Genomic DNA, 54360 nt, shown 5'->3' with positions numbered 1-54360 from the left:
GGGCGATCCGCTCTACCTGCGCAAGGCCAACGCGCTGTTCCACGAATTCGAGGAGGCGGGCACCAATGCGCGCCTCGGCTATACCTCGCCGGCCGACCTGATCGAACGCTATCCCGACTTCTTCTGGCAGAGCGTGTCCGCGCACCTCGGCGGCGCGCTCAAGTACCTGGAGGTGACGGTGAGCGGGCGCCACTGGATTGCCAGCCTGCAGGCCAACGTCTTCCGGGCCGAGCGTCCGAGCGGCGGCCCGCCGCGGGGCCTGCCCTGAGGCGCGGGGCCGCCGGGAGGTTGCGGCCTCACGGGCCCAGCCCCCTCACGCGGCTTGCGCCGCATCGGCAACGGCCGCAGGGGGGCTCGGTGCGGCCGCCCCCGTCTCGGCCGACAGCTGGCGCATCGGCACGGGCTTGCCGATCAGGTCGCCCTGGATCAGGCGGCATCCGAATGCCTGCAGGGACGCGCGCTGCTCCGCCGTCTCGACGCCCTCGGCGATGCATTCCAGGCCCAGATTCTCGCAGAGGTGAAGGATCGTCTTCACGATGCCCTCGCCGATCGGCGTGTCCACGTTGGCGACGAAGCTGCGATCGATCTTGATCTTGTCGAGCCCAAGCCGGTGCACGTAGCCGAGGCTCGAATAGCCGGTTCCGAAGTCGTCGAGGGCAACCCTGACGCCGAGGGAGCGGAGCAGGCTGATCGACCGGCTGGCCGCGTCCAGATCCGCCAGGAGCGCGGTCTCAGTCAGCTCGAATGTCAGCCGGCCCGGCGCGACGCCGCTGCGCCGGATGGCGGCGATGATCTCGCTCACCGCGTCCGATGATGTCAGGTCATGCGACGACAGGTTGAACGAGAGGCCGATCTCGGGCGGGAGCTCCCGGATGTCGGTGAGCGCCTTGTCGAGCAACAGCAGCGTCAGCCCGTGGATCAGGCCGCAGCGCTCGGCCACCGGCACGAATCGACTCGGCGGGACCGGACCCAGCCTGGGGCTGGTCCAGCGGGCCAGCCCCTCGACCAGCACGACCGTGTTCGAGGCCAGATCGACGATCGGCTGGTAATGCAGGTCGAATTCGGCCGGCCAGGCCGCCGCCTGGAGGGCCGCTTCGAGGGCGCGCTCCACCTGGATCAGCTCGTCGTGCTCCTTCGCGTAGAGCGTGACGGTACCGCGCCGGTGCTCCTTCGAGAAGTACAGGGCACGATCCGCATGATCGAACAACCCGCCGGCGTCGCGATCGGCCTCGCCGGACATCGCGACTCCGCACGAGCAGCCCGGGGACACGGCGGCGTCGCCGATGCGGACAGGCTGCCCGACCCGCTGCGAGACGTCCTCGCAGAATTCGACGACGTCCCGGCCGAGCGCGGCCGTGCTGATCAACAGCCCGAACTCGTCGCCGCCGAGACGGGCAACCTTCACGGCGTCGCTGGCGACCGTTGCCAGCCTGCGGCCCGCCTCGGCCAGAACGCGGTCCCCGCCGCATGCCCGTAGGTGTCGTTGATCGGCTTGAAGCGGTCGAGGTCGAGGATCGCGAGCGCCAGCCCCTGCTGCCGGGACGGACCCACCAGCCTCTCGAGTTCGGCGAAGAAGTAGCGGCGGTTCGGCAATCCCGTCAGGCTGTCCGTGTGCGCGAGACGGAAATTCTCCTCGGAGAGCCTCTGCATCTCCGCCTGCTTCCTGATCAGGGCCGCCTGCGAGTGGATCAGCTGGAGAAAGGAGCTGAAGTTGTTGAGCAGGACGCGCACCATCAGCGCCGTCGCCAGGGCGACGTTGAGCGCGATCGCGACGAAGACGGCGTTGCTGGACGTGAGATAATAGGTGAGGAAGACGGAGATGACGATGCCGGTGGCGAGTAGCGCCGCCGCGGGATAGTGCATCAGGCAGAAGATGCAGGCGATCACGGTGATCGCGACGAAGATGGCGACGTGGCCGCGCTCGGAGGGTCCGCCATATGCATCCAGCATCACCGCCCAGGTCACGAAGGCCAGCGAGAGGAAGCCGGTGAGGAAGACCGTCCTGCGCAGGTGTCCCGCGGCCTGGACGGCGTCGATCCTCCGCGGGTCGAGCCGATGCCAGTGGAAGCCTCTGACGACGCAGAGCGGCACGAGCAGCGCGAGCACCCCCACCGTCAGCCATGACGGCGCGAGATGCACATGCGTACAGGCGAGGGCCAGCGCATTGACGACCAGGGTCGCGTAGAGGGCCGGGATCTGCTTCTTGAGTTCCGCGAACTGGGCGAGCTTGATCAGGTCCGCAAGCCGCATCGTGTCGAGCGACATCTGCGACGGAGAGTCGTCCGATGCCAGGCGGAGGCGAGGGCTTGCAGCGCGTCGGTAATCAGCCAATGCCGAGCATCCTGGATCGCCCGGGCGCGTTCCGCCTTGCACGGACCCGATGCGCGGGTGCGAAGTTCGTCGCAAATCCATACCGGACAGAAGCTAACAGATCACCAAGCCATGACCTGAGGCGATCACGGATCCGGGGGCGGGATTCGCGCTTCACCATTTGCCATGTCTCGCGGATATGCATCCGCGCCGGGTGGCCCGTGCCGAATGACCGTGGCTGCCTCTAAGGCAGGCATGGGCCCGCCAAGGCTCCGGATGCGCGCCGGACGTATCCTTTCAGGCCTGCACGACATCGAGCAGCCGCTCGACCATGCCCCGATAGCCGGATCCGAACAGGCGCAGATGCACCAACGCCGGCCAGAGTTGATAGATCGGCTCGCGGTCGGCGCAGCCCGGCTCGGCTTGGCCGTAGGCCGCCCGGAAGGCCGGGCCCGGGCGGCCGAACAGCGCCAGCATGGCGAGATCGACCTCCGCATGGCCGAAATAGCAGGCCGGATCGATCAGGCCGGTGACGCGTCCCCCCTCCGTCAGCACGTTGCCGCCCCAGAGATCGCCATGCAGCAGCGCCGGTCGCGGCCGGGCCGGCAGCCGCTCCGGGAGAGCCGCGGCCAGGGCCTCGATGCGCCGCGCCAGCGGAGGGTCGAGGAAGGGGCGGTGGCAGAGCAGGCGCCGCTCGCCCCAGAAGGACGGCCAGTCCGGGCTCCAGCCGTTCTCGATCCGGACCGGCCCGAAGGAGAAGTCCTGCTCCCACCCGTAGCTTTCGCCCGTCACGGCGTGCAGCCGCGCCACCGCGCGGCCGAGATCCGCGTCGGCGCCGTCTGCGCGGCTCGCGGGCAGCCGCTCCATCACCAGGATGGCCGTCGTCGCGCCGAGCACGGCTGGCGCCGGCGCGCCGCTCGCCCGGATGGCCCGCAGCATCGCGGCCTCGGCGAGCGGGTCCGGCCCGGTCTTCACGACCGCCTCGCGTCCGTCGTCGAGCCCGATGCGCAGGAGGCTCGACAAGTCGCCGCCGCCCATCGGTTCGGCCCAGGCGAGCCGGCCCCCGAGCAGGGCCGCCCCGGCTTCAGCGAGCGAGGTCATGGCGCGAGCCTCGCGACGAGCGCGCGGGCGCCCTCCGTGACGTCGGCCCAGGTCGTGTCGAAGCCGGCATCCGCCCCGTAATAGGGGTCGGCCACCGCCTCGCCCGCCCGGCCGGGCACATGGTCGAGGAGCAGGGACAGCGCCGCACCTTCCCGGGGCCGCAGCCGCTGAAGCACCGCAAGATTGTCGCGGTCGAGCGCGACGATGTGCGTGAAGCGCATGAAGTCGGCGGCATCCACCTGCCGGGCACGATGCGCCGAGATGTCGACGCCGTTGCGGCGGGCGACCGCCTGCGCGCGCCGGTCGGCCGGCTCGCCGACATGCCAGTGGCCGGTGCCCGCCGAGCCCACCTCCGCGTCGAGCCCGGCTCTTGCCGCCTCCTGCCGGAAGGCCGCCTCCGCCAGCGGCGAGCGGCAGATATTGCCCAGGCACACGAAGAGGACGGCGGGTTTGCGGTCGAGCATGCGCGATCCCGGTCGGTCGAGGCTCGGGCGGGCAGGCCCTGCGGGCTCCCGTCGGCCGGCTCGCGCGTCGCCTCACCGAACGGTTTCAACCACATCGCAGCGCCGGCCTCAACGCGCCGGGGCGCCGCCGCTCCTGCTTCCGATGATGCCGATGACCAACGACCGGAAGGTCATGGGCGAACGGGTCGATGGCCGCCTGACCAACATCCTGGGATGGGTGACCACGGGCGTGACCTTCCTAGAGCGCTCCCCGCCGAAGTGGATGCCGTTCGGCGTCAGGGAGCGCGAAAAATCAAAGACTTGAGAGAAGTGGCCGTTTCAACCGAAACGGCCACGGCTCTAGCGACGGCCTTCCTGGTCGTGACCTGGTTTCTGTGAGGGGGCGAGCAGGGCGGTCGAGCGGCCGTGCCTGCAACCGGGCGAGCCGGCAGGGAGTTGGTGGCCATCCCGACGGTTCCGGAGGATGCCATGCACCCGACCTCACGCCGCGTCTGTCTCGCCCTCGCCCTCGCCGCCCTCGGTCTGTCCGGCCCGGCCCTCGCCCAGCGCGGCGAGGGAGGAAATGCCGGCAGCGGGTTGTCGCCCTATTCGGTTCTGAGCGGCAACGACCGCTCGGCCGGGATCAACAGCGGCAATTACCGCAACCCGCGGCTGGATCCCTACATCAGGGCCTATCCGCGCTACGGCCGCCCGGTCGGTGACCGGTATCGTCCGGTCCGGCATCCGTATTACGGTTACCGGTATTGAGCGGGATCGGCGCCGATCCAAGCCGCTGCGGCGCATCCGAGGCGTGATGACCGGACCGTGACGCGATCCGGCAGGCGAGGAATGCCTCCGCTCGATTCGGCGCGGCCGTGGTGGCGTTCCTGCGATTCAGATCGAGTCGCGCATGAGCGACAGAAGCTCAACCTTCCGAGGCTCCGCCGCCAAGTCTTCGCACCAAGTCTTTTTCGCTTTTCACGCCGTAAGCGCCGTCATGGGAAGCGGATCCGCCCGCGAGGCGCCTGATATCTGCATCACTAAGCGGTGACGAGCGGAACTCGGGATCGGACTCCATCGATGATCTGCCGAAAGGCCGCATCCGGAGTCGTTCGATGCCACGCTTGGCCGCCATCTTGATCCTGAGTACCATCTGCTCAGCGTCAATCACGGCCGTCGACGCCCGTGACGGGCGCCACGTCCCGATTCAGCATGACCTGCGCCGGCTCGACCGCGTCGACGCTCGGCTCATCCGCAACGGATACATTCCGGTCTCTCGGATCGAGGCGCTCGAAGCCCGCGGATACAGCCGAGGCTTCGTAGCCCGCGACCCCAGCGGCGTAGTGGGATTCAGCGGCCCGCCCGGCATCATCGGCGACAGCGTGAACAGCCTCAGCCCCTTGCCGCCCGGGTCGCCGGCGAACCTGGACGGTCAGCTCTACTAACCTGGCTGTCGGGCTGCCGCACCAGGCGGGGCGCGCGTCAGGCCAGAGCCCACAGATACGTCGCCGCCGCCAATGCTCCCAAGCCGGTGCGGACCGCGTGCAATCGGCCCCAGCGGACGACCAGATCCCGGACGGCCTCGGTGGCGTCGCCCGGCCCGATGGCCATCAGCGTCCTGTTCGTCGGCATCACCCCGACCAGCGTGTAGGGCCAGTTCGCGAAGCTGAGGGCTGCCCCGAGGAGCCAGCGCCCATCCGACGATGCGAACCACGCCGCCACGCCCAGGGCGGCTGCGATCAGGGCGAGGGAGCCCTGCATGCGCGTGGCGCGCGCGTAGCTCGGTTTCCACTGGGCGAGGAGCGCGTCCGGCGCGAGGTGCAGGCGCGCGGGCTGCTCGACGAGGTTGACGTAGGCCGCGGCCCCGGTGAAGGCCGCGGCGGCGAGCAGGGCAGCGCCGCCGACGATCATGATCCTGCCTCCTGATTTGCCGGGCTGGTCTCGGCCAGCCGGCGCGAGACGGCGCGCAGCACCTCGGCCGCGAGGGCGAGCGCAGCTGGATCGAGGTCCTGCGCCAAGGCTTCCGCCCAGGGTCCCTGGCGCTCGGCGGCGGCGCGGTAGGCCGCCTCGCCCTGCGGCGTCAGAAGCACGAGCTTGGAGCGCTGGTGATGCGGGTTCGGCGCGAAGCGGACGTGCCCGGCGCGCTCGAGATCGTCGGCGACGCGCTGCACCGCCTGCCGCGTCAGTCCCATCGCGCGCGCGATGCCCGCCACCGAGAGCGGGGCCTCGGCCATGGCGACCGCGCCCAGAACCTGCCAGCGCGCGCTCGTCAGCCCCAGATCGGCCACCAGGCGGTCGCCCGCGGCCAGGAGCGCGCCGTTCGCGCGGAACACATCGAGGATCAGGCGCGTGACGGCCTCGGCCGCCCTGGAGGCTGACGACACGACAGCAGGTTGCCTTCATGACAGCATGTTGTCAATTGGCTGGCGGCAGGCCGGATTGGCCGAGAATCGTGGATGCCTTTTCTCCGGCATCGGTTCTCCATCCGGATATGCGAAGCCGAACCCCGCCCGTCCCGGGATCTCCGCCCATCCACCGACTGAACGGTGCCGCCATGCCGAAACCCCTTCACGCCCTCTGCGCCGTCGGCCTTCTCCTCGGCGCTCAGCCGGCCCGCGCCGCCGATGTGACGACCGTGTTCGCGGCGGCGAGCCTGAAGAACGCCCTCGACGCCGCCGGCAAGGCGTTCACGGCAAAGACCGGCGTCACGGTGCGGGCCAGCTACGCCGCGTCCTCGGCGCTCGCCCGTCAGATCGAGCAGGGTGCACCGGCCGATCTGTTCGGCTCGGCTGACTTGGAGTGGATGGATTATCTCGCCGCGCGCAAGCTGATCCGTCCCGAGAGCCGCGTGAACCTGCTCGGCAACCGGCTGGTGGTGGTGGCGCCCAGGCAGGCGCAGGTCGGCGAGATCGCCTTCACGCCGGAATGGTTCGCCCGCGCCCTCGGCGCCGACGGGCGTCTCGCTACGGGCGAGGTCGGCGCGGTGCCGATCGGCAAGTATGCCAAGGCCGCCTTCGAGAAGCTCGGCCTCTGGTCGTCGGTGGGGCCGCGTCTTGCTCAGACCGAGAATGTGCGGGCCGCCCTGGCGCTGGTCTCGCGCGGCGAGGCGCCCCTGGGGGTCGTCTACGAGAGCGACGCCAAGGCGGATCCGGAGGTCAAGATCGTGGGGGTGTTTCCGGCGAAGAGCCATCCGCCGGTGGTCTATCCCTTCGCGATCACGGCCGAGGCCAAGGGCGATGGCGCGGCGCGTTTCCTCGCCTTCCTGAGAACGGCGGCCGCCAGGCCCTTCTTCGAGGAGCAGGGATTCCGCGTGGTCGAGGCCGGCAGGGCCGGCCCGTCGCAGTAGGGCGGTGAGGCCGATGCGACCCGGCCGGCCGCAGGCTGTCCGGGCTCAGGCCGCGCGCCTCGGCCGCGCCGGGCCGCACGGCCTGATTCGGCTACGATCGAGGCGCGGGATCCCGCAGCGGTTCCCATGCAGGTCAGGTTCTATTTTTAGTGCTGCCCCGGCCGGGGCGCTCACGCGGCGCCCCGCCCCTCTTCGAGCCGCAGGCCTGGCACGGCCGCGAGCAGGGAGCGGGTGTAGGGGTGGGCGGGCGCCCGAAAAAGCTCCGCGGTCCGCCGCTCCTCCACGATCTCGCCGCGATGCATCACCGCGATCCGATCGCAGATCGTGGCGGCGACGCGCAGGTCGTGGGTGATGAACAGCATCGCGATGCCGAGGCGCTGCTTCAGCTCCTCCAAGAGCCGCAGGACCTGGGCCTGGACCGAGACGTCGAGGGCCGAGACCGCCTCGTCGGCGACGAGCACATCCGGCTCCATGGCGAGCGCGCGGGCGATGCCGATGCGTTGACGCTGCCCCCCCGAGAAGGCGTTGGGGTAGCGCTCCGCGGCGCTCGCCTGGAGCCCGACCAGTTCGAGGAGCTCGCGCGCCCGCGCCCGGGCCTGCCAGGCCGGGACGCCGTGCGCAATCGGGCCGGCCGTGATGATCTGCTCGACGGTGCGCCGGGGGTTCAGGGAGGCGAACGGATCCTGGAAGATCATCTGGATGCGCTTGCGCTCCCGGCGCAGCGAGGCGGAACCGAGCGCCGTGTAGTCGAGCGGGCCGAGGCGCACGGTGCCGCGATCGGGCTCGACCAGCCGGATCGCGAGCCGCGCCGTCGTCGATTTGCCGGAGCCCGATTCGCCGACGAGGCCCAGCGTCTCGCCGCGCCGCAGGTCGAAAGCCACCTCCTTCACGGCCGCGACCACCCGCGGGCGGCCAAACAGGCCGGTGCGGGTGGCGTAGGTCTTGGTCAGGCCGACCGCCGAGAGCACCACCGGCTCATCGTGGAGAGGCGCGCGCTCGGGCGGCGCGAGGCTCGGCACCGCCGCGAGCAGCGCCCGGGTATAGGGGTGCTGCGGATTCTCCAGCACCTCCCGGGCGGTGCCGGATTCGACGAGCCGGCCGCGCTGGAGCACCGCCACATGGTCGGCGATGTCGGCCACCACCCCGAAATCGTGGGTGATGAACAGCACGCTCATGCCTCGCCGCTGCTGCAGGTCGCGGATCAGCCGCAGGATCTGCGCCTGGGTGGTGACGTCGAGCGCCGTGGTCGGCTCGTCGGCCACCAGGATCGAGGGTTCGAGGGCGAGCGCCATGGCGATCATCGCCCGCTGCCGCTGCCCGCCCGAGAGCTGGTGCGGATAGGCGCGCACGATGGTCTCGGGGTCCGGCAGCCCCACCTCGGCGGCGAGCGCCACTGCGCGGGCGCGGCGCTCCGGCCCGCTCAGCAGCCCGTGCGCCTCGAACATCTCGGCGATCTGGTCGCCGATGCGCATCACGGGGTTCAGCGCCGTCATCGGCTCCTGGAACACCATGGCGATGCGCCGCCCGCGCAGGTCCCGCCAGCCGCGCTCGTCGAGGGCGAGGAGGTCGCGCCCCTCGAACTCGATGCGCCCGCCCGTCGGCCGCAAGCCCCGGGGCAGGAGCCCGGTGAGCGCGTAGGCGCTCATCGACTTGCCCGAGCCCGACTCGCCGACGACGCAGAGGATGCGCCCCGGCATCAGGTCGAGGGAGAGATCCTCGACCGCGAAGGGACGGTCGGCGCCCCTGGGCAGGGCGAGCGTCAGGTTCCGGATGCGCAGGACGGGCTCGGTCATGCTCAGTCCCCTTGCGCTTCCCTGCGGCGGGCGAGCACGGCCGGGCCGGTCTCGCCGAGATCCCAGAACAGACCGGCCATCAGCCCGAGCGCCTCGCGGGTCATCGGCCCGAGCAGGTGCTCGTCGGGCGCGTGCTGCGAGCAGGCCGGGTAGGAATGCGGCACCCAGAGGGTCGGCAGGCCGAGGATCTCCGAGAAGGCGTCGTTCGGCAGCGAGCCGCCGAGATTGGGCAGCAGCGCCGGCCGCTTGCCGGTGCTCTCGGCGATCGAGGCAAGGGCCCAGGCGACCCAGGGGTCCTCGACCGGCAGGCGGGTGGCCCGAAACACCTCCGTGCGGGCGGCCCTCACCTCCACCATCGGGAAGCCGTGGGCGTCGAGATGCGCGCGGATCGCCGGGATGAGGTTCTGCCAGTCCGTGCCGACGACGAAGCGCAGCTGCAGCGTCGCCTTGGCGGAGGGCGGCACCGCGTTGAGCGGGCCGTCCGGGTCGCCGGTCTTGAAGGCGAGCACCTCAAGGGCGTTCCAGCCGAACACCCGCTCGGCCGGGCTCAGGCCCGGCTCGCCCCAGCCCTCGTCGATCGCCGGCGCGTTCGGGTCGCCGCCCACCGTGATGTCGGCGAGCGCCGCGCGCACGCCCTCCGGGATCGGCGGCGGGCGCAGGGCGTCGATCAGGATCGTGCCGCGGGCATCGACCAGGCTCGCGATGGCATTCGCCAGCACCGTGCCGGGATTGCGCAGGAGCCCGCCCCAGTTGCCCGAATGGTGCCCGCCCTCGCGCAGGTTCACGATCAGCTCGAAGTTGAAGGCGCCGCGCGAGCCGAGGAAGATCGTCGGGCGCTCCGCGCTCACCCGCGGCCCGTCCGAGGCGATCAGCAGGTCGGCGGCGAGCGCGCGGCTTTCCGCGCGGCAGATCTCGCGCAGGCCAGGGGAGCCCGATTCCTCGCCCATCTCGATGACGAGCTTGGTGTTGAAGCCGAGGCGGCCGCCGCGGGCCCGCATCACGGCCTCGAGCGCCGCGAGGTTGACGAGGTGCTGGCCCTTGTTGTCGGCGGTGCCGCGGCCGTACCAGCGCTCGCCCTCGACCACGATCCGCCAGGGATGCAGGCCCTCGCGCCACTGCTCCGGGTAGCCGCGCACGGTGTCGCCGTGGCCGTAGATCAGCACGGTGGGGAGATCCTCGCCCTCGCGGCGCTCCGCGATCAGGAAGGGCCCGTGCACCCCATCGGGATTGTCGAGGATGCGGCTCGTGAAGCCGAGGCGCGCGACGGCGGGCGCGACGAGATCGGTGAGATAGGCGGTGAGCGCCGGGAGCTGGCCGGGCGCCTGGCTCTCGGTCGGGCGCGCGACGGCCTCCTGCAGGGTGGCGAGGAAGCCGCCGTCGTCGAAATGCCGGGTCGCCAGCGCGATGGCGTCGTGTCGGGACATGGGGGGACTCGCGATGGGGGAACGCGGAACCGGGAGGGCCGGCGGGGTCACCGCCTTTCCTCCGGGGCGGTGATGTCGCGCAGGCCGTCGCCCAGGAGATTGATGGCGAGCACGAGGACGAGGAGCGCCACCCCCGGGATGGTGATCACCCAGGGCTGGAACAGCATGTACGGCTTGCCCTCGGCGATCATCAGCCCCCAGGAGGGCAGGGGCGGCTGAACGCCGAGGCCGAGGAAGGAGAGGGCGGCTTCGAGCAGGATCGCGTGCGCCATCTCGAGCGTCGCCACGACGATGAGCGCGTTGAGGATGTTGGGCAGGATCTCCTGCAGGAGGATCCGCGCCGTGGTGAAGCCCGCCGCCTCGGCCGCCGCGACGAAGTCCTGGCTGCGCACCTGCCGGGTGGCCGCCCGGGTGACGACGGCGAAGCGGTCCCACAGGAGCAGGCCGAGCACCAGCACCACCACCTTGAGCGAGCCGCCGACCAGCGCCGCCATGGCGAGCGCCACCAGCACCACGGGCAGCGCGAGGCGCGTGGTGACGATGTAGCTCACCACCGCGTCGACCCGGCCGCCGAAATAGCCGGCGAGGATGCCGAGCGTGGTGCCGATCAGGCCGGAGATCAGCGCCGCCGAGATGCCGATCAGCAGGGAGATCTGGCTGCCGTAGATCAGGCGGCTGAGATAGTCCCGCCCGAGCTTGTCGGTGCCGAGCAGGTGCTCCCAGCTGCCCTTGGCCTGCCAGAAGGGCGGGATCAGCCGGCGCGAGACGTCCTGCGCGTAGGGGTCGTGGGGCGCGATGAGCGGAGCGGCGATCGCCGCGACCAGGATCAGCCCGAGGAGCACGGCCCCGATCAGGAAGCCCGCATGCGAGAGGCCCCGGCGCAGGGCGATCGCGGTGGGCGAGCGCGCGGCGGGAAGCGGCGCTTCGGTGCCCGCCTGCGCCAGGGTCTGGGAAGCGGCAAGGCCGGATTCGGCCGGCGTCGAGGAGGTCGGGACGATCATTGGCGCAGCCGCGGATCGAGGAAGGCGTTGAGGAGGTCGGCGGCGAGCGTCAGCGCGATGTAGATCATCGCCAGCACCAGCACGATCGCCTGGACCACCGGGAAGTCGTTGCGGGCGATCGATTCCCAGGCGAGCTGGCCGAGGCCCTGGAGCGAGAACACCGCCTCGACCACGATCGAGCCGCCGAGCATGAAGCCGAACTGCACGGCCGCGAGCGCGATCACCGGAATGACGGCGTTGCGCAGGGCATGGCGGATCAGGATCTTGCGCGGGGGCAGGCCCTTGGCGCGGGCGGTGCGGACGAAGTCGGAGGAGAGCACCTCCAGCATGCCGTTGCGGGTGAGCCGCATCACCGCCGGCATGGCATAGTAGCCGAGCGCGACGGCTGGCAGCACGAAGTGCTTCCAGGTGGCGTTGCCCGAGACCGGCAGCCAGCGCAGGTTCACGGCGAAGATCATGATCAGGGTGAGCCCGAACCAGAAGCTCGGCATCGCTTGGCCTAAGACCGACACGAACAGGGCCACCCGGTCGATCCAGGTGTCGCGGCGCACCGCCGCCAGCACGCCGAGCGGGATCGCCACGAACAGGGCGACCGCGAGCGCCACGACGCCGAGCATCAGCGTCACCGGCAGGCGCGCCGCGATCAGGTCGGTGACCCGCTCGCGGAAGTAGAACGAGTGGCCGAAATCGAGATGCAGCGCGTTCCAGGCCCAGGCGAAGAACTGGGCGAGGATCGGCCGGTCGAGCCCGTACTGGATCCGGATCGCCTCGATCTGGGCGCCCGTGGCCTCCGGGCCGGCGATCGCGGTGGCGAGGTCGCCGGAGAGATGCAGCAGCATGAAGCTCGCCACCGACACGGTGACGGCCACGCTGAGCGCCACGAGGACGCGACGCAGGGTGAAGCGCAGCATCGGCCGGGCGCCTTACTTCCAGGAGGCGGCGTAGAAGCGCGGCACCTCGTCGGGCTGCGCCGTGAAGGCGAGATCCTGCGTGAACGCGTAGTTCGACGGGTAGGAGAACATCGGCAGGGCGTAGGCCTCGCCCGCGATGCGCTTGAGCGCCTCCCCGTATTTCGCCTTGCGCTGCTCCGGGTCGCTCGCCGTGTCGCCGGCCTGGAGCGCCGCGATGACGGCCGGGTCCTTGGTCAGGTCCTCATCGCCGCCGCGGAAATAGACACCCGTGAAGGCCGAGACGTCGTTGACCGAGAACGAGCCCCAGGTCTGGAAGCCGATCGAGACCTTGCCGCCGCGCAGCGCGTCCCGGAAGGCGGCGTAGCGCAGGTAATTGAGCCGCGCCTTGATGCCGACCGCCCGCAGGTAGCCGATGACCGCCTCCGCATATTCGCGCTCGCGATAGGCCGCGAGGTCGATCTCGAAACCGTCCGGATAGCCCGCCTCCTTCAGGAGCGCCTTGGCCTTGGCGGGATCGTAGGCGTAGCGCGGCACGCCCTCCTCGACGCAGCCGAACTGCTCGATGAAGCAGAGCGCGTTCATCACGCGCGCGCCGCCGCGCACGAGGTTGTCCACCATCGCCTTGCGGTCGATGGCGTAGGAGATGGCCTGGCGCACCCGCGGGTCCTTGAGCGGCGAATTCGCCATCGCCCGGCCCGTCACGTCGAACTGCAGGAAGCCGACCCGCATGGTCTCGGCGCTCAGCACCGTCACGCCGGGCGCCGCCCGCAGCTGGTCGGCCTGGTCGCCCGGCACGCGCCAGATCCAGTCGACGCCGCCGGTGACGAGTTCCGCCATGCGGCTGTCGCCGTCCGGGATGACGCGGAATTCGAGCTTGCCGATCTTCGGCTTGCCGATCGGGCTGCCGGACCAGTACTTCTCGAAGCGTTCGAGCTTCACGCCGCGCCCGCTCTCGACGCTCACGATCCGGTAGGGGCCGGTGCCGACCGGCGCCTTGGCGAAACCGTCGAGGCCCACCTTCTTGAAATAGGCGGCGGGGAAGATCGGGGTCGGGCCGGACAGGTATTCGAGCGCGGCCGGGAACGGCGCCTTGAGGTGGATGCGCACCGTGTGGGCGTCGACGACCTCGGTGGACTTCATCCAGTCCACGTTCTGCTTGGTGACCGTGCGCGCCTCGGGCGTCAGCACGTAGTTGAAGGTGAAGGCGACGTCCTCGGGCGTGAGCGGATCGCCGTTGTGGAAGACCACGCCCTCGCGGATGGTCAGCTCCAGCGTCACCGGGTCGATCCACTTCCAGGCGGTCGCCAGCATCGGCTGATAGCGGCCCGTGGCGGGATCCCGGTAGATCAGCGTGTCCCAGGCGTTGCGGGCCAGGATCACGCCCTCGCGGACACTGTTGTGGTAGGGGCTGACATTCTCCGGCTCGCTGTCCGAGGCGTAGACGAGCGTGTCGTTCGCCTTGCCGGCGAGGGCGGGCCCGGCCGCCCCGGCGAGCAGAAGGGCCGCGAGCGTCCGGCCGGCGAGGTGGGAGGCCGCGAAGGTCTGTCTCAGCATGTCGGATCGCCCCTGGAGCGCGGCGGCGGCGCCCGGCTGCCATCCGCCCGAGCCCTGCCGATTTTTTGACCCTGCCAGGATGTTGAGCAGGAGGGATCGCAACAAGTAGAATTTAGCGATGCGATCGTTGCCGATTCGGCAAGGGAGAGGCGATGCAGACGAGCAGCCTGCGGTATTTCCTGGCGGTTGCCCGCACCGGCTCGATCGCCGCGGCTTCCGCCCAGCTCAACGTCGCCGCCTCGGCGATCAGCCGCCAGATCGCGAATCTCGAACTCGAGCTCGGCTGCGTGCTGTTCGAGCGGCGCCCGCGCGGCATGGTGCCGAGCCCGGCCGGCGAGCTCCTGGCGCAGCACGCCCATCAGGTGCTGGTGCGCACCGATCAGGTCGTCACCGAGATCCGCGAGCTGCAGGGCCTCGCCCGCGGCCTCATCCGGGTGGCGAGTTCGGAAGGCTTCGCCCTCGATGTCCTGCCGAATGCGGTCGCGGAGTTCCACGCGCGCCATCCCGGCATCCGCTTCGAGCTGGCGATCCTGCCGCCCGCGCAGGTCACGCAGGTGGTGGCTGCGGGAGACGCCGATATCGGTATGACCTTCACGCTCGCCCCGACCGCACCCGTGCAGGTGATCTACGACCACCAGGTGGAGATGATCGCGCTCTCGGCGCCCGATCATCCGCTGGCGGGGACCCCGGTGCGGCGGCTCGCCGACCTCACCGCCTACCCGATCGCGCTGCCGACCCGGGACACCACGGCGCGGCGCGTCTTCGACGCCGCCTGCGAGGCGGAGGGCATCACCGTCGAGCCGGTGCTGACCGCCAACATCCTCTCGGCGCTCTTGCCCTTCGTGCGGCGCTCGCGGGGCCTCGCGGTGATGTCGGCGCTGTCCGTGCAGACGCCGCTGCGGCTCGGCGAGCTCGTCTCGATCCCGATCCGGGCGCATGGCGGGCTGATGCGCGGCATCCAGGTGCAGACCATGCGGGAGCGCCGCCTGCCCCATGCCGTGCAGGCCTTCCTGCGCGAACTCATCGCCGCGCTGCCGCCGGTGGGCCGCAAGGCCTGAGGGCGCCCGATCCCGGCGCTCAGGCCGCCCGTCCCCGCCGGAACCGCTTGGGTGAGAAGGGGCTGAGCGGGACGGGCGGGGCGAGGCCCTGCACGAGGTCGCTCGCGGCCCGCGCCGTCACCGGGCCGCAGGCCAGCCCGACATGGCCGTGCCCGAAGGCGTAGACGATGTCGGCGCACCCTGAGGCCGTCCCGATGACCGGCAGCCCGTCGGGCGTCGAAGGCCGGTTGCCCATCCAGCGCTGCGGCTCCTCCGGCGGCCGGCCCTGTGCGGCAAGGCCCGGATAGGCCGAGACGATGTGGCCGAGCAGGATCTCGGCCCGCCGCCAATTCGGCGGCGCGTCGAGGGAGGCGAGCTCCACCTGGCCAGCGGCGCGCAGGCCCTGCGCCATCACGGTGTTCGCCATCTTGGTGTCGCCCGGCATGATCGGTGTGCGCGGCGCCGGATCGGGCGGGGACAGCATCACATGATAGCCCCGCTCGCTCTCGAGCGGGATCCGGTCGCCCGCCTGCCGGGCGAGATCCTTCGCGCGGATGCCCGCCGCCACGACGGCCCGGTCGCAGGCGACCGGCCCCTCATTCGTCTGCACCGCCCTGAGGCGGCCGCCCTCGATCGCAAAGCCCGTGGCGGCGGCGTGGAGGCGCTCGGCCCCCTGCGCGAGGGCAGTCGCGGCGATCGCCGCGACGTAGCCGCCCGGATCGACGCAATGCGCCCCCTCCTGGACCAGCGCCCCGAAGGTGTAGTGGCGCGCCAGCGCGGGTTCGAGCTGGGCCAGCTCGTCGGGGCCGAGTTCGAGCCAGCGCACGCCGTTGTCCCAGCGCAGCCGCCACGCCAGGGCGTCCGCCGCGAAGGCGGCGCGGTCCGCGTAAGGATAGAGCAGCCCCTGCCGGCGGATCAGCTCGGGCCGCCCGATCTCCGCCGCGAGGGCGGCGTGGCGGGCGGGCGCATCGACGAGCAGCGAGCGCAGGGCCCGCGCGGTCCGCTCCACCTTGGCGACGCTCGATCCGGCGCGGAGGAACCGCAGCAGCCAGGGGGCGAGGCGCGGCAGATGCGACCAGCGGATGGTCAGCGGCCCGCCCGGATCGAGCAGATAGCCGGGCACCTTGCGCCAGAGGCCCGGCATCGACATCGGCACGATCGAGGCCGGGCTGATCCAGCCGCCGTTGCCGTAGCTCGCCGCCTGCGGCCCGCCGGGTTCCCCGGGCTCGATCAGGGTGACGCGGCAACCGTCCCGCACCAGGGTCAGGGCGGTCGCGGCGCCGACGATGCCGGATCCGATCACGGCGACGTGGAGGGTCATGCGGCTCCTCGGTGGTTGGTGGCTAGAGCATTTTCCGACGAAGTGGATGCCGGTTCGTCGCAGAAAATGCGGCACAATCAAAAGCCGAGAGCAGGGTCCGTTCCACCGTGAACGGATCCTGCTCTAGGCCGTCGCGGGGCGCGACGCTTCCCTTCAGCACATCTGCCGCCCTCGCGGGAAGAGGTTTGGCGCGCAGCGTTCGGCTCCGCGCGTCGGCGGCCGGAGCATGCGCGCGGTCGGACGGGATTTTGCGTCGAGCCGGCGGGGGCGGAAAGCGGCCGGGCGTGGCACCCGGGATACCAAGCATTACAAGCATCATTCGCCGAACTGTCCCACGGTTCGGCGAATGATTCGGCTTCCGGTTGATTCCTTCCGAGACGAGTCCGCGCGGGGAACCCCTCTCCCGTGCGGGAGAGGGGTAGGGGTGAGGGCCCAGGTGGTTCAGCAAGAGGACTGAACCGTGCCGCTGCCACCACCACGGCTTCAGGATTATTGCGGATCCGTCCGGGACCCTCACCCCTGCCCCTCTCCCGCACGGGAGAGGGGATCCCGCGCTTCCCGCGCCCTCTTGTCTCCGAACGGATCAACCGGAAACCGCATGATGCGGAAGCAAAGACATCCAGGCAGATATGGACACCGGTCTTAGGGCCTCGGTTCTCAATCCGGACATCCGCCACATCGAAGACTTGGAGGCTGCGACCTGGAGACTGCCGGGCGCTTCTAAAAATGCCTGACAGGCATTAGGCCGGCCCATCGCCGATCGAAGGGGCTCTCTCGTGTCCGACGTCCAGCAGATCCTCGCCGACCTCGTCGCCTTCCCGTCCGTCTGCCGCACGCCGAACGGTGCGATCGTGGCTTATGTCCGCGAGCACCTCGCACGCCATGGCATCGCCGCGCAGATCATTCCCGGGCCGGAGGGCGACCGGTCGAACCTGTTCGCGACCCTGGGGCCCCGGGAAGTGCCCGGCTACATCCTCTCGGCCCATCTCGACGTGGTCCCGGCCCCCGCGGCGGGCTGGACCGGCGACCCTTTCCGGCTGCGGCGCGCGGGCGACCGCCTCATCGGACGCGGCGCCGTGGACATGAAAGGCTTCGTCGCCTGCCTCCTCGCGACGCTTCCGGAGATCGGGCGGGACCTCCAGCGCCCGCTTCACATCGCCCTGTCGTACGACGAGGAGGTCGGCTGCGTGGGCGTGCGCCACCTGATCGCCCGCCTGCCGGAGTTCTGCGCGCCGCCGCTCGGCTGCATCGTCGGCGAGCCCTCCGACCTGCATCCCGTCCTGCGCCACAAGGGCAAGGTCGCGGGCCGGCTCATCGTGCGCGGGCGCGCGGGGCATTCCTCGCGGCCCGACCTCGCCGAGAACGCCGTGCACCATGCGGCCGACCTCGTCGGGCTGGTGCGGGACCTCCACGAGAGGCTCTCGCGAGAGGGGCCGTTCCATCCCGCCTTCGAGCCGCCCGCCTCGACCCTGCAGGTCGGCGTGATCGCCGGCGGTACCAGCGTCAACGTGGTGCCCGACCAATGCGCGATCGACTGGGAGGCCCGGGCGATTCCCGGCACCGATCCCATGGCGCTGCACGCTGCGCTGGAGGAGGCGATCGCCGCCTGGCTCGCGCCCCTGCAGGCGGAGGGCCGGCCGGTGCAGGTCGAGAGCGAGGTGCTCTCCGGCTATCCGGCCCTCGACCTGCCCGACCACGCGGATCTGCGGGCCATGGCCGAGGACCTGTCCGGCCGGGAAGCGCGCGGGGCGGTGAGCTTCGGCACCGAGGCCGGGCTGTACCAGGCGGCCGGGATCCCGGCGATCATCTGCGGCCCGGGCTCCATTGCGCAGGCCCACAAGCCCGACGAGTTCATCGCGGCCGCGGATCTCGATGCCTGCTGCGCGATGCTGCGCCGGCTCGCCGCGCGGCTGCGCTGAGGCGCTCTTCGGATCCGTCCGATGCGGTTCCTGCCGGGAGCAGGACGCGCGTCGCCTCAGGCCCGGCCGCGTCGGGCGCCGAGGCTCGCCAGGATCACCACGATGAGCGAGGCCGCGGTCAGAAGCGACGAGATCGCCGCGATGGTCGGATCGATCTCGTCGCGCAGGGACGTGAACATGCGCTTCGTCAGCGTCTGGTTCGGCCCGCCGGAGATGAAGATCGCCACCACGGTCTCGTCGAGGGCCGAGATGAAGGCGAAGAGCGCGCCCGAGACCACGCTCGGGCGGATCTGCGGCAGGGTCACGGTCAGGAAGGCCCGCAGGCGGTTCATGCCGAGGCTGCGCGCCACCATCTCCTGCGCCGGGTCGAAGCCGCGCAGGCCCGCCAGCACCGAGGTCACCACGTAGGGCGTGCCCAGCATGATGTTGGCGAGCACGAGCCCCGGCATGGTCGCAAGCAGCCCGGTCTTGGCGAAGACGAAGAACACGCCGATCGCCGTGATCACGATCGGCACGATCAGGGGCAGGAGCAGCAGGACCGTGAGGCTGCGGGCGAGGCGCGCGCCGCTCATGGCGAGCGCATAGGCGGCCGCCGTGCCGATCAGCGTCGCGCCGATGGCGGTCGCGACCGCCACCCCGAGGCTCACCCGCGCCGCCTGCATCCAGGCGGGGTTGCCGAAGAAGGCCTCGTACCAGCGCAGGGAATAGCCGGGCGGCGGGAAGGTCAGAAAGCGCGCGTTCGAGAACGACATCGGCACGACGATCAGGACCGGCACCACCAGGAACAGCAGCACCAGCGCGACGAGCGTGCCGAGGAACAGACGGGTCGGGAGGGAGGCGGTCATCTCAGCGCGCTCCCATGATCCGCTCCACCGGGACCACCCGGGAGGCCAGGAGGAAGATCACGGACACGCAGACGAGCAGCACGACGCTGATCGCGCTCGCCGCGCCCCACTGATTGTAGATCTCGACGTTGCGGCTCACCAGCATCGACACCATGAAGGTGCGCCCGCCGCCGAGCAGCTCCGGCGTGATGTAGAAGCCAAGCGCCAGCACGAAGACCAGGACCGTGCCGGCGACCACCCCGGGCATCGAGAGCGGCAGGAACACCCGCACGAAGACGTGGAACGGGCTGCCGCCGAGGCTCGCCCCGGCGAGCATCAGGTCGCCGGGAATGCGCTGCATGGTGGCGTAGAGAGGCAGCACCATGAAGGGCAGCAGAATGTGCAGCGTCGCCAGAACGGTGCCGAACTCGTTGTTGATGAGCGCCAGCGGCTGGTCGATGAGGCCGAGCGCCTGGAGGGCCGAGTTCACGAGCCCGCGGCGCTGCAGCAGCACCATCCAGGCATAGGCGCGCACCAGCACGCTGGTCCAGAACGGCAGGATCACCATGCCGAGGACGACGAGACTCCAGCGTCGCGGCAGGGTCGCGGCCGCATAGGCGACCGGATAGCCGAGCAGCACCGCCAGGACCGTGACGGTGAAGGCGATGCGGAAGGTCAGCAGGAAGCTGCGCCAATAGATGTCCTCGGTGAGGAAGCGCTGGTAATTCTCGAGCGTGAACCCGTCGACATAGACGGACTGGGCCGCGAGCCAGAGGAGCGGCACCACGAGCAGCACCGTCACCACCGCGAGGGCGGGGGCGAGCAGCGCGAGCACGAGGAGCCGCTCGCGCCTCTCGTGCCGGATCATCGCGGCGCTGTCCTGCGTCATGGGATCGGGTCTCCGGCGGAAGCGATGCCGGCCGACAGACCGGCCCGCGCGGTGTCGTGGCATGGCACGCGGCGCCCACCCGCCCCATGGGTCCGGATCCGCGCCGCGGCGCCGGGCGGGGTGGCGCCGCGCGGATCACTTCTTCTGCACGAACTCCGCCCAGCGCTTCAGCGCCGCGTCGCCCGCCTCCGAGGTCCACCACGCGGCCGAGAGCACCGCCTGCTTCCTGGCGTTGTCGGGCGCACTCGGAAGCTTGGCGGCGAGGTCGGCCGGGATGATGCCGGTGTCGAAGGCGGCCGGGTTGCCGGGGCCGTAGGGGATCTGCAGCGGCAGGTTGGCCTGGAGCTTCGGGTCGATCGCCTGGTTCACGAACTTCACGGCGGTGGCGAGGTTCGGGGCGTTCTTCAGGATGCACAGCGAGGTGCTCTGCAGGATGCCCTGGTTGAAGGTGAAGGCGGCATCCGCGCCCGCGTCGATCACGGCCGAGACGCGGCCGTTCCAGATCATCTCCATGTCGACCTCGCCGCCCTGGATCAGCAGCGCGGACTGGCCGCCGGAGGTCCACCACACGGAGATGTGGGGCTTGATCTCCTCGAGCTTGCGGAAGGCCCGGTCGACGTCGAGGGGGTAGAGCTTGTCGGGCGCCACGCCGTCGGCCATCAGGGCTGCCTCCAGAGTGGCGAAGGGATGGTTGCGCAGCGCCCGCGCGCCCGGGAATTTCTTCACGTCCCAGAAGTCGGCCCAGCTCTGGGGCGGATTCTTGCCGTACTTGCTCTTGCTGTAGGCGAGAACGCTCGAATAGAACTCGTAGGGGACGGAGTATTCGGTCTTGTAAGTGGCCGGGATCGCCTCCGCGTTCGGGATCTTGGAGAAGTCGAGCTTCTCGATCATCCCGGCCTTTCCGCCCCGCACGCAGTCCTGGGTCGGGGTGTCGACCACGTCCCAGGTGGGCTTGCCGGTCGCTGCCTGCGTGCGGATCACCGGCCAGGCATCGGGGGCGCTGTCCTGATTGATGGTGATGCCGAGCGCCTTGGCGGCGGGATCGAGGATCGCGACGGTCTGGGCCTGCTGGTAGGCGCCGCCCTGGGACACGAAGGTGATCTGCTCGGCGGACGAGGCCGGGCCGGCCGTCCAGGCGAGCAGGGCCAGCGGGGCCAGGGCGGTCTTGCGAAGCAACGATGCCATCTCGGCTACCCCTCCGTGTTGGGCCGTTCAGCGGCCGATCGCGTCCAGGAACTGATACCAGCCGGCAACGAGCCGGATCACGGGTTCGCGCAAGGAGTAGAAGGGCACGGGCTGGAACCGGCCGGCCCCGAGGAGCCCCACATCCGGGCTCTCGCCCACCGCGAAGGCGGCGGCGTAGCGGCCGAGATGCGTCGCCATGGCGACCCCGGCGCCATTGTAGCCCATGGCGAAACTCACGCGGTCGTCGAGCCGGCCGACATGCGGCAGGGCGTCGAGGGTCATGCCGACGAGGCCCGACCAGCGGAAGGCCACGGGCGTATCGGCGAGCGCCGGGAAGCTGCGCACCATGGCCCGGCGCAGCACCGCGAAGGCGGCCTCGGAATCGGTACGCCCGAAGGCGCCGCGCCCGCCGAACACCATGCGGCCGTCGACCATGCGGAACCAGCGCATCATCCGCCGTGTCTCGACGTAGATCCGCCGACTCGGCAGGAGCGCGGCGCGCAGGTTCTCTGAGAGCGGCTCGGTGGCGAGGATCGCGCTGCGGAAGGGGATCAGGCGGGTACGCAGGGCGTCCGTGGCCCGGGTGAGGTCCGTGTAGCCGTTCGTCGCGACGATCACCTGCCGGGCCCGCACGGAGCCGCCCGGCGTCTCGACCCGGATGCCGCCCGCCTCGCGGTGGAAGGCGGTGGCCGGGCTCTGCTCGTGGATCGCGATGCCGCGCCCGCCCGCCGCCCGGGCGAGGCCGCGGGCATAGTTCAGCGGGTGCAGGCCGCCCGCATGGGACGAGAGGACGCCGCCGACGAAATCCTGCGAGCCGGTCTCCGCCTCAACCTCCTCGCGGGAGAGCGGGGAGACGGAACGGTCGCCCATCTCCCGGCGCATCCATTCCATCTCGGCCAGGGCCGCCGCCAGGGTGCGCGGGGTGTGGGCGCATTTGACCTGGCCGATCCGGGCGTAGTTCGCCTCCGCAATGCCGTGCTCCTCGATCATCCGCTCCAGGGTGTCGACGGATTCGTGCGCGATCGCGTGCATGCGGCGCGCCACCGCGAGCCCGTGGGCCGCCGCGATGGCCTGGAAGGAGAGCCGGAACTTCGCCGAGACCACGCCGCCGTTGCGGCCGCTGGCGCCCCAGCCGATGGTGTTGGCCTCCAGCACCACCGGCCGCTCGCCGCGCTCGGCCAGCGCCAGCGCCGCCGACAGGCCGGTATAGCCGCCCCCCACCACGGCGACATCCGCCTGGACGTCCCCGTCGAGCGGCCCGGATGCCGCCGGCGCCGGGGCGGCGCTGGCGGCCCAGAGCGAGGCGGCGGGAGGCAGCGGATGCATCGCCTCAGGCCGCGCGCTGGGCTGACGCCGCATAGCGGGCCGCGAAGGCCGCGTCGGCGGCGTCGGCCAGCTTCTCCAGGGTGGGGAAGTGGAAGTCGGGCTTGGTCAGCTTGGCCGGCGCCGGCGTGCCGCCGAAGCCCTTGAGCCCCTGCCGGCGCTCGATCCAGCAGACAGTGTAGCCGAGGTCCCGGGCGATGCCGATATCGTGATACTGGCTCTGGGCCACGTGCAATATGTCGCTTTGCTTGTAGCCGAAGGCGGATTGCCGGCCGCGGTTGAAGGCGAAGAATTGCGGATCGGGCTTGGCCACCCCGGTGTCGTCGTAGGTCACGCTGTCGTCGAACGGCGTGCCGAGGGTGTGGGCGTAGAACGAGAACGCGACCCGGTCGGCATTGGTCATCGCGACGAGGCGGTAATGCCGGCGCAGGCGCTTCAGGGCCGCGGCGGAATCGGCGAAGGCCGGCCAGCGCAGCACCGAGAGCTGAAACGCGTCCGCGGCCTCGTCGGTGTCGGGGAAGCCGAGCTCCCTGGCGACGTGCCGGTAGACGTCGGCGAAGACCTCGCTGGAGCGCTTGGCGTGGAGTTCGCGGCCCTTCAGGTAGACCTCGAAGATGCGCTCGTCGCTGAGCTCGTCGCGGCTGCGGCCGGAGACCGCGCGCAGATGGTCGAGGATGCCCCTCTCGAAGTCGATCAGGGTGCCGACGACGTCGAAGGTCAGGACTTTGAAGCTGTCGAGGGAGGGGGCGGACATGGAGGTTCCTTTCGGGGAGAGGAGGGACGTGAGGCTCAGGCCGGCTCGGCGGGCACGATGATCGTGTCCTGCGGGTGGAGCAGGGCGGTCAGGGCCGCGCCGGGCGGCGGGATGGCGAGGCGGCCGGCATGGTGGGCCGGCTGGCGCAGGCTGATCTCGGGCCCGCCGTCGAGCGCCACGAACACCTTCAGGCTCTCGCCCTGGTAGACGATATCGGTCACCCGGCCCGTCAGCCGGTTGTAGCCCGCCTCGGCACCGGCCCCGGCCTCCGCGATGAGCAGCTTCTCGGTCTGGATCGCCAGGAGTAGGCCGGATCCCGGCGGGAGCGGGCGGGCGCTGCGCAGGGTGGTGGCGCCGAACGCCACCGCGTCATCCCCCGCCCGGGTCACCGGCACCAGGGTCGATTCCCCGATGAAGCTCGCCACGAAGGCGCTTGCCGGCCGGTCGTGCAGGCGCTCCGGCGTGTCGACCTGGGCGAGCCGGCCGCCGCGCAGGATGGCGATGCGGTCGCTCATCGTCAGCGCCTCGCGCTGGTCGTGCGTGACGTAGATGATGGTGGCCTCGAGCTGGCGGTGCAGCCGCCGGAGCTCGATCTGCATCGTCTCGCGCAGCTGCTTGTCGAGGGCCGAGAGGGGCTCGTCCATCAGGATGAGCCGCGGCCGGAACACGATGGCCCGGGCGAGCGCCACGCGCTGGCGCTGGCCGCCCGAGAGCTGCGAGATCGCCCGGTTCTCGTAGCCGGCGAGTTCCACCAGCGCGAGCGCCTGGGACACCTGGGCGGCCCAAGAAGCCTTCGGCTCGCGCCGCGCGCGGAGCGGGAAGGCGACGTTCTCGCCCACCGTGAGGTGGGGAAACAGCGCGTAGTTCTGAAACACCACGCCGATGTTGCGCTTGTGCGGCGGCACCAGCGTGACGTCGACCTCGCCGAAATGCACGCTGCCGGAGGACGGCACGGTGAAGCCGCCGAGGATCCCGAGCAGCGTGGTCTTGCCCGAGCCGGACGGCCCGAGGAGCGAGAGGAACTCGCCGGGCGCCACGTCGAGGGAGATGTCGTCGAGAGCCGTGAACGTGCCGTAGCGCCGCGTCGCGTTGCGGATCGACACCCCGACGCTGCCGCCGGAGAGCGGTTCGCGATTCAGCTGAGCGGTCGATCCGGATGCCGCCACGGTGAGGATGCTGCCGCCAGAGAGCGGCTTACCTTTCAGCTCAACGGTCGATACTGACGTCGCCATTGCAGGAACCGCTTTCCCGTCCGCTCGTGTACCGAGCGAAAGCTCACAAAAGCGGCCCTTACTTTCAACATCAGAAAAAACCGCCCCGGCATAACCACCGGTTATGGGAAGCCGAAGCTCGCCCGGCCGATGCCGAGGTCGGGATAAAGGTCGTCGACGCGCGCCACCTCGGCCCGCATCTCGGCGATGATCCAGTCCCGCACGGCTGCGACCGACCTGCGCAGCGGGCGCGAGCGCAGGTGGATGAGCTGGCACGTCCTTGCCGTGCGGGTGAGCCGCTCGGTAGCCGGCACCAGATCGCCGGTGGCGAGCCAGTGCGACACCACGCTGATCCAGCCGAGCGCCACGCCCTGGCCGAGCAGGGCCGCCTGCAGCACCACCGCATAATCGGAGAAGTTGAGGGAGGCCCGCGAGCCGTTCCAGTCCGGGCCCGGATCGACGCCGCCGGTCCAGTTCGGCGACGAGGCCGTGAGATTGACGAAGGTGGTGCGGCTGCCGGCGGCGTTGCGGCCGGCGAGGTAGGCCGGACTGCAGACCGGCAGCATCACCTCGTTGATCAGGAAGACCGCCTCGTGGTCGAGATCGGGGCCCTCGACGAAGCGCATGCCGAGATCGACGTTGTCGACCGGGCCGCCGAGCGCCCCCGGGATCAGCTGGAAGCGGAAATCGACCGCCGGAAACGTCTCCTGCAGCGTGTTGATGCGCGGCATCAGCCAATGCGTGGTGAAGGCCGATGACAGGGACAGGGTGATCGTGTCGATGCCGGTGCGCCGGATGTCGATCTCCCGCAGAGCCGCCTCGATGCCCCGGAAGCCGTCGGCGACGCGCCGGTAGAGGATCTCTCCGTCCTCCGTCAGCGTCACGCCCTCGGCCGAGCGGCCGAGGAGGCGCACCCCGAGATGCCGCTCGAGCTGCGCCATCGCCTTGCTGACCGCGGGCTGAGTCACGTTCAGCTCCGCGGCGGCCTTGGTGAAGCTGGCATGGCGCGCCACGGCCTCGAACACGAACAGAGCGTGATTGGAGGGGAGCATCCTGCGCAGCGGGTTCATCTCCGGGCATCCTTCGGTCGGCAGGACCGACTTCGTCGCAGAAATCGCGGGAGAATCGAAGGCTGTTGTGGGCGCTTCGCCGCGAAGCGGGGTTCGGGGAGGCGGCGGTGATTCCTGCGGCCCATGACCGGGCTGCCGATCGGCTGTGATCGGGGATCGGATCCGGCCGTACTTCTCCGTCGACCTCGCGCGGCATCCGCCGGCGGCGATCCCTTGCGGGCAGGCTTCCGGCACCCGCCCGGTTCACGGCCTCAGGGACAAGGATGAAACTTCGTCCGGCGGGACGAATGCTTCACATTGTCATGAGTTGTTCTCATATGGCGGGTTCTTTTTCGGAGAAAATTAACCAGATCATCGTCGAAAAACAGACGATCGGTCGGTCTGGACTGATTGTTAAACTGTGCATGGCATTGCTGTCGTCCGAGCGAGGGGGGAGGATCCATGCCCGCGAAGTCGCGTGCTACCTGGGGCGAAGGCGAGCTCTACGAAGCGCTCTGCCTGCTCGTCATCGCCGGGTTCTGGGGGCTGATCGGCGCCAATTTCGGCGTGTTCGCCGCGTTCAACCTGTTCATCCTCCAGCATGGCCTGTCCGACCTGTTCACCTTCGCGATGCTGATGGGCCTGACCCTGGTCGGCGTCACCGTCCGGAAATCGCTCAAGCTCCGCCGCGTCATGCGCGAGCGCGACATGGCCGCCGCGCATGCCGAGGCGGTCGCGCGCCACGACGCGCTCACGGGGCTGGCCAACCGCCGCCTCCTGCTCGAAGCCATCGACAAGCTGCTGGCGGGGGACCATTCGCCCGTCTCGGGTGCGGTGCTCCTCATCGACATCGATCGCTTCAAGCCGGTCAACGACCTCTACGGGCACGCCGCAGGCGACGCCGTCCTGTGCGCCATCGCCGATCGCCTGCGCAGCCTCGCCCCGAGTCAGGGACTGGCGGCCCGGCTCGGCGGCGACGAATTCGCGCTGCTCGTGCGCGCCGAGCTCGGGAGCGAGGCCCTCGCCCGGCTGGCCGAGCAGGTGATCGCCAGCATCGCGCGTCCGGTCGAATGGGCGCAGGCCGAGCTGAAGGTGGGGGCGACGATCGGGATCACGCTGATCTCGCGCGACGACCTCGACGCTCACGCCATCATGCATGCGGCCGATCTCGCCATGTACCAGGGCAAGAAGGAGGGGCGCGGCACCTACCGCTTCTTCCAGAGCGCAATGGATCTCGAACTCAAGGAGCGGGCCCAGCTCGAGAGCGAGCTGCGGGCGGCGATTGAGGGCGGGCAGATCGAGCCGTTCTACCAGCCCGTCGTGTCGCTCCCGCACCAGGATCTCGTCGGCGTCGAGGTGCTGGCCCGCTGGCGGCATCCCATCCGGGGCCTCCTCACGCCCGACCAGTTCATCGCGGCCGCCGAGGAGACCGGCATGATCGCCGAGCTGAGCTGCCGGCTGCTCCGGCAGGCCTGCCTGGACGCGCGGGAATGGCCGAGCCATCTGCGGCTGGCCGTCAACATCGCCCCGCAGCAGTTCCAGGATCGCTGGCTCGCCGAACGCATCCTGGCGATCCTGACCGAAACCGGCTTCCCGCCGAACCGGCTCGAGGTCGAGATCACCGAGACCGCCCTCGTCCAGGATCTGGAGGCCACCCGCGCCACGCTGACATCCCTGCAGAACCTCGGCGTGCGCATCGCGCTCGACGATTTCGGCACCGGCTATTCCAGCCTCTATCACCTGCGCGAATTGCGGTTCGACAAGCTGAAGATCGACCGCAGCTACGTCGATTCGATCACGATGAGCGAGGAGCGGGCGAAGCTCGTCGATGCGATCATCAAGCTCGGCACGAGCCTCGGCCTGACCACCACCGCCGAGGGGATCGAGACCGCCGCCAGCGTCGAATGGCTGTCCGGCCAGGGCTGCGACTACGGCCAGGGCTATCTGTTCGGCGCCCCGATGCCCAAGGAGGCGATCGACCGGATCCTCGTCGCGCCGGCCGACGCGCAGAAGGCCATGCTGGAGGCCAGGAGCGCGGCCTGACGGGAGCGCGGCCCGACGGCCCGCCGCCTCGAGGCTCGTGGCCTCGGGAGGAGGCAGGCCCGGGGCCGCGGGACGGCCGGGGCGCCGCGGCTCAGGCGGGCTCGGTGCTGCGCTCGGCCATCATCTCCCGGAAGGCTGGCCGGGCCTGGCAGGCGTTGAGCCAAGCGCCGATGGCCGGGTGCTCGGCGAGGAACGCGGTCGCCGGCTGCGCGTAGCGGAGCACCTCGGCGACGTTGATGTCGGCGACCGTAAAGCGGCCGCCGACGAGGAAGCCGCCTGCCTTCCGCAGAGCGGCCTCCAGGACCGCGAAGGCGGGGCGCAGGGTCTCGATCGCGGTCGCGACGGTGCGCCGGTCGGATTCGCTGCGCTCCCCGCCGCTGTGGAGCAGGATCGCGAGCCCGTGGGGCTCGCATTCCGTCACGGCCCAGAGCGACCACATGGTCATCAGCCCGTCCTCGCGCAGATCCGCCGGGGCGAGCGGGCCGCCATGCTTGCGCGCGAGATAGAGGTTGATGGCGAAGGACTCGCAGAGGGTCAGGTCGCCGTCGACCAGGGCCGGGATGCGTCCGTTCGGATTGATCGCCCGGAAGGCCGGCGAGGCGGTGTTGAGCGGAGCATCCGCGGCGAGCGGGTCGGGCAGCCGATAGGCCTGGATCACCGGCACCCGCGTGAAGGACAGCCCGAGTTCCTTGGCTAGCCAGACATTGCGGGCCGCACGCGACCGCAGGACGCCGTAGAGCGTGATCATGGCTGCTTCTTCCTTGCGACAGCGACATGGTTTCAGGCCGAGCCGCCGGAGGCTCGTTGCGCGCAGAGCTCGATCCACCTCGCGGCGACCGAGCCATGTGTGGCTACGGCTCGACGTAGCGCCGCCGCAGGTGGCGCAGGAAGGGCTCGCTCGCGAGCCCCCGGCCGGTCGCCGCGACGAGCAGGTCCTCAGTGTCGAGCGTGCTGCCATGCGCATGCACGTTCGTGCGCAGCCACGCCAGCAGGGGCGAGAAGTCGCCCCGCGCGAGGGCGGGCCGGAGGTCCGGCTCGGCCGCGGCCGCGCTCTCGAAGAGCTGCGCGGCGATCATCGCCCCGAGCGTGTAGGTCGGGAAATAGCCGAAGGAGCCGCCGGGCCAGTGGATGTCCTGCAGGCAGCCGAGCGCGTCGTTGGGGACGTCGAGGCCGAGAAGCTCCCGCATCCCGGCATTGAAGGCGCCCGGCAGGTCGGCAGGCGACAGATCGCCTGCGAGCATTGCCGTCTCGAGCTCGGTGCGCAGGAGGATATGCGCCGGATAGGTCACCTCGTCCGCATCGACCCGGATGAGGCCGGGCTCGACCCGCGTGGAGAGCCGGTAGAGGTTTTCGGAGTTCCAGGCGGGACCCTCACCGCGAAAAGTCTCCCGCAGCAGGGGCGCCAGAAAGGCGACGAATTCCCGCGAGCGGCCCGCCTGCATCTCGATGATCAGGGACTGGCTCTCGTGCAGGCTCATGCCGCGCGCCTCGCCGGCGGGCTGGCCCCGCCACGCGGCCGGGCGGCCCTGCTCGTAGAGGGCATGCCCGGTCTCGTGCAGCACGCCCATCAGCGCCCGCATCAGGTCGGTCTCGTCGTACCGAGTGGTGATCCGGACGTCGTCGACGGCGCCGCCGCAGAAGGGATGCAGGCTCACGTCGAGGCGGCCGCGGCGGAAGTCGAACCCGGCGGCCCGCATCAGGGACAGGCAGACCTCCCGCTGCCGCTCGATCGCGAAAGGGCCGGGGAGCGCCAGGACCGTCGGCTCCCGAGCCTGCCGTGCGCGGGCCGCCTCGATCAGCCCGGGCAGGACCGCGCGGAGCTCCGCGAAGAGCGGATCGATGAGGCTGCGGCGCAGCCCCGGATCGTAGCCGTCGAGGAGCGCGTCGTAGGGCTGCAGGCCGAGGGCCGCGCCCTTGGCCTGTCCGATCTCGCGCTGGACCCGCAGCACCTCGGCGAGGTGCGGCAGCAGGAGCGGGAAGTCGGCGGTCCGGCGCGCCTCCCGCCAGACCATCTCGGCCCGCAGCACGGCGCGGGAATTCGCCTCCACGAGGTCGCGCGGGACCGCCGAGGCATGGCGGTGGATCCGGCGCATCTCCCGCAGGTTGGTGCGCTCCGCGTCGCCGAGCGGCTCCGCCTCCGCCCGCGCCAGTTCCTCCCCGGTCGCGGGGGCGGTGAGGAGGTCGTGGATCATCCCGCGCAGCGTCGCGAGCTGATCGGCGCGCCCCTCCGCGGCACCGTCGGGCATCAGGGTCTGCGAGTCCCAGCCGAGAATGCCCGCCGCGCCTTCCAGTGCCTGGAGCCGCGAGAAGGTGAGAGCGAGAGAGCGGTACGCCTGCATGGCCCGGCCTGATCCTCCGCGGGGTCCGGCTCGCGGACCCGCCGCGCCTTGGCTATCATCGACGCGGCCGCGCGGCGACCCGTCCGGATCGCGGCCCGGCATGGAGCGGAGCGACCGATCCGGCATGCAGCGGAGCGACCAGATGGAGGATCCCACCGCCTCGGCTCTCGACCTGACGCGGCGTCTCAACCGGCTCTGCCTGGACCATGGCCGGAAGCTGCTCGATCTGCACAACGCCGCGGCCGCGGCCGCCCAGGCCCGTGACCTCTACGCGGCGCAGCAGGCCTACCGGCAGGCGCAGGATTCCCTGAAGCTCGCGCAGGAGACCTGCGCGCAGGTGATCGCCCTGATCACCGAGGCCGTCGTCCCGAAGCGGAAGGACCGCGACCCGGCGCCCTGAGGCCCCGGCGCCATGCGCCGGCCAGTTGGGAGGAGCCATGGCGGGGGCGGAGGACCCGAGCGACGAGGATCTGCTGCCGCGCCTGCGGGCGCGCGACGAGTCGGCGTTCCGGCTGCTGGTGCGGCGCCACCATCTGCGCCTCGTCGCGGTGGCGCGCGGGGCCGCGCTGCCGCCCGAATCTGCCGAGGAGGTGGTGCAGGAGGCCTGGATCGCCATGATGCGCAATCTCGACGGCTTCGAGGGGCGCGCCTCCCTGCGCACCTGGCTCACGGGCATCGTGCTCAACCTCGCCCGCAAGGCGGTCCTGGCGCGGCAGCGCACCAGCACCTTCTCGGATCTCGCTGCGCCTGGAGCGGAGGCGGAGGCCTTCGACGAAGCGGCGTTTCTCCCCGACGGGCACTGGCGCGATCCGCCCTGGCACTGGTCGGAGGTCGATCTCGAGCGGGCGCTGGCCGGCCGTCAGGTCTGGGCGGCGGTGCAGGAGGCGATCGGGGCGCTGCCGCCGCTCCAGGCCGCGGTGCTGCGCCTGCGCGACGTCGAAGGTTTTGGCGTCCGGGAGACGGAAACCCTGCTCGGCCTGAGCGAGGCGCGCCAGCGCGCGCTCCTCGACCGTGCAAGGATCCGGATCCGTGCGACCTTCGAGCGCCTGACCCGGGAGGCGCCCCCGCGCCGAGCGCCGTGATGCAGGGAGGAGAGCAATGCCGCTGATGCGATGCCGGGACGTGGCCGAGCGCGCGGGCGCGCTGATCGACGGCGAGGCCGGCTTCGCCACCCGGATGCGCCTGCGGCTGCATCTTGCGGCTTGCGCCCCCTGCCGGCGCTTCGTGGCGCAGCTCAGGGCCACGCAGCGCCTGTTGCGCGGCGCGGCCCCGCCGGCCCTTGATCCGGAGCGCGAGGAGGCGCTCGTCGCCGCTGCGCTGCGGGGAACGGACGAGCCGGGCGGCCGCATCTGAGCCGTGCGGCGGACGCGCCGCCTCGATCGAAAACGCACTCGCTTCGGGCGCGGCGCGGAGCCTCCCTTTCCCGGACGACGGGAGCGCCAGCGGAAGGAGATCCGGGACCCAGTACGGTGAGTTGCCGCGCAGCGGCTCCGGTTGTCTCCAGCGTGGCTGACGAGCGGTCGCTGCGCGACTTTTCGTGCTGGATCCCGGGTCGCATTCCGCTGGCGCTGCATGCGCCCGGGGCAGGGAGAGCGGGCGAGGGAAGACCGGGCGCGACGACGGTCTCCGAACCATCGTCCGGAGACCGTATCGTCAGGGTGATCGTCACGTCCGTTCGCGCCACGTCCGCGCGATCGCCTCCAGGTCTGTCCTCGGCAGGTCGGTGCGGATCGCCGCTGGCGTGCGCGAGAAGCGCGGCGCGGGCGCCGGCTGCATGACACCGTCGACCTCCAGGTAGGTGCCGCGCGCCGCGAGATGCGGGTGATGCCGCGCCTCGCTCAAGGAGAGGACGGGCGCCACGCAGGCATCGCTGCCTTCGAGGAGCCGGCACCATTCCGCGCGCGTGCGGGTGAGGAACAGCTCCTCCAGCCGGCGCCGAAGCGCGGCGCCGTCCCGGTCGTCGAAGGCGGGATCCTCCTCCAGGCCGACCCGGCGCCGGAACTCCGCGAAGAATTGCGGTTCGAGTGGAGCCAGCGCGACGAAGCCGCCATCCGCGCAGCGATAGGTGCGGTAGTAGGGCGCTCCCCCGTCGAGGAGATTCGCTTCGCGCTCCTCGACCCATCGCCCCTGCGCGGCGAAATCGGCCGTCATGGCCATCAGCGAGGCGGCCCCGTCGCAGACCGCGCAATCGACGACCTGCCCCGCGCCGGTCGCGCGGGCCGACAGGACGGCCGCGAGCAGGCCCATGGCGAGGTAGAGCGCGCCGCCGCCGAAATCCCCGAGCAGGTTCAGGGGCGGAACGGGATGCGAGCGCGGCCCGATCGCCGCCAGCGCCCCCGTCACGGCGATGTAGGTGAGGTCGTGCCCGGCGCTGCGGGCGAGCGGCCCCTCCTGGCCCCAGCCGGTCATGCGCCCGTAGACGAGCCGGGGGTTGCGGGCGAGGACCAGGTCGGGGCCGAGGCCGAGGCGTTCCATCACCCCTGGCCGGAACCCCTCGATGAGCGCATCGGCGTGGTCCAGGCAATCCAGCACCCGGGCGAGATCGGCCGGATCCTTGAGGTCGGCGGTCACGGTGGCGCGGCTGCGGGTCAGAACGTGGCGCGCGTAAAGATCGGAGCCGCCCGGCCTGGCGATGCGGACGACCTCGGCCCCGAGATCCGCGAGCAGCATGGCCGCGAAGGGGCCCGGGCCGATCCCGGCGAACTCCACGAGGCGCAGGCCCGCGAGCGGCCCGTGCCCGGCCTCCCGGGCTGAGATGGTCGAGGTCATCGCGGCATTCCCTCCCGTGGCCACGTCTCGCGCGGCGCCTCATGCTACAGGAAGAGAAACGCGCCGGGGCAAGCCGTCGGTGCAGCCCTGCGCCGCCCGGAGGACGCCATGCTCACCGACGACCAGGTCCTGATCCGCGACACCGCCCGCAGCTTCGCGCAGGAGCGGCTGAAGCCGTTCTCGGCCGCCTGGGATCGGGAGGCGCGCTTTCCCCGCGAGGCGCTGGCCGAGATGGGCGCGCTCGGCTTCCTGGGCATGCTGGTGCCGGAGGAGTACGGGGGCGCCGCCCTCGACCACGTCGCCTATGCGCTCGCCATCGAGGAGATCGCGGCGGGCGACGGCGCCGTGTCGACCATCATGAGCGTGCACAACTCGGTCGGCTGCATGCCGATCCTGAGATTCGGCACCGAGGAGCAGAGGCGGCGCTTCCTGGTGCCGCTGGCGAAGGGCGAGAAGCTCGCCGCCTTCTGCCTCACCGAGCCCAGCGCGGGCTCGGACGCCGCCGCCCTGAAGACCCGCGCCCGGCGCGTCGGAGACCGCTGGATCCTGTCGGGGACGAAGCAGTTCATCACCTCGGGCCGGAATGCGGACGTGGCGATCGTCTTCGCGGTCACGGATCCGGCAGCCGGCAAGAAGGGCATCTCGGCCTTCGTCGTCCCGACCGACACGCCCGGCTACACGGTCGCGCGGCTCGAGCACAAGCTCGGGCAGCGCGCGTCCGACACGGCGCAGATCGTGTTCGAGGAGATGGAACTCACCCCCGACCTGATGCTGGGACGCGAGGGCGACGGCCTGAGGATCGCGCTCGCCAATCTGGAGGGCGGCCGGATCGGCATCGCCGCCCAGGCGGTCGGCATGGCGCGCGCGGCCTTCGCGGCGGCCCTCGCCTATGCGGGCGAGCGGGAGACCTTCGGGCAGAAGCTGACGGGCCATCAGGCCGTGGCCTTCCGCCTCGCCGACATGGCGACGCGGATCGAGGCGGCGCGGCTTCTCGTGCTCAACGCCGCGCGCCTGCGCGATGCCGGACAGCCCTGCCTGAAGGAGGCCGCGATGGCCAAGCTCTTCGCCTCCGAGATGGCGGAGGCGGTGTGCTCGGACGCGATCCAGATCCACGGCGGCTACGGCTATCTCGCGGATTATCCGGTCGAGCAGATCTACCGGGACGTGCGCGTCTGCCAGATCTACGAGGGCACGAGCGACGTGCAGCGGATCGTCATCAGCCGCGCCCTCGTGGGCTGACGGCGTTCAGGGACCGAGGGCGAAGTCCATCGCGCTCCCGATGTCCCCCGAGGCGCAGGCCCTCCGCCGCCGGGCGATCCGGCGCCACCGGCATCGGCGTCGGCGGCCTTTCTGCCGGGCCGTCGCCGGTCCGCTGCAGGACCGGCAGGGATTTGGTGGACTTGGCGGAGGTTCCGACGTTTTCTTCGGGACGTGCCCGGCGCGGCATGGCCCGGCCGGGCCGGCGATCGGCGCCCTGGGGAGGGAGCTGTGGGGGCGGTGCTGGACGCGAAGGCGGGGCAGGGGGACGCGGCGCCGGCATTCCTGACCGGCGGCGGCGCCATGGGGGCGGTGATCCGCCGGCACGGCTGGTCGGCCTCGCCCCTCGGGAGGCCGGAGACCTGGCCGCAATGCCTGCGCTCGGCGGTGAGCCTGATGCTCGGCTCGCGCTTCCCGATGTTCGTGGCCTATGGGCCGGACCTCCACTTCCTCTACAACGACGCCTACGCGGAGATCCTCGGCGACAAGCATCCGTCGGCGCTTGGACGCCGGTTCCGGGACGTCTGGCCGGAGATCTGGGGCGACGTCGAGCCGCTCATCGGCGCGGCGCTTGCCGGGCAAGCGACCTGGGCCGAGAACATGCCGCTGACCATGAACCGGCGGGGCCACGACGAGCAGACGTGGTTCACGTTCTCGTATTCGCCCCTGCGCGATGAGGACGGGGCGGTGGTGGGCATGTTCTGCGCCTGCACCGAGACGACGGGCCGCGTGGTGGCGGAAGAGGCGCTGCGCGAGGCGGAGGCGCGGCTGCGCCTCGCCACGGAGGCGGCCGAGGTCGGCCTGTGGGACGTCGATCTGGTCCGGGAGACCCTGTACTGGCCGGCGCGGGTGAAGGCCATGTTCGGCATCTCGCCGGACGTTCCGGTCACCATAGCGGACTTCTACGCCGGCCTGCACCCGGACGACCGCGAGCGGGTGACCAGGGCCTTCGCGGCGGCGCTCGATCCGGCCCGGCGGGTGGTCTACGACGTCGAGTACCGCACGATCGGCAAGGAGGACGGGGTCCTGCGCTGGGTCGCCGCCAAGGGGCGCGGCGTCTTCGACGATGAGGGAAGATGCGTCCGCGTGGTCGGCACCGCGATCGACGTCACGGCCCGCAAGCGCATCGAGGAGAGCCTGCGCGCCAGCGAGGCGCAGTTCCGGGCCCTCTCGCAATCCATCCCGAACATCGTGTGGGCGGCGACGCCGGACGGGACCGTGGACTGGTCGAACGACCAAGTGCAGACCTATAGCGGCCGGCCGGCGGACGAACTCAACGGGGCGGCGTGGCTCGACATCGTGCATCCGGATGATCGCGGCCGCATGATCGCCTCCTGGCAGGAGGCGCTGCGCACCCGTCAGCCCTATCAGGCCGAGTTCCGGCTCAGATCCGCGGCCGGGTCGTACCGGTGGTTCCTCACCCGCGTGCGGCCCATCCGCGATGCCGAGGGGGTGCTGATCCGCTGGGTCGGGACCGACACCGATATCGATGACCAGAAGCGGGCCATGGCCGACCTCGTGCGCTTCAACGAGGCCCTGGAGGCCCGGGTCGCCGAGCGCACGGCCGAGCGCGACCGGGTCTGGAGGAACTCGCGCGACCTGCTTGCGGTGGTCGGCGCCGACGGGATCTTCCGGGCCGTCAACCCGGCCTGGCAGTCCATTCTCGGTCACGATCCTCTGGAGGTCGTCGGGCGCAGCTTCCGGGAGTTCATCTGGCCCGAGGACGCCGACCTGACCCAGCAGGGGCTCGACGCCGCCTCGGCGCGCGATCTCACCGATTTCGAGAACCGCTACCGGCACCAGGACGGCACGCCGCGCTGGATCTCCTGGCGCACCTCCGTCGAGGGCGATCTCGTCTACGCCTATGGCCGGGACGTCACCGCCGAGAAGGAGCAGGCCAGGGCCCTGGCGCAGGCCGAGGAGGCGCTTCGGCAGTCGCAGAAGCTCGAAGCGGTGGGCCAGCTCACCGGGGGCGTGGCGCACGACTTCAACAACCTGCTCACCATCATCCGCTCGTCGGTCGATTTCCTGCGCCGGCCCGACCTGCCCGAGGAGCGCCGGCGGCGCTACCTCGATGCGGTCTCCGACACGGTCGACCGCGCGGCCAAGCTCACCGGCCAGCTCCTCGCCTTCGCCCGCCGCCAGGCGCTCAAGCCGGAGGTCATCGACGTGTCCGCGCGGCTGCAGGCCGTGGCGGAGATGCTCGATGCGGTGACGGGGGCGCGCATCCGGGTGGTCACGCAGGTGCCGGACCGGCCCTGCTTCGTGCGCACGGACTTGAGCCAGTTCGAGACCGCGCTGGTGAACATGGCGGTCAATGCGCGCGATGCGATGAACGGCGAGGGCACGCTGACGCTGCGGCTTGCGTGCGGCTGCGCGCTGCCGGCCATCCGCGGCCATGCGGGGGCGCCCGGCCCCTTCGCGGCGGTGTCGCTGACCGATACCGGTGCCGGCATCCCGCCGGACCTGATCGGGCGCATCTTCGAGCCGTTCTTCACCACCAAGGAGGTTGGCCGGGGCACCGGACTCGGCCTGTCCCAGGTCTTCGGTTTCGCCAAGCAGTCGGGCGGCGACATCGACGTGCACAGCACGGTGGGGCAAGGAACGATCTTCACGCTCTACCTGCCGGAAGTGGAGACCGACCAGCGCCCGGGCGACCAGACGGCGGACGATCCCGGCCTGTCCCCCTCCGGGGAGGGACGCCGGGTGCTGGTGGTGGAGGACAATGTCGAGGTCGGCCGCTTCGCCTGCCAGATCCTGCAGGATCTCGGCTTTACGCCGGAATGGGCGTCGAATGCCGAGGAGGCGCTGGTCAGGTTGGGCGTGGATGGCGGTGGTTTCGATGCGGTGTTCTCGGACGTGGTGATGCCCGGCATGGGCGGCATCGCATTGGCCCAGGAGCTGCGGCGGCGTCTCGCGGGGATGCCGGTGGTGCTGGCCTCCGGCTACAGCCACGTGCTGGCCCAGGACTGGGCCCACGGGTTCGAGCTGCTGCACAAGCCCTATTCCGGGGAGGAGCTGGGCCGCGTCCTGCACCGGGCGATGTCCGGCGCGCCGGTGCCGTAGATCTGCAACCAGACCAGCGATGTCGCGTTGAGTTGTTCACCCTGGACAAATGCTGGACAAATGAAAATGGGCCGCCCTTGCGAGCGGCCCGAGTCTAGGGAGGAAACGCCCTGGTCAGGGCAGCCGCACGACGACGCGATCGTCGTGCCGCAACGTCTTAACCCGGTCTCGGGCCGGGTTGTTCCGAGTGCGATGCTTCCTCATCCCAACGGGCCTTGGACATGACCGTTGGTCCGGTTCTCGGATTTTCGCCAAGCCTCTGGCTCGATATCGAAAATTGGAGATGAGCCGACGGCCCGATGCGTCCGCACCCGCGGCGTCGGCAGCCTGGGCCGGTGGTATCACGAGGTCCGCCAAGCGTGAGCCCTTTTTTTCTGAACCACAATCCCGGGACGGCGTTTCTCCGCCTGCCGGACATGGGATGGAGCATGGGATGCGGCGGACGCGCGGGCTTGGGATGACGGTCGTGGCGATGTGGATCGCCCTGATGGCTGTGACGGCTGGCTTGAAGACGGTCGCGACGAGCCCGGAAGGCGCGAACGTCGCGTCCATATCCATGGCCTCGTCCTCCGCGGCCGATGCTGCTCCCGTCAGGAAACGGTCTCGCACAGCAGACTATCGGGCGGACAAGGGTCAGTGAAGCGCGCTGAGCCAAGCCGTCGGGCTTCCGGTTCACGCTTTTCCCACCCTGGTTCGTCGGCTCGGTTCGCCATGCTCCCGCTCCATGGATGATACCGGCGGCCCGATGCATCGGCCTCTTGGGCCGTTGGTATGGACCCTGTGACGCTCAGCGGGCCGGGTGGTCGCGGGAGGGCCGGTCGGAGGACAAGAGCCGCGCCGTTGGCTGGCAGACTCTCAGTCTTCGATGTGTCGGATGTTCGGCCGGAGAAGCCCTGTCCACGCCTCCTGGACAGACTCCAAGCGGGGTGGCGGGGCTGCGCCCGCTTGGAGTTCTTTGCTTTCGCATCATTCTCATCGCCGAACCATGGGACACTTCGGCGAATGTTGCCTATCCCCAGAATGGCTCGACGGCGTTCAGCAGGATCCCCGTCAGCAGCAGCAAAGTCCCAACCGCAATGAAGACGGCTGCCTCGATGACATGCCAATGGTCGGTGCGAACACGCGCGAGCGCGGCTCGCCTGCCGGAGAAAATGCGTGTCATGGCAGCAGCGCCCAGCCGGAGCGGCGCCACAATGTTGAGCAGCACCCGCGCGTGACCGCATCGACCGGGCTGCCGCTGGCTCCGGTCCAGGTGTTTCACTCTGCTCGTCAGCAGGATCGCGCGCGCTGATTAACAGATTGTGCAGCAATGCTGGCTTGGGCTTGGGCACCCGCGCCGGCAATGCTTTGATCGCGCTGCGGCTCGATTCCTGCCACGGCGAGCCGCAGGGATGCGGCGTCGCTCCAACGCGCGTGATCCTTGCGCCCTTGGCCCGGCCAGGATCGGGGTCGGAGCGGCGACCGAGCAGGCCGCCGCGTCTCCCTCCCGAGCCCGGCCTGGGTGACGGCAGCAAGCAGAGCACGATGGTCGGGCCCTGGCGCCATGCCGGAGGCCTCTGGGCGCATCAGAGGCCGCCCGAGCCTGACAGGCAAGACTAGTTACTACCGATTGAAGCGTATCGCCGCTGAAGCCGGATCACGCGCCTTGCTCGATCCCACAACTCCACGGCAAAATCTTCATTCATGCTCCTTGCCTTAAACATGGCCTCGACATCGTCTTGCGCGTCTATTTCTTTTACGCCGACGATGTGGCTGTCCGGGTCCATAAGGTATGCGCGATAATCGAACGTCGCGCTCGAATGCCCTTCGTGCGCGCGCGAGCAGCTGCAACGACAAGTCATCGGATACCCGCCTCGTTGGGCGAGAGACTCTGATCTCCCCACTGCTAAGATTTGCCTGAAATCAGCTGCTGTCAAGCTTCAAGGTCTTTCTTGCCCAAAGCTTGAAGCGGAAGGGGGCCAACCAGCGGGTTGCAGATGCTTCGTCGGTGTTGCGCTGTTGTGCACAGCACCAATCTGGACAGCGCCAGTGATCTTCAGGGGGGGGTCACTGCGCGAAAGGGGATGAGACGGGAATTCCGACGCGTTCGGGTGATGACGAGATCGCAGCGCGCCGAGAGGGGGGATCCACGCGTGGCGAGCGAGATTGCGGCGCTGTCGCAAGACGGCCTGCCCGCGATGCGGCCCGAATCGGGGTGAGACCGGCGACGCGAGGTCCGAGAGGAAACGCCCCCGGAGGGACGACGTTGGTCTGCCGGAGGCTTGCGGAGCCTTGTTGCTGGTCTCAGCACCGCACGGAGAGCGTGTGATGACGCATGCGAAAGGGCCTTGCCCGGATGTCGACGCGCCACAAGGCGAACGAGACTTCGGTGACTCGGCGGGCGAGGGGAGTGGCGGATCGGGCCTCGACCGTCATGAGGTCGGCGACGATGTGCCCGTCACCGAGCACCCGCACAATCCGCTCGATGACGTGATGAAGCCGCCCGGAACGAAGCCCGGCACCGACGGCGGCTGAGCGGTCGCGCCGCCCTGACGGGATGGTCTCTGGCCGCCGAACCCGACCGCATCGCCATGGCACAGATGGCGCGAGATGCTCTCGGCGCCTTCTGCCGAGGCGGGGACGGGAGAGGCCGGCACGAGCGGCGCGGTGCGGGAGGAGCATGAGCTTGGCCGCACGTCGTTCCGTGTCGTTTCAATCCGTGTTCAGCCTTCTTTGCCAGCACGCCTCCTGTCCGTTCCGATCGTGTCTCTTTGCGTGCTCCTTCGCAGTAACCCGAGCGGGCGCGTCTACTTGCGGCTAAACCTCTGGTACAGTCTCGATCAATCCCAGCCTGCCACTCGGTCCGTTGCGCTCCGGCTCCGCGAACGACTGGCAAAGGCGGCAGGGCTCGTGATGACAGGGCGGTTGCGGACCAGTTCTCTGGGCCGACCCTATGACGCTCAGTGGGTCGAGCGGTCACGAGAGGGTCAACGTGGCGGGGAACAGGCACCGCGCCGTTGGCTGATGGCCCACCCCAATCCTCTTCGCGATGATCGCGCTTGGTTCGATCCGAGGAATTCGGGCCACGACGCAGGAACAAACACCGCCGGCCAGCGTAGCCAGAGCGGCTTCGTCACAGCCGTTCAAGGGTCGCCATGAGTCTCGCCCGAGCTGCCGCCTTCGCCGCCCTGCTCCTCACGACTGCCGCGTCTCTGCCCTCCCGAGCCGACGTTCTGATCGCGATCGACAAGACGAACCAGCGCATGACGGTCAGTGTCGACGGTCGGCAGAGATATGTGTGGCCGGTGTCCACCGGGATGGCCGGCTACGAGACGCCGAGTGGCTCGTTTCGGCCATTCAGAATGGAGCGAGACCACTTCTCCAAGGAGTGGGACGACGCTCCGATGCCCTACTCTGTCTTCTTCACCCCGGTCGGGCACGCGATCCACGGCACCAGTCATGTCCGCCAGATCGGTCGGCCTGCTTCGCATGGCTGCGTACGCCTTCGTGTTCGGAACGCCGCCACACTCTTCTCGCTCGTGAGGGCGGAGGGGCTGAGCAACACGCGGGTGGTGGTGAGGGGCGAGGAGATGGTGGTGGCCCGCAGAGGTGGACGCCGGTCCACGACGGCCATGCGGCCCGACAGGTTCGACGTCGATGAGGAGATGCCGACCGGATCGCTGCCGGTATACGGCGACGATGGCGGCTCTATCCGTCGAAGAGGCCCGGCTGCCGTGGTCCAGGAGCCTCGCGCGGTTATTGTTGACGACCGCTGGTATGACGACGAGTGAACCGGACGCGCAGGCTTGGCGTGGGGGCGTGGAAGAGCGGACCAGAGGAGCGGCGACATCGGCGTCGCAGACCCGTACTCCCACGAATGTCGGCCCGCCCTGGCCGAGCCGCAGGATCGTGCCGGTGACCGCGTGTCTCCGATCGGTTTGGATGGCTGGTTGAAACCGTCGGCGTCCGGAGTACGGAACGCAGTACCTCAAGGGGTACGCAAATGCCTCTTGCCCTCCATCAACTCCTTACCCGGCAACGGTAATCCGTCCCAGCAAGAAAGTTGGTGGAGCTGAGGGGATTCGAACCCCTGACCTCCGCAGTGCGATTGCGGCGCTCTCCCATCTGAGCTACAGCCCCGGCGAGGCGGGGGCCTTGTAGGCTGGCCCGCTTCAGCCTGTCAATTCCCTATCCGCACCGAACTGCACGACGTGCCTTTTCGGGGGACGAGGACCTACGGACCGCGCATGCGCTCGCTTCTCTGGCTCATCGACAACGTCATTACGCTCTACGTGTACCTCCTGATCGCCAGCGCGGTCCTGAGCTGGCTCGTCGCCTTCAACGTCGTCAACGTGCGAAACCCGGTCGTGTCGCAGATCGGCGAGTTCCTCTATCGCGTCACCGAGCCGGCCCTGCGGCCGATCCGCCGCGTGCTGCCCAATCTCGGGGGCATCGACATCTCACCCATCATCTTGGTCCTGCTGCTGTTCTTCCTGCGCAACCTGATGTTCGAGGTCTTCGCCTCGCTGGCCTGAGCCGTGGCGGACGAGATGCCCTGGCGGGTGATCCGGGACGGGCTTGAGGTGCGCGTGCGGGCCACGCCGCGGGGCGGACGCGACGCGATCGACGGAATCGAGACGCGGGCCGACGGGCTTTCCGTGCTCAAGGTGCGGGTTCGGGCCGCCCCCGAGGACGGGGCGGCCAACACGGCGATCCGCGATCTCCTCAAGACCGCCCTCGGCTGCCCGGCCCGGGCCGTTCGGCTCACGGCCGGCGCGACCGCCCGGGTGAAGATCTTCCGCATCGAAGGGGATGGCGAGGCGCTGGCGCGGCGGCTCGCCACCGCGGCGGCGGTCTGACGGCCGCCGCTATGCCGGCCTGACGACCGGACGAAAGGCGTATCGCGCAAGGGCGCCGTGCGGTGCGACAAGGCGCCCGGGCGCGGACCCGCCGCCGCCGCTTGCGCGGGACCGCGCGGGCAGGCTTGGCTGTGCGGCAGCCCCGCCCCAGACCCCCGAGGAACGACGATGAAGACGAATCCGGGCCGGTTCTTCGAGGATTTCCGCCTCGGTGAGACCATTCGCCACGCCACGCCGCGCACCGTCACCACCGGCGACGTGGCGCTCTACACGGCGCTCTACGGGCCGCGCTTCGCGGTGCAATCCTCGGACGCCTTCGCACGGGCCTTCGGCTATCCCCAGGCGCCGCTCGACGACCTGCTCGTCTTCCACGTCGCCTTCGGCAAGACGGTGCCGGACATCTCCCTCAACGCGCTCGCCAACCTGGGCTACGCGGAGGGCCGCTTCCTGCGGCCGGTCTATCCCGGCGAGACCCTGTCCGCGGTCTCCGAGGTGATCGGCCTCAAGGAGAGCTCGAACCGCCAGACCGGAATCGTCTATGTGCGCTCCACCGGCTACGACGCGGCGGGCGCGCCGGTGCTCAGCTATTGCCGCTGGGTGCTGGTGCGCAAGCGGGACCCCGAGGCGGCAATCGCCGAGGAGGCGGTGCCGCAGCTCGCCAAGGCGGTGCAGCCCGCCGACCTCGCGCCCGCCCTGCCCGTCCTCGACCCGAAGGCCTACGACGCGGCGCTGGCCGGCAGCCCGCACCGCTTCGGTGATTATGCAGTGGGCGAGCGCATCGATCACGTCGACGGCATGACCGTCGAGGAGGCCGAGCACCAGATCGCCACGCGCCTCTACCAGAACACCGCCAAGGTGCATTTCGATGCCCATGCCGTGAAGGAGACGCGGTTCGGGCGGCGGCTGATCTATGGCGGCCACGTCATCTCGCTCGCCCGCGCGCTCAGCTTCAACGGGCTCGCCAACGCCTTCTCGATCGTGGGCATCAATGCGGGTCGGCACGTGGCGCCGCTCTTTGCCGGGGACACGGTCTATGCCTGGAGCGAGGTGCTGGACCGCGCCGACCTGCCGGGCCGCAGCGATGTCGGGGCGCTCCGCCTGCGCATTGTGGCGGCCAAGAACCAGCCCTGCGGCGCCTATCCGGACCGGGCCGGCGACGGCTACGATCCGGCGGTGATCCTCGACCTCGATTACTGGGCGCTCATGCCCAAGTGACCGAAGCCAAGGGTCCGATTCAAGCGAGCGAGTCCCCGTGAGCGGCGTCCCGCTCACGCAGCTCCCTGCCCGGCGGTGAAGCGCCGGAAGGCATCGAGCGTTTCGCGGCTGACATGGTGCTCGATGCCCTCCGCGTCGCAGCGCGCCACCTCCGGGCTGACGCCGAGCGCGAGCAGGAAGGCCTCCACGATGCGGTGGCGCTCGCGCGATTCGGCGGCGAGCGTCCGGCCGGCCTCGGTCAGGAACACGCCCCGATAGGGGCGCTGCTGCACCAGCCCCTCCTCGGCGAGGCGCTTGAGCATCTTGGCGACCGTCGGCTGCGCCACCCCGAGGCGGGCCGCGATGTCGACTTGGCGCGCTTCGCCGCTATCGCCGATCAGGTCGGCGATCAGCTCGACGTAATCCTCCACGAGTTCGAGGCGGCGTGCCTCGCGCACCTGCCGGAACCCGGCGGAATGCGCCTCAGCATCGACGAGCGCGGGCTCATCCCGGCGGTCTCGGGGCAGGTCCTGCATGGGTCGGGAAGGTTCGCCTCAGGTTCGGATCCGCGTCACGCCTCTTCTTAGACGAGGGCGGGACGGGTGTGCAGGGGGCGAAGGTCGGAGGCGAGGACAGCCTCGGGCCGCATATGAAGAGAATTTCCTATTGTGCCCCCGAACCGGCCCATTGCATCAGCAGCCTGCCCGGGGCCGCACCGATCCGATGTCCGAAACCCTGCACGAGACCGTCGCGAAGCTGTCCAGCCTCGACAGCGAGGTGGTGGCGATCGCGTGGCTCTCCCTGCGGGTGAGCCTGTCGGCGGTGCTGCTCGGCTCCTGTCTCGGCATCCCGCTCGGCGCCCTCGTGGCGGTCGCGTCCTTCCGGGGGCGCCAGACCCTGGTGGGGTGCCTCAATGCCCTCATGGGCCTGCCGCCCGTGATCGTCGGCCTCGTGCTCTATCTCCTTCTGTCTCGCTCGGGCCCCTTGGGTCCGATGGGCCTGTTGTTCACGCCGGGGGCGATGATCGCGGCCCAGACCGTGCTGGTAACGCCGCTCGTCGCAGCCCTGTCCCGGCAGATCCTCGCCGATGCCGAGGCGCATCTCGGCGAGCAGCTGCGGTCGCTGCGCCTCGGGGCGGTGCGGCGGGCGGCGGCCCTGGCCTACGATGCGCGGTTCTCCCTCGTGACCGTGGTGCTGGCCGCCTTCGGGCGGGCGATCTCGGAGGTCGGCGCCGTGCTGGTGGTGGGCGGCAACATCGCCGGCCAGACGCGCACCATGACGACCGCGATCTCCCTCGAGACGCAGAAGGGGGATCTCGCCCTCGCCCTCGCTCTCGGTGCGGTGCTGATCGGCCTCGTCTTCGCGGTCAACGCCGCGGCGGCGCTGCTGCGCGCCTACGCGGCCAGGGCCTACGGATGAGCCCGGGCCTTCCCGTCCTGCTCGACGGCGTGTCGTTCCGGGCGGGAGGCCGGGCGATCCTCGACGGCGTGAGCCTCCGCATCGAGGAGCCCGGGATCACCGCCATCATCGGGCCGAACGGGGCGGGCAAGAGCGTGCTGCTGCGGCTCCTCGACGGGCTCCTCGCTCCGAGCCAGGGGCGCATCCGCATCGGGCGGGGGGAGGGCGGCGCGGTCCGGCGCGCCTTCGTGTTCCAGCGCCCGGGCCTGATCCGGGCCAGCGCCGCCCGCAACGTCCGGCTCGCCCTCGGCCCGGCGGGGCTGCCCCGCGCGGAGCAGGCGGCGCGCATCGCAGCGGCCCTCGCCCTCGTCGGTCTGGCCGACCGCGCCGGCGATCCGGCCACCAAGCTGTCCGGCGGCGAGCAGCAGCGGCTCGCCCTCGCCCGCGCCTGGGCGGTGGCGCCCGACCTTCTCCTTCTCGACGAGCCGACCGCCAATCTCGATCCCGCCGCGACGGAGGCGGTGGAGCGGGTGATCGCCGCCATGGCGCGGGCCGGCACCAAGGTGCTGCTCGTCTCGCACCATCTCGGCCAAGTGGCGCGGCTCGCCCGCGATGTCGTCGTCCTGTCGGAGGGCCGCGTGGTCGAGCACGGCCCGGCCCGGCAGGTTCTGTCCGATCCCCGTTCGCCCGAGACAAGGGCCTATCTCGCCGGAGAATTGCCGTGGACCGCCTTCGCCGCCTGCTCTGCCTGACCCTGCTCGCCGTTCTGGCCGCGGCGCCCCTCCGGGCCGCCGAGAGCATCACGGTCGCCTCGACGACCTCGACCGAGCAGTCGGGCCTGTTCGGGCATCTTCTTCCGCGCTTCACGGAGGCCACCGGCATCGCCGTGCGGGTGGTGGCTCTCGGCACCGGGCAGGCCCTCGACGTCGGCCGCCGCGGGGATGCCGACGTGGTCTTCGTGCACGATCAGGCCGCCGAAGAGGCCTTCGTGCGCGATGGCTTCGGCGTGAAGCGCTTCCCCGTGATGTACAACGACTTCGTGGTCGTCGGACCCAAGGATGATCCGGCCGGGGCGGCCGGCCGCGACGTAGCCGAGGCCTTCCGCCGGATCGCGGCCGCCAAGGCGCCCTTCATCTCGCGCGGCGACCGCTCGGGCACGCATGCGGCGGAGTTGCGGGTCTGGCGCGAGGCGGGTCTCGACCTCGGCGCGGTGCGGGGCGCGTGGTACTACAAGGAGATCGGCCAGGGCATGGGGCCGGCCCTCAACGCCGCCTCGGCCACCAATGCCTACGTTCTGGCCGACCGCGGTACCTGGCTCGCCTTCAAGAATCGCGGCGATCTCAAGATCCTGGTCGAAGGCGATCCGCGCCTCTTCAACCAGTACGGCGTGATCCTGGTCAATCCGGCCAGGCACCCGCACGTCAAGGCCCGCGAGGGGCAGGCCTTCATCGATTGGCTCGTCTCGCCGGCGGGCCAGGGCGTGATCGCGAGCTATCGGATCAACGGCGAGCCGCTCTTCGTGCCGAATGCCGGCCAGTAGCACGCACTCGGCCGGACATCCCGGACGCGCGGTCGTGAGGCCCATGGCGCGCCGGTGGCCTCCGCCCCCGGCCCGCGTCCGCCATCAGACGGCGATACGATCCTCGTCGTCGCTCGGCTCGCGCAGCACGTAGCCGCGGCCCCACACCGTTTCGATGTAGTTCTTGCCCTGGCTGGCATTGGCCAGCTTCTTGCGAAGCTTGCAGATGAACACGTCGATGATCTTGAGCTCCGGCTCGTCCATGCCGCCATAGAGATGGTTGAGGAACATCTCCTTGGTGAGCGTGGTGCCCTTCCGGAGGGAGAGGAGTTCCAGCATCTGGTACTCCTTGCCGGTCAGGTGAACCCGGGCGCCCGAGACCTCGACAGTCTTCTGGTCGAGGTTCACAATCAGGTCGCCGGTGGTGATCACCGACTGCGCGTGCCCCTTCGAGCGGCGCACGATCGCGTGGATGCGCGCGACGAGCTCATCCTTGTGGAACGGCTTTGTCAGGTAGTCGTCGGCGCCGAAGCCGAGGCCCTTCACCTTGTCCTCGATGCCGGCCATGCCGGAGAGGATCAGGATCGGCGTCTTCACCTTGGCGACCCGCAGGGAGCGCAGCACCTCGTAGCCCGACATGTCGGGCAGGTTCAGGTCGAGGAGGATGATGTCGTAATCGTACAGCTTGCCGAGATCGACGCCCTCCTCGCCGAGGTCGGTGGTGTAGGTGTTGAAGTTCTCGGACTTGAGCATCAACTCGATGCTCTGCGCCGTGGCGCTGTCGTCCTCGATCAGAAGTACGCGCATCTCAGTCCCCAAGCCCTGGCCCATGAGGGTGAGGCAAACACCCGCCGCCCATCCGCCACCGGCCCGTGGCGGACGCCCGTCTGCATTTAACTCGCGACGCTATGCCCAAAGCGTTAACAAAGCCTGATTCCGTCCCGCAAGCGCTTCGGATCCACCGCATCCGCCAATCCTTTGCGCGTTATCGTTCCGTTCCGGCTCTCGGCCCTGCCGTGGTCGGGTCTGGTCGCTGCGGAGCCGGGCTAACCGACTCCAGATATTCGATTTCATCCCCGTTGTTGCATTCACGACACTCTGCCGGATTTCCGCCGGCCGGGCATCGCTGGTCCGGTTACCGGCAGTGTTAAGGAGACGGGTAAACGGAAGGTTGATGCGACCGGGCCGCGAAGCAGCCGCGCCGGGGCGAGGCGCCGGCTTCGCCCTGGTGCGGCCGCCCTGTCTCGCACAAATTGCCGAGGGCGTCGAAACGATTTCGGGGATGGGACCGCGCACGCGATGGCGTTCGATGGGGCAGGGACATCGGGGCGCCTCGCGGCGGCCCGCGCGGCGCTCGATGGTCTCGAGAGCCTGGAGATCTTCGGTCGCGTGGTGGCGATCCGCGGCCTGCTGATCGAGGTGGCGGGCCCGGTCGCGGCGATGCGGCTCGGCGGACGGCTCGACATCGTGGTCGAGGCGGGCGGGACCCGCGAGGCGAGCATTCCCTGCGAGATCATCGGCTTCTCGGGCGCCCACGCGCTCGCGATGCCGTTCGGCTCGCTCCAGGGTGTGCGGCGGGGCTGCCCGGCGCGGGTGCGGGCGGAGAATGCGGGTGCGATCCGGCCGTCGCGGGCTTGGCTCGGGCGGGTCATCGACGCCCTCGGGCGGCCGATCGACGGCCTCGGGCCGCTGCCGCCGGGGCCCGTCGCCTATCCGCTCCAGACCGACCCGCCGCCGGCCCATGCCCGCCGCCGGGTCGGCCCTCCGCTCGATCTCGGGGTGCGCTGCATCAACACCTTCCTCACCCTGTGCCGGGGCCAGCGCATGGGCATCTTCGCGGGCTCGGGCGTCGGCAAGTCGGTGCTGCTGTCGATGCTCGCCCGCTCGGCGGCCTCCGACGTGGCGGTGATCGGCCTCGTCGGCGAGCGCGGGCGGGAGGTGCAGGAATTCCTGCAGGACGATCTCGGCCCGGAGGGCCTCGCGCGCTCCGTGGTGGTGGTGGCGACCTCCGACGAGCCGGCGCTCATGCGGCGCAACGCGGCCTACGCGACCCTCGCGCTCGCCGAGCATTTTCGCGACGAGGGCGCCCAAGTGCTCTGCATGATCGACTCGATCACCCGCTTTGCCATGGCGCAGCGGGATGTCGGCCTCGCCGCCGGGGAGCCGCCGACCGCCAAGGGCTATACTCCCACGGTGTTCAGCGAGCTGCCGCGCCTGCTCGAACGGGCCGGGCCCGGCACCGGGGAGGGGATGATCTCGGGCCTGTTCACGGTGCTGGTCGAGGGCGACGACCACAACGAGCCCGTGGCCGACGCGGTGCGGGGCATCCTCGACGGCCACATCGTGATGGAGCGGCGCATCGCGGAACGCGGGCGCTATCCGGCCATCAACGTGCTGCGCTCGGTCTCGCGCACCATGCCGCGCGCCTGCGACCCCGCCTTCCTGCCTGTGGTCCAGCGTGCCCGCCACCTGATGTCGACCCATGCGGACATGGAGGAGCTGATCCGGCTCGGCGCCTATCGGGCCGGCTCCTCCCCGGAGGTGGACGAGGCGGTGGCGCTGATGCCCGATCTGGAGGCTTTTCTGGGGCAGAGTAAGGAAGAAGCAACCTCCCTCGGCGAAGGATACCGTCGCCTGGCGGCGATCGTCGGCGGGCCCTGAGCCGGCACGTCGCCGCAGCCGATGCCCGAGCGGGGTTGCGCCCTGCGCGGGCCTACGTCGGCGCCGCGTCCCGTTCGGGCAAAGGGGCGGGGTCACCGCCCGAAGGCGTGGAGTGGGAGCACGATGAAATCGCGGGACACGCTCATCCGGTTGCGACGCTTCCAGGTGGACGAGAAGCGCCGCCGCGTCACCCAGATCGAGATGATGATCGCGGATTTCGCCCGCATGGCGGCGGAACTCGACCGCGAGATCGCTCAGGAGGAGCAGCGCGCCGGAATCTCCGACCCGGCCCATTTCGCCTATCCCACCTACGCGCGGGCCGCGGCCCAGCGCCGCGACAACATCCGCCACTCGGCGAGCGACCTCGATGCCCAGCTCGCCGAGGCCAAGGCGGCCCTGGCGGAGGCCTTCGAGGAGCTCAAGAAGGTGGAGATCCTCGATGACCGCGAGCGCTCGGCCGAGCGCGCCGCCGAGACGGCCCGCGACCAGGCTGAGATGGACGCAATCGGACTTAACCGCGCCCGCGCCTGATCCGGTTTTCCGATCTAAATCAGGCCAGGACGGGCACGTGCGGTGCGGCATCGCGCGGCAGGTGTCCCGAGAGGCGCGGATCCGGCACGACCTCGATGGCCCGCGCGAAGGCGCAAAAGCCGGACCGCTCGTAGAAGGCCACCGCGCCCGGATGATCGAAGGTGCAGGTATGCACCCAGACCCGCCGGACCGGCCGCGACCATGCGCGGCGCAAGGCTTCCGTCATCAGCCGCCGCCCGGCGCCCTGCCCGATCGCCTCGGGGGCAAGCCCGAAGAAGGCGATCTCGACCTCACCGGGAACCCGCGCATCGAGTTCGAGGAGGCCGATATCCCGGCCGCCTTCCGTGAGGGCGAGCGCCTCGACGGCCGGATCGGCGAGAATCGCCGCGAGCGCCGCGTCGTCGATCCGGCGCCGGCTGAACCACAGCCAAGGCGCGCCGACCCGGTCGAACAGCGCCCGGTAGCGGGCGATGTCGGCGCCGATGGCGTCGAGAGGCAAAGGCGGCGGCTCCGGCTCCGGCAGGGCAGGGCGGGCCCGCATCTCCAGGGAGGTCACGATCGCGGCGACATGCGTCGCGGGAACGGGCGTGAGCCCGTCGAGGTTGAGAGGCGTCATGCTTCCTCCTGACGCCCGGACACCTCTGCCGCAAGCCTCGCCCAAGCCGCATCGGATCCACTTGACCCTGCGGCATGATTCATGCTCGGCCCGGCCGCGTGGGAGCCGCAGCGGGGCGGCGGTGCGGGAGCGGGGACGATGAGGCAGGACGACGGCGCCGGGGCGCAACGCTTTCCCGTGGCGCCCGGCCCGGAGGGCCGCATCACGGCCGCGATGATCGCGCGGCCCGACGGCCCGGCCCTGGAATGGATCGAGGCTGAGCCTCTCGGCCAGCCGAGCGGCGCCCCGCTCCTGTTCGTGCACGGCGCCTTCGGCGGCGCCTGGATCTGGCAGGAGATCTTCCTGCCGCACCTCGCCCGGCGGGGGCGCCGGGCGGCGGCCTTCAGCCTGCGCGGCCACGGCCGCAGCCATGGCGGGCGCCGCCTGCTGCGCGAGGCGTCGCTCGCCGATTATCTCGACGACCTGCGCGCGGCCATCGGGCGCTGCGGCGAGCCGCCCGTCCTGATCGGCCACTCCCTCGGCGGCTTCCTGGCCCAGCGCCTGATCGGGCAAGTCCGGCTGCGCGGGCTCGTTCTCCTCGCCTCGCTGCCGCCGGACGGCCTCGCGCTCGTCAGCGCCCGCATCGCCCTGACCGATCCGGGTTTCTGGCTGGAATCCCTCGCGGGCACGATCCTGCCCGGCCGCGAGCCCGCCATGGCGCTGTCGTGGCACTGGCTGTTCTCGGAGGGGCTGCCGCTGGAGCGCGCCCGCCGCTACGCCGCCCGGATGACGGCGGAGAGCCCCGTGGCCCTCGTCGAGGCGCATTGGCCCGTGCCGCCTCTCTCGGCTTCCCTGCTCGGCCTGCCGGCTCTGGTGGTGGGCGGCGCTCGCGACCGGATGATCTGGCCGGCGACGACATGGCGCACCGCCCTCTATCACGGTGCCGCGCATCGCACCGTGCCGGACATCGCCCATTTCCTGCAGCTCGATTTCGGGGCCGAGGCCGTCGCCCGCCTCGTGCTCGACTGGCTGGAGGAGCGCGGCCTTTAGAATTCGGAGCGGCACGAAACCGTCATGATCGCGTGAAAGGAGGGCGCCCGGCCCGCGGGGCATCCTTGCGGCCGCGGGTGCGCTCGGGCATCAAGCGCGCCGATCGGGAGTGCGACGGAAACCGCCATGAAGAAGCTTCGTGAGTTCATCTGGCCGATGATCGGCCTCGCGGCCGTCGTGGTCTCGATCTACCTGCTCTGGCACCAGCTCAAGGGCCTCTCGATCGCGGATGTCGAGGCGAGCCTGAAGGCGATCCCGCCGCACCGCTACGCGCTCGCTGCCCTCTCGACGTTCGTGGCCTACGGGGCGCTCGCCTGGTACGACCGGATCGCGCTGATCCATCTCGGCGTGAGGGGCATCTCCTGGCTCTTCGTGTCGCTGTGCTCCTTCACCACCTACGCGCTGTCGCACAATATCGGGGCCTCGGTGTTCTCGGGCGCCCTGGTGCGCTACCGGGCCTACACGTCGAAGGGGCTCACCGCCGCGCAGGTCGCGGTGCTGGTGGCTTTGTGCTCCTTCACCTTCGGCCTCGGGACCATGTTCCTCGGCGGCCTCGTGCTGGTGCTGCAGCCGGAGCTGCTCACCCGTCTCACCGGCATCCTCCCCTCGGTGATGACGAACCCGGCCACGGCGCGCATCCTCGGCGGCGGGCTGCTCGCGGTCGTCGCCCTCTACGTCGTCGGCTCGATCCTTCACCTCAAGCCGCTGACGATCCGCAGCTTCAAGCTCGAATATCCGCGCCCGAACGTGATGGTGCGTCAGCTCATCGCAGCGCCCCTCGAACTGCTGGGGGCGGCGGGCATCATCTATTTCGCGCTGCCGGAGGCCGGAAACCCGGGCTTCCTCGTCGTGTTGGCGGTGTTCCTGGCCTCGTTCTCGGCCGCCCTCGTCTCGCACGCGCCGGGCGGGCTCGGGGTGTTCGAGCTCGTCTTCATCACGGCGATGCCGGACGTGCCGAAGGTCGAGGTGCTGGCGGCCGTGCTGATCTTCCGCCTGTTCTACCTGCTCCTGCCCTTCGCCATGGCGATCGTGGTGGTGCTGCTGTTCGAGCGTGGCCGCCTCGCCGCGGCGATCCGCAGCAAGGCGGAGGTGCCGCCGGCCGCCCCGGCCCCGCCCATCGACGGTCCCGGCATCAAGCCGGATCTCCCGCCGGCGGAGCCGGTCCGCAAGGTCGGCTAGAGCATTTTCCGACGAAGTGGATCCCGGTTCGTCGCAGACAATGCGGCACAATCAAAAACCTGGAGCAGGATCCGCTCCACCATGAACGGATCCTGCTCCAAGCGCGGGATGATCCGGACGCGGCTGCGCCGGGCGCAGCTCGCGCTGGCCGCCCTCGCCGGCCTGCCGGCCGGCGGCTTCTTCATTCCCTATCGGCACGCCGCCTCGGCCCGCCCCGGCGGCTACCCGGCGCTCGATCCGCTGTTCCGGGCCGCCGAGCCCGCCTTCCGGTCCCGGCTCGCCGGGATCGAGGCGCTCGCTCCCGAGCTCGGCCGCATCGCCGCGGGAGGTCCGGGCCTTGCCGGGCCGGTGCCGGCCCGGTTCACGCAGGACTGGTTCCCCCGCCTCGACGCGGCCGCCGCCTACGCGCTGGTGCGGCAGGAGCGGCCCCGGCGCATCCTCGAGATCGGTTCGGGCCACTCGACCCGCTTCATGGCCCAGGCCGTGGCAGATGGGGCCCTCGCGACGGCGATCACCTGCATCGACCCGCAGCCGCGCGCAAGACTGCCCGCCCTGCCGGGCCTGCGGCACGAGGCCCGGCTGTTCGGCGCCGAGGATGCCGAGGCGGCCGCGGATCTCGCGGCGGGGGACGTGCTCTTCATCGATTCGAGCCATGTGGCGATGCCGGGCACGGATGTCGACCGCCTGCTCCTCGACGTGCTGCCGCGCCTCGCGCCGGGCGTCCTCGTGCACCTGCACGACGTGTTCCTGCCCGACGCCTATCCGGAGGCGTGGGCCTGGCGCGGCTACAACGAGCAGGTGGCGGTGGGGGCGCTCCTGCAGGGCGGCGCCTACGCGCTGGAATTCGCGAGCCGCTACGTGGTCACGCGCACGCGCTGGCTCGACGCCAGCCCGGTCGCCCGGCTGCCGCTCGTGCCGGGGGCCTTCGAGACGAGCCTCTGGCTGCGGAAGCGCTGACGCGGCACCCCTTCATGGGGGTGGGGATATGGGGGTGGGGATGCGGCGCCTGGGTCTCGACCGTTCCGCATCCTCCGACACGAACCGAGATCCCGTCATTTTTGCTCAGGCGGATGGTTCTCCGCCCCATCCCGGATTCTCCGCCCCTTCGCGCTCCCTCTTGCATGTTTGACGGGCCGACCAGCGCACCAAGCTGTGAGGTGCGTCGCGGCCGGTGGCCACCGGCCGCGACGCGGGCGGCCGGGATCGATCTCCCTCTAGGATTGGCACCGTGGGAAAGCAGGATCCGGCCGCCCTCTGGCTCTTGTCCTGAACAGATGCTGGGGAGCAAGTCCCGTATGCAAGGCAAGGAAGTGTCCAAACAAGAGACCGCGGGCAAGTCTAGCGTGGGGATCGACGTCAGCAAGAGCTGGCTCGACGTCCACGTCCTCCCCTCCGGCCAAGCCCAGCGGTTCGCCAATACCGAGGTCGGCATCCGGCAGCTCAAGCGCTGGCTTGGGCGCTTTGCTCTGGGGCTGGTCGTGGTCGAGGCCACCGGCAAGTGGCACCGCCAGACCCGCCGCAGCCTGCATGCCTCGGGCCTGCCGGTCGCCGTCGTCGATCCGTTTCGGGTGCGCATGTTCGCCAAGGCGCAAGGCATCTGGGCCAAGACCGATCGGCTCGATGCCCGCGTGCTGGCGCAGTTTGCCGCGGTGATGGCCCCCCCGCAGCGCCCGCCGGCCTCGGACGCGCTCGAAGCGCTCCAGGAACTGGTCGCGGCCCGCGACAGCGCCGTGGCCGAACAAACCGCCCTCAAGAACCAGCTGGCCGCGGCCGCAAGCCCGTTCCTGATCCGCCAGCTCCAGGACCGTCTGGCCAGGATCGCCGCGGACATCGAGGCCCTTGCCGGCGAGATCCGCCGGCTCATCGCGGCCGATCCCGGACTGGCCCGGCGGCATGCCATCCTGGTCTCGATCCCCTCGATCGGGGACACGATCGCGGCCACCCTGGTGGCCAGCCTGGCCGAGCTGGGCACCTGCAGCAGCCGGCAGATCGGCCTGCTGGCGGGCCTGGCGCCGGTCGCCGACGATTCCGGCGCGCGCCAGGGCGTGCGGGTCATCTGGGGCGGCCGCCCGCCCGTGCGCCGCGTCCTCTACCTCGCGGCGCTCTCGGCCGCCCGCCACAACGCCGGCCTGAAAGCCTTCCACGAACGCCTGATCGCCAACGGCAAGAAGCCAAAGTGCGCCATCATCGCCGTGGCCCGCAAGCTCGCCGTGCTGGCCAACAGCCTCATCGCTCAGGACCGCCTCTGGACGCCAAATCAGCCCCAACAGGCTTGACGCCAAACACAGATGCTTTCCCGGACGACTGCAGCGCTAGGAGATCCGGGAACCAGCAGGGTGAGTTGCCGCGCAGCGGCTCCGGTTGTCTCCAGCGTGGCTGACAAGCGGTCGCTGCGCGGCTTCTTCTGCGGATCCCGGGTCGCATTCCGCTGGCGCTCCATGCACCCGGGAAAGGGGGCGAGGGGAGGCCGGGCGAGACGATCCTTGATCATCTCCGGACGAATCAGACCACGTGGTCGGGGGCGAG

53 protein-coding genes, 1 tRNA gene and 1 pseudogene (2 of these 55 cut by a window edge) are annotated in these 54360 nt (G+C 70.5%); 27 read left to right on the top strand and 28 right to left on the bottom strand.

Annotated features, from left to right (window positions below; translation table 11 throughout):
- Positions 1-268 carry the 3' end of an HD domain-containing protein gene (locus MNOD_RS17315; protein ID WP_015930231.1) on the top strand. The gene continues 584 nt to the left of window position 1, outside the view, so 268 of the gene's 852 nt are visible here — the last part of the coding sequence; the start codon falls outside the window, past its left edge; its stop codon occupies positions 266-268.
- A gap of 45 nt (positions 269-313) precedes the next feature.
- Here MNOD_RS17315 and MNOD_RS49160 read toward each other — a convergent pair whose 3' ends face one another.
- From MNOD_RS49160 to MNOD_RS17300, 4 genes and pseudogenes are all read right to left on the bottom strand, one after another.
- Positions 314-1111 carry an EAL domain-containing protein gene (locus MNOD_RS49160; RefSeq protein ID WP_244424796.1) on the bottom strand — a complete coding sequence of 266 codons (798 nt, stop codon included), beginning with the start codon at positions 1109-1111 and terminating at the stop codon, positions 314-316.
- Positions 1112-1204: 93 nt separating this feature from the next.
- Positions 1205-1650: pseudogene (locus tag MNOD_RS49155) on the bottom strand (diguanylate cyclase domain-containing protein); the annotation flags it as partial.
- A 957-nt stretch (positions 1651-2607) separates the two neighbouring features.
- Complete coding sequence (locus tag MNOD_RS17305; RefSeq protein ID WP_015930230.1) at positions 2608-3411, bottom strand: fructosamine kinase family protein; 804 nt, start codon at positions 3409-3411, stop codon at positions 2608-2610.
- The gene (locus MNOD_RS17300; protein WP_015930229.1) at positions 3408-3875 is read right to left on the bottom strand and encodes a low molecular weight protein-tyrosine-phosphatase; all 468 of its coding nucleotides are present in this window, start codon (positions 3873-3875) and stop codon (positions 3408-3410) included. The genes MNOD_RS17305 and MNOD_RS17300 overlap by 4 nt, the downstream gene beginning before the upstream one ends.
- A 151-nt stretch (positions 3876-4026) precedes the next feature.
- On the opposite strand from MNOD_RS17300, the gene MNOD_RS48095 reads away from it, so the two are divergent.
- The 3 genes from MNOD_RS48095 (at position 4027) to MNOD_RS17290 (ending at position 5299) form a co-directional block, all read left to right on the top strand.
- Positions 4027-4179, top strand: a complete 153-nt coding sequence (locus MNOD_RS48095; protein ID WP_198157685.1) for a hypothetical protein — start codon at positions 4027-4029, stop codon at positions 4177-4179.
- 164 nt (positions 4180-4343) lie between these two features.
- Positions 4344-4622 carry a hypothetical protein gene (locus MNOD_RS17295; RefSeq protein ID WP_015930227.1) on the top strand — a complete coding sequence of 93 codons (279 nt, stop codon included), beginning with the start codon at positions 4344-4346 and terminating at the stop codon, positions 4620-4622.
- A gap of 347 nt (positions 4623-4969) precedes the next feature.
- Complete coding sequence (locus tag MNOD_RS17290) at positions 4970-5299, top strand: hypothetical protein (RefSeq protein WP_015930226.1); 330 nt, start codon at positions 4970-4972, stop codon at positions 5297-5299.
- A gap of 37 nt (positions 5300-5336) precedes the next feature.
- Here MNOD_RS17290 and MNOD_RS17285 read toward each other — a convergent pair whose 3' ends face one another.
- On the bottom strand, positions 5337-5765 hold the full coding sequence (locus tag MNOD_RS17285; RefSeq protein WP_015930225.1) for an anthrone oxygenase family protein: 429 nt from the start codon (positions 5763-5765) through the stop codon (positions 5337-5339).
- Complete coding sequence (locus MNOD_RS17280; protein WP_015930224.1) at positions 5762-6238, bottom strand: MarR family winged helix-turn-helix transcriptional regulator; 477 nt, start codon at positions 6236-6238, stop codon at positions 5762-5764. Before MNOD_RS17280 ends, MNOD_RS17285 begins: the two co-directional genes overlap by 4 nt.
- A 170-nt stretch (positions 6239-6408) precedes the next feature.
- On the opposite strand from MNOD_RS17280, the gene modA reads away from it, so the two are divergent.
- Positions 6409-7200, top strand: a complete 792-nt coding sequence (gene modA, locus MNOD_RS17275; protein WP_015930223.1) for a molybdate ABC transporter substrate-binding protein — start codon at positions 6409-6411, stop codon at positions 7198-7200.
- A gap of 170 nt (positions 7201-7370) precedes the next feature.
- Here modA and MNOD_RS17270 read toward each other — a convergent pair whose 3' ends face one another.
- The 5 genes from MNOD_RS17270 to MNOD_RS17250 are packed head-to-tail and all read right to left on the bottom strand — an operon-like array spanning position 7371 to position 13883.
- Positions 7371-8993: an ABC transporter ATP-binding protein gene (locus MNOD_RS17270; protein ID WP_015930222.1), complete on the bottom strand. Its 1623-nt coding sequence runs from the start codon at positions 8991-8993 to the stop codon at positions 7371-7373.
- Positions 8994-8995: 2 nt separating this feature from the next.
- On the bottom strand, positions 8996-10417 hold the full coding sequence (locus MNOD_RS17265; RefSeq protein WP_043748899.1) for a M20 family metallopeptidase: 1422 nt from the start codon (positions 10415-10417) through the stop codon (positions 8996-8998).
- A 47-nt stretch (positions 10418-10464) separates the two neighbouring features.
- Positions 10465-11418 (bottom strand): ABC transporter permease, encoded by a 954-nt coding sequence (locus MNOD_RS17260; RefSeq protein WP_015930220.1) that lies wholly within the window; start codon positions 11416-11418, stop codon positions 10465-10467.
- The gene (locus tag MNOD_RS17255; RefSeq protein ID WP_015930219.1) at positions 11415-12329 is read right to left on the bottom strand and encodes an ABC transporter permease; all 915 of its coding nucleotides are present in this window, start codon (positions 12327-12329) and stop codon (positions 11415-11417) included. The genes MNOD_RS17260 and MNOD_RS17255 overlap by 4 nt, the downstream gene beginning before the upstream one ends.
- A gap of 12 nt (positions 12330-12341) precedes the next feature.
- Positions 12342-13883: an ABC transporter substrate-binding protein gene (locus MNOD_RS17250; RefSeq protein WP_015930218.1), complete on the bottom strand. Its 1542-nt coding sequence runs from the start codon at positions 13881-13883 to the stop codon at positions 12342-12344.
- Positions 13884-14035: 152 nt separating this feature from the next.
- On the opposite strand from MNOD_RS17250, the gene MNOD_RS17245 reads away from it, so the two are divergent.
- Complete coding sequence (locus tag MNOD_RS17245) at positions 14036-14941, top strand: LysR family transcriptional regulator (RefSeq protein WP_015930217.1); 906 nt, start codon at positions 14036-14038, stop codon at positions 14939-14941.
- Positions 14942-14960: 19 nt separating this feature from the next.
- Here the strand turns inward: MNOD_RS17245 and MNOD_RS17240 are convergent, their stop codons facing one another.
- Complete coding sequence (locus MNOD_RS17240; protein WP_015930216.1) at positions 14961-16241, bottom strand: NAD(P)/FAD-dependent oxidoreductase; 1281 nt, start codon at positions 16239-16241, stop codon at positions 14961-14963.
- Between the two features lie 776 nt (positions 16242-17017).
- Between MNOD_RS17240 and argE the strand changes: the two genes are divergently transcribed.
- Complete coding sequence (gene argE / locus MNOD_RS17235; RefSeq protein ID WP_015930215.1) at positions 17018-18160, top strand: acetylornithine deacetylase; 1143 nt, start codon at positions 17018-17020, stop codon at positions 18158-18160.
- Between the two features lie 56 nt (positions 18161-18216).
- Here the strand turns inward: argE and MNOD_RS17230 are convergent, their stop codons facing one another.
- The 7 genes from MNOD_RS17230 to MNOD_RS17200 all read right to left on the bottom strand — a co-directional run bounded on the left by MNOD_RS17230 (position 18217) and on the right by MNOD_RS17200 (position 25416).
- Positions 18217-19005, bottom strand: coding sequence for an ABC transporter permease (locus MNOD_RS17230; RefSeq protein ID WP_015930214.1), 789 nt, complete (start codon positions 19003-19005; stop codon positions 18217-18219).
- A gap of 1 nt (position 19006) precedes the next feature.
- A complete protein-coding gene (locus MNOD_RS17225; RefSeq protein WP_015930213.1) occupies positions 19007-19873 on the bottom strand; it encodes an ABC transporter permease in 867 nt (288 codons plus the stop codon).
- 135 nt (positions 19874-20008) lie between these two features.
- The gene (locus MNOD_RS17220; RefSeq protein ID WP_015930212.1) at positions 20009-21058 is read right to left on the bottom strand and encodes an ABC transporter substrate-binding protein; all 1050 of its coding nucleotides are present in this window, start codon (positions 21056-21058) and stop codon (positions 20009-20011) included.
- A 27-nt stretch (positions 21059-21085) separates the two neighbouring features.
- Positions 21086-22384, bottom strand: coding sequence for an NAD(P)/FAD-dependent oxidoreductase (locus tag MNOD_RS17215; RefSeq protein ID WP_015930211.1), 1299 nt, complete (start codon positions 22382-22384; stop codon positions 21086-21088).
- Between the two features lie 4 nt (positions 22385-22388).
- On the bottom strand, positions 22389-23135 hold the full coding sequence (locus MNOD_RS17210; protein WP_015930210.1) for an HAD-IA family hydrolase: 747 nt from the start codon (positions 23133-23135) through the stop codon (positions 22389-22391).
- 35 nt (positions 23136-23170) lie between these two features.
- Positions 23171-24301, bottom strand: a complete 1131-nt coding sequence (locus MNOD_RS17205) for an ABC transporter ATP-binding protein (RefSeq protein WP_015930209.1) — start codon at positions 24299-24301, stop codon at positions 23171-23173.
- A gap of 167 nt (positions 24302-24468) precedes the next feature.
- On the bottom strand, positions 24469-25416 hold the full coding sequence (locus tag MNOD_RS17200) for a LysR family transcriptional regulator (protein ID WP_015930208.1): 948 nt from the start codon (positions 25414-25416) through the stop codon (positions 24469-24471).
- A gap of 441 nt (positions 25417-25857) precedes the next feature.
- On the opposite strand from MNOD_RS17200, the gene MNOD_RS17195 reads away from it, so the two are divergent.
- Positions 25858-27438, top strand: coding sequence for a putative bifunctional diguanylate cyclase/phosphodiesterase (locus MNOD_RS17195; protein ID WP_015930207.1), 1581 nt, complete (start codon positions 25858-25860; stop codon positions 27436-27438).
- 91 nt (positions 27439-27529) lie between these two features.
- On the opposite strand, the gene MNOD_RS17190 is transcribed toward MNOD_RS17195, so the two are convergent.
- Both MNOD_RS17190 and MNOD_RS17185 read right to left on the bottom strand, forming a co-directional pair.
- The gene (locus MNOD_RS17190; protein ID WP_015930206.1) at positions 27530-28186 is read right to left on the bottom strand and encodes a glutathione S-transferase family protein; all 657 of its coding nucleotides are present in this window, start codon (positions 28184-28186) and stop codon (positions 27530-27532) included.
- Between the two features lie 103 nt (positions 28187-28289).
- Positions 28290-29777, bottom strand: coding sequence for a carboxypeptidase M32 (locus tag MNOD_RS17185; RefSeq protein WP_015930205.1), 1488 nt, complete (start codon positions 29775-29777; stop codon positions 28290-28292).
- Between the two features lie 142 nt (positions 29778-29919).
- On the opposite strand from MNOD_RS17185, the gene MNOD_RS17180 reads away from it, so the two are divergent.
- The 3 genes from MNOD_RS17180 to MNOD_RS17170 are packed head-to-tail and all read left to right on the top strand — an operon-like array spanning position 29920 to position 31130.
- On the top strand, positions 29920-30177 hold the full coding sequence (locus tag MNOD_RS17180) for a hypothetical protein (protein WP_015930204.1): 258 nt from the start codon (positions 29920-29922) through the stop codon (positions 30175-30177).
- A 37-nt stretch (positions 30178-30214) separates the two neighbouring features.
- A complete protein-coding gene (locus MNOD_RS17175; RefSeq protein ID WP_015930203.1) occupies positions 30215-30859 on the top strand; it encodes an RNA polymerase sigma factor in 645 nt (214 codons plus the stop codon).
- A gap of 16 nt (positions 30860-30875) precedes the next feature.
- Positions 30876-31130: an anti-sigma factor family protein gene (locus tag MNOD_RS17170; RefSeq protein ID WP_015930202.1), complete on the top strand. Its 255-nt coding sequence runs from the start codon at positions 30876-30878 to the stop codon at positions 31128-31130.
- Between the two features lie 312 nt (positions 31131-31442).
- Here the strand turns inward: MNOD_RS17170 and MNOD_RS17165 are convergent, their stop codons facing one another.
- The gene (locus tag MNOD_RS17165) at positions 31443-32546 is read right to left on the bottom strand and encodes a CaiB/BaiF CoA transferase family protein (RefSeq protein ID WP_015930201.1); all 1104 of its coding nucleotides are present in this window, start codon (positions 32544-32546) and stop codon (positions 31443-31445) included.
- Between the two features lie 108 nt (positions 32547-32654).
- Here MNOD_RS17165 and MNOD_RS17160 point away from each other — a divergent pair, with 108 nt between their 5' ends.
- Both MNOD_RS17160 and MNOD_RS17155 read left to right on the top strand, forming a co-directional pair.
- Positions 32655-33785 carry an acyl-CoA dehydrogenase family protein gene (locus tag MNOD_RS17160; protein ID WP_015930200.1) on the top strand — a complete coding sequence of 377 codons (1131 nt, stop codon included), beginning with the start codon at positions 32655-32657 and terminating at the stop codon, positions 33783-33785.
- Positions 33786-34106: 321 nt separating this feature from the next.
- Positions 34107-36869, top strand: a complete 2763-nt coding sequence (locus tag MNOD_RS17155) for a hybrid sensor histidine kinase/response regulator (protein ID WP_050783518.1) — start codon at positions 34107-34109, stop codon at positions 36867-36869.
- 1009 nt (positions 36870-37878) lie between these two features.
- Here MNOD_RS17155 and MNOD_RS17145 read toward each other — a convergent pair.
- Positions 37879-38130, bottom strand: coding sequence for a hypothetical protein (locus tag MNOD_RS17145; RefSeq protein ID WP_157091490.1), 252 nt, complete (start codon positions 38128-38130; stop codon positions 37879-37881).
- Positions 38131-39176: 1046 nt separating this feature from the next.
- Between MNOD_RS17145 and MNOD_RS17140 the strand changes: the two genes are divergently transcribed.
- Both MNOD_RS17140 and MNOD_RS17135 read left to right on the top strand, forming a co-directional pair.
- Entirely contained in the window at positions 39177-39383 is a 207-nt protein-coding gene (locus tag MNOD_RS17140) for a hypothetical protein (protein ID WP_015930196.1), read from the top strand.
- Between the two features lie 620 nt (positions 39384-40003).
- Positions 40004-40639, top strand: a complete 636-nt coding sequence (locus MNOD_RS17135; protein WP_015930195.1) for a L,D-transpeptidase — start codon at positions 40004-40006, stop codon at positions 40637-40639.
- Positions 40640-40912: 273 nt separating this feature from the next.
- On the opposite strand, the gene MNOD_RS17130 is transcribed toward MNOD_RS17135, so the two are convergent.
- Positions 40913-40988: transfer RNA gene (locus MNOD_RS17130), tRNA-Ala, on the bottom strand.
- A gap of 107 nt (positions 40989-41095) precedes the next feature.
- On the opposite strand from MNOD_RS17130, the gene MNOD_RS17125 reads away from it, so the two are divergent.
- The 3 genes from MNOD_RS17125 to MNOD_RS17115 all read left to right on the top strand — a co-directional run bounded on the left by MNOD_RS17125 (position 41096) and on the right by MNOD_RS17115 (position 42922).
- A complete protein-coding gene (locus MNOD_RS17125) occupies positions 41096-41383 on the top strand; it encodes a YggT family protein (RefSeq protein WP_015930194.1) in 288 nt (95 codons plus the stop codon).
- Between the two features lie 15 nt (positions 41384-41398).
- Entirely contained in the window at positions 41399-41707 is a 309-nt protein-coding gene (locus MNOD_RS17120; protein WP_015930193.1) for a DUF167 family protein, read from the top strand.
- A gap of 168 nt (positions 41708-41875) precedes the next feature.
- Positions 41876-42922 (top strand): MaoC family dehydratase, encoded by a 1047-nt coding sequence (locus tag MNOD_RS17115; protein WP_015930192.1) that lies wholly within the window; start codon positions 41876-41878, stop codon positions 42920-42922.
- Between the two features lie 53 nt (positions 42923-42975).
- On the opposite strand, the gene mntR is transcribed toward MNOD_RS17115, so the two are convergent.
- Positions 42976-43437: a manganese-binding transcriptional regulator MntR gene (mntR, locus tag MNOD_RS17110; protein WP_015930191.1), complete on the bottom strand. Its 462-nt coding sequence runs from the start codon at positions 43435-43437 to the stop codon at positions 42976-42978.
- A 187-nt stretch (positions 43438-43624) separates the two neighbouring features.
- On the opposite strand from mntR, the gene MNOD_RS17105 reads away from it, so the two are divergent.
- Genes MNOD_RS17105 through MNOD_RS17095 form a run of 3 tightly spaced genes read left to right on the top strand, consistent with a single transcriptional unit; the run spans position 43625 to position 45839 of the window.
- Positions 43625-44320: an ABC transporter permease gene (locus MNOD_RS17105; protein ID WP_015930190.1), complete on the top strand. Its 696-nt coding sequence runs from the start codon at positions 43625-43627 to the stop codon at positions 44318-44320.
- Positions 44317-45051 carry an ATP-binding cassette domain-containing protein gene (locus tag MNOD_RS17100; protein ID WP_015930189.1) on the top strand — a complete coding sequence of 245 codons (735 nt, stop codon included), beginning with the start codon at positions 44317-44319 and terminating at the stop codon, positions 45049-45051. The genes MNOD_RS17105 and MNOD_RS17100 overlap by 4 nt, the downstream gene beginning before the upstream one ends.
- A complete protein-coding gene (locus MNOD_RS17095; RefSeq protein ID WP_015930188.1) occupies positions 45021-45839 on the top strand; it encodes an ABC transporter substrate-binding protein in 819 nt (272 codons plus the stop codon). Before MNOD_RS17100 ends, MNOD_RS17095 begins: the two co-directional genes overlap by 31 nt.
- A gap of 84 nt (positions 45840-45923) precedes the next feature.
- On the opposite strand, the gene ctrA is transcribed toward MNOD_RS17095, so the two are convergent.
- On the bottom strand, positions 45924-46625 hold the full coding sequence (ctrA, locus tag MNOD_RS17090) for a response regulator transcription factor CtrA (RefSeq protein ID WP_015930187.1): 702 nt from the start codon (positions 46623-46625) through the stop codon (positions 45924-45926).
- Between the two features lie 492 nt (positions 46626-47117).
- On the opposite strand from ctrA, the gene fliI reads away from it, so the two are divergent.
- Both fliI and fliJ read left to right on the top strand, forming a co-directional pair.
- The gene (fliI, locus tag MNOD_RS17085) at positions 47118-48479 is read left to right on the top strand and encodes a flagellar protein export ATPase FliI (protein WP_015930186.1); all 1362 of its coding nucleotides are present in this window, start codon (positions 47118-47120) and stop codon (positions 48477-48479) included.
- A 123-nt stretch (positions 48480-48602) separates the two neighbouring features.
- Positions 48603-49010: a flagellar export protein FliJ gene (gene fliJ, locus MNOD_RS17080; protein ID WP_015930185.1), complete on the top strand. Its 408-nt coding sequence runs from the start codon at positions 48603-48605 to the stop codon at positions 49008-49010.
- A 19-nt stretch (positions 49011-49029) separates the two neighbouring features.
- Here fliJ and MNOD_RS17075 read toward each other — a convergent pair whose 3' ends face one another.
- Positions 49030-49626, bottom strand: a complete 597-nt coding sequence (locus tag MNOD_RS17075) for a GNAT family N-acetyltransferase (protein ID WP_015930184.1) — start codon at positions 49624-49626, stop codon at positions 49030-49032.
- A gap of 138 nt (positions 49627-49764) precedes the next feature.
- Between MNOD_RS17075 and MNOD_RS17070 the strand changes: the two genes are divergently transcribed.
- From MNOD_RS17070 to MNOD_RS17055, 4 genes are all read left to right on the top strand, one after another.
- Positions 49765-50655, top strand: coding sequence for an alpha/beta hydrolase (locus MNOD_RS17070; protein WP_015930183.1), 891 nt, complete (start codon positions 49765-49767; stop codon positions 50653-50655).
- A 126-nt stretch (positions 50656-50781) separates the two neighbouring features.
- Positions 50782-51834: a lysylphosphatidylglycerol synthase domain-containing protein gene (locus MNOD_RS17065; RefSeq protein WP_015930182.1), complete on the top strand. Its 1053-nt coding sequence runs from the start codon at positions 50782-50784 to the stop codon at positions 51832-51834.
- A gap of 81 nt (positions 51835-51915) precedes the next feature.
- Positions 51916-52791: a class I SAM-dependent methyltransferase gene (locus MNOD_RS17060; protein WP_015930181.1), complete on the top strand. Its 876-nt coding sequence runs from the start codon at positions 51916-51918 to the stop codon at positions 52789-52791.
- A 338-nt stretch (positions 52792-53129) separates the two neighbouring features.
- Positions 53130-54110, top strand: a complete 981-nt coding sequence (locus tag MNOD_RS17055; RefSeq protein ID WP_015927424.1) for an IS110-like element ISMno29 family transposase — start codon at positions 53130-53132, stop codon at positions 54108-54110.
- A gap of 226 nt (positions 54111-54336) precedes the next feature.
- On the opposite strand, the gene MNOD_RS17050 is transcribed toward MNOD_RS17055, so the two are convergent.
- Positions 54337-54360 carry the 3' portion of a cation diffusion facilitator family transporter gene (locus MNOD_RS17050; protein WP_043751449.1) on the bottom strand. Its footprint extends 954 nt past the window's final position, so the window shows 24 of its 978 coding nt (coding positions 955-978); the start codon falls outside the window, past its right edge; its stop codon occupies positions 54337-54339.

The organism is Methylobacterium nodulans ORS 2060 (assembly GCF_000022085.1).
GTDB lineage: Bacteria > Pseudomonadota > Alphaproteobacteria > Rhizobiales > Beijerinckiaceae > Methylobacterium > Methylobacterium nodulans.
Note: the sequence above shows the minus strand (reverse complement) of the source record. Positions and strands in the feature narration are given on the sequence as shown.

What these genes read in the sequence shown, in the direction of transcription:
- MNOD_RS17305 (WP_015930230.1), bottom strand. Translation starts at nt 3,411, where the DNA reads ATGACCTCGCTCGCTGAAGCCGGGGCGGCCCTGCTCGGGGGCCGGCTC.
- MNOD_RS17300 (WP_015930229.1), bottom strand. Translation starts at nt 3,875, where the DNA reads ATGCTCGACCGCAAACCCGCCGTCCTCTTCGTGTGCCTGGGCAATATC.
- MNOD_RS48095 (WP_198157685.1), top strand. Translation starts at nt 4,027, where the DNA reads ATGACCAACGACCGGAAGGTCATGGGCGAACGGGTCGATGGCCGCCTG.
- MNOD_RS17295 (WP_015930227.1), top strand. Translation starts at nt 4,344, where the DNA reads ATGCACCCGACCTCACGCCGCGTCTGTCTCGCCCTCGCCCTCGCCGCC.
- MNOD_RS17290 (WP_015930226.1), top strand. Translation starts at nt 4,970, where the DNA reads ATGCCACGCTTGGCCGCCATCTTGATCCTGAGTACCATCTGCTCAGCG.
- MNOD_RS17285 (WP_015930225.1), bottom strand. Translation starts at nt 5,765, where the DNA reads ATGATCGTCGGCGGCGCTGCCCTGCTCGCCGCCGCGGCCTTCACCGGG.
- modA (WP_015930223.1), top strand. Translation starts at nt 6,409, where the DNA reads ATGCCGAAACCCCTTCACGCCCTCTGCGCCGTCGGCCTTCTCCTCGGC.
- MNOD_RS17270 (WP_015930222.1), bottom strand. Translation starts at nt 8,993, where the DNA reads ATGACCGAGCCCGTCCTGCGCATCCGGAACCTGACGCTCGCCCTGCCC.
- MNOD_RS17265 (WP_043748899.1), bottom strand. Translation starts at nt 10,417, where the DNA reads ATGTCCCGACACGACGCCATCGCGCTGGCGACCCGGCATTTCGACGAC.
- MNOD_RS17260 (WP_015930220.1), bottom strand. Translation starts at nt 11,418, where the DNA reads ATGATCGTCCCGACCTCCTCGACGCCGGCCGAATCCGGCCTTGCCGCT.
- MNOD_RS17255 (WP_015930219.1), bottom strand. Translation starts at nt 12,329, where the DNA reads ATGCTGCGCTTCACCCTGCGTCGCGTCCTCGTGGCGCTCAGCGTGGCC.
- MNOD_RS17250 (WP_015930218.1), bottom strand. Translation starts at nt 13,883, where the DNA reads ATGCTGAGACAGACCTTCGCGGCCTCCCACCTCGCCGGCCGGACGCTC.
- MNOD_RS17245 (WP_015930217.1), top strand. Translation starts at nt 14,036, where the DNA reads ATGCAGACGAGCAGCCTGCGGTATTTCCTGGCGGTTGCCCGCACCGGC.
- MNOD_RS17240 (WP_015930216.1), bottom strand. Translation starts at nt 16,241, where the DNA reads ATGACCCTCCACGTCGCCGTGATCGGATCCGGCATCGTCGGCGCCGCG.
- MNOD_RS17230 (WP_015930214.1), bottom strand. Translation starts at nt 19,005, where the DNA reads ATGACCGCCTCCCTCCCGACCCGTCTGTTCCTCGGCACGCTCGTCGCG.
- MNOD_RS17225 (WP_015930213.1), bottom strand. Translation starts at nt 19,873, where the DNA reads ATGACGCAGGACAGCGCCGCGATGATCCGGCACGAGAGGCGCGAGCGG.
- MNOD_RS17220 (WP_015930212.1), bottom strand. Translation starts at nt 21,058, where the DNA reads ATGGCATCGTTGCTTCGCAAGACCGCCCTGGCCCCGCTGGCCCTGCTC.
- MNOD_RS17215 (WP_015930211.1), bottom strand. Translation starts at nt 22,384, where the DNA reads ATGCATCCGCTGCCTCCCGCCGCCTCGCTCTGGGCCGCCAGCGCCGCC.
- MNOD_RS17210 (WP_015930210.1), bottom strand. Translation starts at nt 23,135, where the DNA reads ATGTCCGCCCCCTCCCTCGACAGCTTCAAAGTCCTGACCTTCGACGTC.
- MNOD_RS17200 (WP_015930208.1), bottom strand. Translation starts at nt 25,416, where the DNA reads ATGAACCCGCTGCGCAGGATGCTCCCCTCCAATCACGCTCTGTTCGTG.
- MNOD_RS17195 (WP_015930207.1), top strand. Translation starts at nt 25,858, where the DNA reads ATGCCCGCGAAGTCGCGTGCTACCTGGGGCGAAGGCGAGCTCTACGAA.
- MNOD_RS17190 (WP_015930206.1), bottom strand. Translation starts at nt 28,186, where the DNA reads ATGATCACGCTCTACGGCGTCCTGCGGTCGCGTGCGGCCCGCAATGTC.
- MNOD_RS17185 (WP_015930205.1), bottom strand. Translation starts at nt 29,777, where the DNA reads ATGCAGGCGTACCGCTCTCTCGCTCTCACCTTCTCGCGGCTCCAGGCA.
- MNOD_RS17180 (WP_015930204.1), top strand. Translation starts at nt 29,920, where the DNA reads ATGGAGGATCCCACCGCCTCGGCTCTCGACCTGACGCGGCGTCTCAAC.
- MNOD_RS17175 (WP_015930203.1), top strand. Translation starts at nt 30,215, where the DNA reads ATGGCGGGGGCGGAGGACCCGAGCGACGAGGATCTGCTGCCGCGCCTG.
- MNOD_RS17170 (WP_015930202.1), top strand. Translation starts at nt 30,876, where the DNA reads ATGCCGCTGATGCGATGCCGGGACGTGGCCGAGCGCGCGGGCGCGCTG.
- MNOD_RS17165 (WP_015930201.1), bottom strand. Translation starts at nt 32,546, where the DNA reads ATGACCTCGACCATCTCAGCCCGGGAGGCCGGGCACGGGCCGCTCGCG.
- MNOD_RS17160 (WP_015930200.1), top strand. Translation starts at nt 32,655, where the DNA reads ATGCTCACCGACGACCAGGTCCTGATCCGCGACACCGCCCGCAGCTTC.
- MNOD_RS17155 (WP_050783518.1), top strand. Translation starts at nt 34,107, where the DNA reads ATGGGGGCGGTGATCCGCCGGCACGGCTGGTCGGCCTCGCCCCTCGGG.
- MNOD_RS17140 (WP_015930196.1), top strand. Translation starts at nt 39,177, where the DNA reads ATGACGCATGCGAAAGGGCCTTGCCCGGATGTCGACGCGCCACAAGGC.
- MNOD_RS17135 (WP_015930195.1), top strand. Translation starts at nt 40,004, where the DNA reads ATGAGTCTCGCCCGAGCTGCCGCCTTCGCCGCCCTGCTCCTCACGACT.
- MNOD_RS17125 (WP_015930194.1), top strand. Translation starts at nt 41,096, where the DNA reads ATGCGCTCGCTTCTCTGGCTCATCGACAACGTCATTACGCTCTACGTG.
- MNOD_RS17120 (WP_015930193.1), top strand. Translation starts at nt 41,399, where the DNA reads ATGCCCTGGCGGGTGATCCGGGACGGGCTTGAGGTGCGCGTGCGGGCC.
- MNOD_RS17115 (WP_015930192.1), top strand. Translation starts at nt 41,876, where the DNA reads ATGAAGACGAATCCGGGCCGGTTCTTCGAGGATTTCCGCCTCGGTGAG.
- mntR (WP_015930191.1), bottom strand. Translation starts at nt 43,437, where the DNA reads ATGCAGGACCTGCCCCGAGACCGCCGGGATGAGCCCGCGCTCGTCGAT.
- MNOD_RS17105 (WP_015930190.1), top strand. Translation starts at nt 43,625, where the DNA reads ATGTCCGAAACCCTGCACGAGACCGTCGCGAAGCTGTCCAGCCTCGAC.
- MNOD_RS17100 (WP_015930189.1), top strand. Translation starts at nt 44,317, where the DNA reads ATGAGCCCGGGCCTTCCCGTCCTGCTCGACGGCGTGTCGTTCCGGGCG.
- ctrA (WP_015930187.1), bottom strand. Translation starts at nt 46,625, where the DNA reads ATGCGCGTACTTCTGATCGAGGACGACAGCGCCACGGCGCAGAGCATC.
- fliI (WP_015930186.1), top strand. Translation starts at nt 47,118, where the DNA reads ATGGCGTTCGATGGGGCAGGGACATCGGGGCGCCTCGCGGCGGCCCGC.
- fliJ (WP_015930185.1), top strand. Translation starts at nt 48,603, where the DNA reads ATGAAATCGCGGGACACGCTCATCCGGTTGCGACGCTTCCAGGTGGAC.
- MNOD_RS17075 (WP_015930184.1), bottom strand. Translation starts at nt 49,626, where the DNA reads ATGACGCCTCTCAACCTCGACGGGCTCACGCCCGTTCCCGCGACGCAT.
- MNOD_RS17070 (WP_015930183.1), top strand. Translation starts at nt 49,765, where the DNA reads ATGAGGCAGGACGACGGCGCCGGGGCGCAACGCTTTCCCGTGGCGCCC.
- MNOD_RS17065 (WP_015930182.1), top strand. Translation starts at nt 50,782, where the DNA reads ATGAAGAAGCTTCGTGAGTTCATCTGGCCGATGATCGGCCTCGCGGCC.
- MNOD_RS17060 (WP_015930181.1), top strand. Translation starts at nt 51,916, where the DNA reads ATGAACGGATCCTGCTCCAAGCGCGGGATGATCCGGACGCGGCTGCGC.
- MNOD_RS17055 (WP_015927424.1), top strand. Translation starts at nt 53,130, where the DNA reads ATGCAAGGCAAGGAAGTGTCCAAACAAGAGACCGCGGGCAAGTCTAGC.